53 protein-coding genes and 2 pseudogenes (1 of these 55 running past the window's edge) are annotated in these 57,671 nt (G+C 56.2%); 27 read left to right on the plus strand and 28 right to left on the minus strand.

Features of this window, described 5'->3' with window-relative positions; genetic code table 11:
* A pseudogene (locus tag NDI89_RS20645) lies at window positions 1-104 on the plus strand (IS5/IS1182 family transposase); the annotation flags it as partial.
* A 130-nt stretch (window positions 105-234) separates the two neighbouring features.
* On the opposite strand, the gene NDI89_RS20650 reads toward NDI89_RS20645, so the two are convergent.
* The 6 genes from NDI89_RS20650 to NDI89_RS20675 all read right to left on the minus strand — a co-directional run bounded on the left by NDI89_RS20650 (window position 235) and on the right by NDI89_RS20675 (window position 6,147).
* A complete protein-coding gene (locus NDI89_RS20650) occupies window positions 235-1,821 on the minus strand; it encodes a transposase (protein ID WP_095638025.1) in 1,587 nt (528 codons plus the stop codon).
* A 404-nt stretch (window positions 1,822-2,225) separates the two neighbouring features.
* On the minus strand, window positions 2,226-4,508 hold the full coding sequence (locus NDI89_RS20655) for a copper-translocating P-type ATPase (protein WP_095638026.1): 2,283 nt from the start codon (window positions 4,506-4,508) through the stop codon (window positions 2,226-2,228).
* Window positions 4,509-4,640: 132 nt separating this feature from the next.
* Window positions 4,641-4,838 (minus strand): heavy-metal-associated domain-containing protein, encoded by a 198-nt coding sequence (locus NDI89_RS20660; protein WP_004594582.1) that lies wholly within the window; start codon window positions 4,836-4,838, stop codon window positions 4,641-4,643.
* A gap of 146 nt (window positions 4,839-4,984) precedes the next feature.
* Window positions 4,985-5,380, minus strand: a complete 396-nt coding sequence (locus NDI89_RS20665; RefSeq protein ID WP_004594583.1) for a hypothetical protein — start codon at window positions 5,378-5,380, stop codon at window positions 4,985-4,987.
* A 137-nt stretch (window positions 5,381-5,517) separates the two neighbouring features.
* Window positions 5,518-5,793, minus strand: a complete 276-nt coding sequence (locus NDI89_RS20670) for a DUF7521 family protein (RefSeq protein ID WP_004594584.1) — start codon at window positions 5,791-5,793, stop codon at window positions 5,518-5,520.
* Window positions 5,794-5,796: 3 nt separating this feature from the next.
* Entirely contained in the window at window positions 5,797-6,147 is a 351-nt protein-coding gene (locus NDI89_RS20675; RefSeq protein WP_092817278.1) for an ArsR/SmtB family transcription factor, read from the minus strand.
* A gap of 114 nt (window positions 6,148-6,261) precedes the next feature.
* Here NDI89_RS20675 and NDI89_RS20680 point away from each other — a divergent pair, with 114 nt between their 5' ends.
* Window positions 6,262-6,822 carry a DoxX family protein gene (locus NDI89_RS20680; RefSeq protein WP_092817279.1) on the plus strand — a complete coding sequence of 187 codons (561 nt, stop codon included), beginning with the start codon at window positions 6,262-6,264 and terminating at the stop codon, window positions 6,820-6,822.
* A gap of 150 nt (window positions 6,823-6,972) precedes the next feature.
* Window positions 6,973-7,251 carry an SHOCT domain-containing protein gene (locus tag NDI89_RS20685; RefSeq protein WP_277524488.1) on the plus strand — a complete coding sequence of 93 codons (279 nt, stop codon included), beginning with the start codon at window positions 6,973-6,975 and terminating at the stop codon, window positions 7,249-7,251.
* 11 nt (window positions 7,252-7,262) lie between these two features.
* Here the strand turns inward: NDI89_RS20685 and NDI89_RS20690 are convergent, their stop codons facing one another.
* The gene (locus NDI89_RS20690) at window positions 7,263-7,712 is read right to left on the minus strand and encodes a universal stress protein (protein ID WP_092817280.1); all 450 of its coding nucleotides are present in this window, start codon (window positions 7,710-7,712) and stop codon (window positions 7,263-7,265) included.
* A gap of 184 nt (window positions 7,713-7,896) precedes the next feature.
* On the opposite strand from NDI89_RS20690, the gene NDI89_RS20695 reads away from it, so the two are divergent.
* A complete protein-coding gene (locus NDI89_RS20695) occupies window positions 7,897-8,397 on the plus strand; it encodes a CBS domain-containing protein (protein ID WP_004594590.1) in 501 nt (166 codons plus the stop codon).
* Between the two features lie 68 nt (window positions 8,398-8,465).
* On the opposite strand, the gene acnA is transcribed toward NDI89_RS20695, so the two are convergent.
* Both acnA and NDI89_RS20705 read right to left on the minus strand, forming a co-directional pair.
* Entirely contained in the window at window positions 8,466-11,249 is a 2,784-nt protein-coding gene (gene acnA / locus NDI89_RS20700) for an aconitate hydratase AcnA (RefSeq protein ID WP_095638031.1), read from the minus strand.
* A gap of 71 nt (window positions 11,250-11,320) precedes the next feature.
* Window positions 11,321-11,518, minus strand: a complete 198-nt coding sequence (locus tag NDI89_RS20705; RefSeq protein ID WP_049938510.1) for a heavy-metal-associated domain-containing protein — start codon at window positions 11,516-11,518, stop codon at window positions 11,321-11,323.
* Between the two features lie 134 nt (window positions 11,519-11,652).
* On the opposite strand from NDI89_RS20705, the gene NDI89_RS20710 reads away from it, so the two are divergent.
* The 7 genes from NDI89_RS20710 (at window position 11,653) to NDI89_RS20735 (ending at window position 18,540) form a co-directional block, all read left to right on the plus strand.
* On the plus strand, window positions 11,653-12,243 hold the full coding sequence (locus NDI89_RS20710; RefSeq protein WP_049986206.1) for an AsnC family transcriptional regulator: 591 nt from the start codon (window positions 11,653-11,655) through the stop codon (window positions 12,241-12,243).
* Between the two features lie 94 nt (window positions 12,244-12,337).
* The gene (locus NDI89_RS20715) at window positions 12,338-14,944 is read left to right on the plus strand and encodes a heavy metal translocating P-type ATPase (RefSeq protein WP_004594598.1); all 2,607 of its coding nucleotides are present in this window, start codon (window positions 12,338-12,340) and stop codon (window positions 14,942-14,944) included.
* Window positions 14,945-14,961: 17 nt separating this feature from the next.
* Window positions 14,962-15,186, plus strand: coding sequence for a DUF7123 family protein (locus tag NDI89_RS24105; protein WP_004594599.1), 225 nt, complete (start codon window positions 14,962-14,964; stop codon window positions 15,184-15,186).
* Window positions 15,183-16,184 (plus strand): DUF63 family protein, encoded by a 1,002-nt coding sequence (locus tag NDI89_RS20720; RefSeq protein WP_050050397.1) that lies wholly within the window; start codon window positions 15,183-15,185, stop codon window positions 16,182-16,184. Before NDI89_RS24105 ends, NDI89_RS20720 begins: the two co-directional genes overlap by 4 nt.
* A 67-nt stretch (window positions 16,185-16,251) precedes the next feature.
* A complete protein-coding gene (locus NDI89_RS20725; RefSeq protein ID WP_231741202.1) occupies window positions 16,252-17,388 on the plus strand; it encodes an NAD(P)/FAD-dependent oxidoreductase in 1,137 nt (378 codons plus the stop codon).
* Window positions 17,389-17,781: 393 nt separating this feature from the next.
* Entirely contained in the window at window positions 17,782-18,246 is a 465-nt protein-coding gene (locus NDI89_RS20730) for a DoxX family protein (RefSeq protein WP_277524503.1), read from the plus strand.
* A 6-nt stretch (window positions 18,247-18,252) separates the two neighbouring features.
* Window positions 18,253-18,540 (plus strand): hypothetical protein, encoded by a 288-nt coding sequence (locus NDI89_RS20735; protein ID WP_004594603.1) that lies wholly within the window; start codon window positions 18,253-18,255, stop codon window positions 18,538-18,540.
* A 264-nt stretch (window positions 18,541-18,804) separates the two neighbouring features.
* Here NDI89_RS20735 and NDI89_RS20740 read toward each other — a convergent pair whose 3' ends face one another.
* Complete coding sequence (locus NDI89_RS20740; RefSeq protein WP_123538919.1) at window positions 18,805-19,803, minus strand: universal stress protein; 999 nt, start codon at window positions 19,801-19,803, stop codon at window positions 18,805-18,807.
* Window positions 19,804-20,259: 456 nt separating this feature from the next.
* Between NDI89_RS20740 and NDI89_RS20745 the strand changes: the two genes are divergently transcribed.
* From NDI89_RS20745 to NDI89_RS20785, 9 genes are all read left to right on the plus strand, one after another.
* Window positions 20,260-20,754, plus strand: coding sequence for a DUF411 domain-containing protein (locus NDI89_RS20745; RefSeq protein WP_123538918.1), 495 nt, complete (start codon window positions 20,260-20,262; stop codon window positions 20,752-20,754).
* 52 nt (window positions 20,755-20,806) lie between these two features.
* Window positions 20,807-21,178, plus strand: a complete 372-nt coding sequence (locus NDI89_RS20750; protein ID WP_123538917.1) for a hypothetical protein — start codon at window positions 20,807-20,809, stop codon at window positions 21,176-21,178.
* Between the two features lie 7 nt (window positions 21,179-21,185).
* Window positions 21,186-22,067, plus strand: coding sequence for a class I SAM-dependent methyltransferase (locus NDI89_RS20755; RefSeq protein ID WP_156586786.1), 882 nt, complete (start codon window positions 21,186-21,188; stop codon window positions 22,065-22,067).
* Window positions 22,068-22,416: 349 nt separating this feature from the next.
* On the plus strand, window positions 22,417-22,557 hold the full coding sequence (locus NDI89_RS20760) for a YHS domain-containing protein (protein ID WP_123538915.1): 141 nt from the start codon (window positions 22,417-22,419) through the stop codon (window positions 22,555-22,557).
* Between the two features lie 82 nt (window positions 22,558-22,639).
* Window positions 22,640-23,233: an AsnC family transcriptional regulator gene (locus NDI89_RS20765; protein WP_123538914.1), complete on the plus strand. Its 594-nt coding sequence runs from the start codon at window positions 22,640-22,642 to the stop codon at window positions 23,231-23,233.
* A gap of 12 nt (window positions 23,234-23,245) precedes the next feature.
* Window positions 23,246-23,884, plus strand: coding sequence for a MaoC/PaaZ C-terminal domain-containing protein (locus NDI89_RS20770; protein ID WP_123538913.1), 639 nt, complete (start codon window positions 23,246-23,248; stop codon window positions 23,882-23,884).
* Between the two features lie 348 nt (window positions 23,885-24,232).
* Window positions 24,233-24,856, plus strand: coding sequence for an ABC transporter ATP-binding protein (locus tag NDI89_RS20775; protein WP_123538911.1), 624 nt, complete (start codon window positions 24,233-24,235; stop codon window positions 24,854-24,856).
* Between the two features lie 127 nt (window positions 24,857-24,983).
* Window positions 24,984-25,586, plus strand: coding sequence for an ABC transporter permease (locus NDI89_RS20780; RefSeq protein WP_227262413.1), 603 nt, complete (start codon window positions 24,984-24,986; stop codon window positions 25,584-25,586).
* A complete protein-coding gene (locus NDI89_RS20785) occupies window positions 25,583-26,335 on the plus strand; it encodes an ABC transporter permease (protein WP_049909288.1) in 753 nt (250 codons plus the stop codon). Before NDI89_RS20780 ends, NDI89_RS20785 begins: the two co-directional genes overlap by 4 nt.
* A gap of 135 nt (window positions 26,336-26,470) precedes the next feature.
* On the opposite strand, the gene NDI89_RS20790 is transcribed toward NDI89_RS20785, so the two are convergent.
* The 8 genes from NDI89_RS20790 to NDI89_RS20825 form a co-directional block, all read right to left on the minus strand.
* Window positions 26,471-27,118 carry a plastocyanin/azurin family copper-binding protein gene (locus tag NDI89_RS20790; protein WP_231554254.1) on the minus strand — a complete coding sequence of 216 codons (648 nt, stop codon included), beginning with the start codon at window positions 27,116-27,118 and terminating at the stop codon, window positions 26,471-26,473.
* A gap of 335 nt (window positions 27,119-27,453) precedes the next feature.
* The gene (locus NDI89_RS20795) at window positions 27,454-27,807 is read right to left on the minus strand and encodes an SHOCT domain-containing protein (RefSeq protein WP_049983674.1); all 354 of its coding nucleotides are present in this window, start codon (window positions 27,805-27,807) and stop codon (window positions 27,454-27,456) included.
* A 6-nt stretch (window positions 27,808-27,813) separates the two neighbouring features.
* On the minus strand, window positions 27,814-28,206 hold the full coding sequence (locus NDI89_RS20800) for a DUF302 domain-containing protein (RefSeq protein ID WP_277524636.1): 393 nt from the start codon (window positions 28,204-28,206) through the stop codon (window positions 27,814-27,816).
* 129 nt (window positions 28,207-28,335) lie between these two features.
* Window positions 28,336-28,683 carry an SHOCT domain-containing protein gene (locus NDI89_RS20805; RefSeq protein WP_049986201.1) on the minus strand — a complete coding sequence of 116 codons (348 nt, stop codon included), beginning with the start codon at window positions 28,681-28,683 and terminating at the stop codon, window positions 28,336-28,338.
* Window positions 28,684-28,746: 63 nt separating this feature from the next.
* Complete coding sequence (locus NDI89_RS20810; protein WP_004048656.1) at window positions 28,747-29,064, minus strand: hypothetical protein; 318 nt, start codon at window positions 29,062-29,064, stop codon at window positions 28,747-28,749.
* Window positions 29,065-29,336: 272 nt separating this feature from the next.
* Entirely contained in the window at window positions 29,337-30,041 is a 705-nt protein-coding gene (locus tag NDI89_RS20815; RefSeq protein ID WP_123624180.1) for a DUF7546 family protein, read from the minus strand.
* 33 nt (window positions 30,042-30,074) lie between these two features.
* The gene (locus NDI89_RS20820; protein WP_004048657.1) at window positions 30,075-30,656 is read right to left on the minus strand and encodes a helix-turn-helix transcriptional regulator; all 582 of its coding nucleotides are present in this window, start codon (window positions 30,654-30,656) and stop codon (window positions 30,075-30,077) included.
* 125 nt (window positions 30,657-30,781) lie between these two features.
* Window positions 30,782-32,170: a permease gene (locus NDI89_RS20825; RefSeq protein WP_049986199.1), complete on the minus strand. Its 1,389-nt coding sequence runs from the start codon at window positions 32,168-32,170 to the stop codon at window positions 30,782-30,784.
* Between the two features lie 328 nt (window positions 32,171-32,498).
* Here NDI89_RS20825 and NDI89_RS20830 point away from each other — a divergent pair, with 328 nt between their 5' ends.
* On the plus strand, window positions 32,499-33,965 hold the full coding sequence (locus NDI89_RS20830; protein WP_050051507.1) for an amidohydrolase family protein: 1,467 nt from the start codon (window positions 32,499-32,501) through the stop codon (window positions 33,963-33,965).
* 29 nt (window positions 33,966-33,994) lie between these two features.
* On the opposite strand, the gene NDI89_RS20835 is transcribed toward NDI89_RS20830, so the two are convergent.
* Window positions 33,995-34,519, minus strand: coding sequence for an ArsR/SmtB family transcription factor (locus tag NDI89_RS20835; protein ID WP_004048660.1), 525 nt, complete (start codon window positions 34,517-34,519; stop codon window positions 33,995-33,997).
* A gap of 201 nt (window positions 34,520-34,720) precedes the next feature.
* Between NDI89_RS20835 and NDI89_RS20840 the strand changes: the two genes are divergently transcribed.
* From NDI89_RS20840 to NDI89_RS20850, 3 genes are read left to right on the plus strand one after another with little or no spacing between them, the layout of a single operon-like run.
* Entirely contained in the window at window positions 34,721-34,936 is a 216-nt protein-coding gene (locus NDI89_RS20840) for a heavy-metal-associated domain-containing protein (protein WP_004048661.1), read from the plus strand.
* 4 nt (window positions 34,937-34,940) lie between these two features.
* Window positions 34,941-36,860, plus strand: coding sequence for a heavy metal translocating P-type ATPase (locus NDI89_RS20845; RefSeq protein ID WP_006186939.1), 1,920 nt, complete (start codon window positions 34,941-34,943; stop codon window positions 36,858-36,860).
* Between the two features lie 28 nt (window positions 36,861-36,888).
* Window positions 36,889-37,542: a hypothetical protein gene (locus NDI89_RS20850; protein WP_006186940.1), complete on the plus strand. Its 654-nt coding sequence runs from the start codon at window positions 36,889-36,891 to the stop codon at window positions 37,540-37,542.
* 35 nt (window positions 37,543-37,577) lie between these two features.
* Here the strand turns inward: NDI89_RS20850 and NDI89_RS23990 are convergent.
* From NDI89_RS23990 to NDI89_RS20895, 9 genes and pseudogenes are all read right to left on the minus strand, one after another.
* Window positions 37,578-37,855, minus strand: a pseudogene (locus NDI89_RS23990) (site-specific integrase); the annotation flags it as partial.
* 170 nt (window positions 37,856-38,025) lie between these two features.
* Window positions 38,026-38,433, minus strand: a complete 408-nt coding sequence (locus NDI89_RS20860) for a DUF8160 family protein (RefSeq protein ID WP_277524518.1) — start codon at window positions 38,431-38,433, stop codon at window positions 38,026-38,028.
* Window positions 38,430-39,248: a ParA family protein gene (locus NDI89_RS20865; protein ID WP_095637937.1), complete on the minus strand. Its 819-nt coding sequence runs from the start codon at window positions 39,246-39,248 to the stop codon at window positions 38,430-38,432. The genes NDI89_RS20860 and NDI89_RS20865 overlap by 4 nt, the downstream gene beginning before the upstream one ends.
* A gap of 394 nt (window positions 39,249-39,642) precedes the next feature.
* Window positions 39,643-41,964, minus strand: coding sequence for a DUF262 domain-containing protein (locus tag NDI89_RS20870; RefSeq protein ID WP_277524525.1), 2,322 nt, complete (start codon window positions 41,962-41,964; stop codon window positions 39,643-39,645).
* Window positions 41,965-42,147: 183 nt separating this feature from the next.
* Complete coding sequence (locus NDI89_RS20875; protein ID WP_277524527.1) at window positions 42,148-43,254, minus strand: competence protein CoiA family protein; 1,107 nt, start codon at window positions 43,252-43,254, stop codon at window positions 42,148-42,150.
* A 22-nt stretch (window positions 43,255-43,276) separates the two neighbouring features.
* Window positions 43,277-47,884: a DNA translocase FtsK gene (locus NDI89_RS20880; RefSeq protein ID WP_277524529.1), complete on the minus strand. Its 4,608-nt coding sequence runs from the start codon at window positions 47,882-47,884 to the stop codon at window positions 43,277-43,279.
* Window positions 47,881-49,383, minus strand: a complete 1,503-nt coding sequence (locus NDI89_RS20885) for a hypothetical protein (protein ID WP_251344701.1) — start codon at window positions 49,381-49,383, stop codon at window positions 47,881-47,883. The genes NDI89_RS20880 and NDI89_RS20885 overlap by 4 nt, the downstream gene beginning before the upstream one ends.
* A gap of 6 nt (window positions 49,384-49,389) precedes the next feature.
* The gene (locus NDI89_RS20890; protein WP_251344700.1) at window positions 49,390-50,949 is read right to left on the minus strand and encodes a hypothetical protein; all 1,560 of its coding nucleotides are present in this window, start codon (window positions 50,947-50,949) and stop codon (window positions 49,390-49,392) included.
* 39 nt (window positions 50,950-50,988) lie between these two features.
* Entirely contained in the window at window positions 50,989-53,106 is a 2,118-nt protein-coding gene (locus NDI89_RS20895) for a Druantia anti-phage system protein DruA (protein ID WP_277524533.1), read from the minus strand.
* A gap of 222 nt (window positions 53,107-53,328) precedes the next feature.
* Between NDI89_RS20895 and NDI89_RS20900 the strand changes: the two genes are divergently transcribed.
* The 3 genes in view from NDI89_RS20900 to NDI89_RS20910 are tightly spaced (at most 1 nt apart) and all read left to right on the plus strand, a layout consistent with a single transcriptional unit that may run on beyond the window.
* Window positions 53,329-54,783, plus strand: coding sequence for a competence protein CoiA family protein (locus tag NDI89_RS20900; protein ID WP_251344698.1), 1,455 nt, complete (start codon window positions 53,329-53,331; stop codon window positions 54,781-54,783).
* Window positions 54,780-56,615, plus strand: coding sequence for a hypothetical protein (locus NDI89_RS20905; RefSeq protein WP_251344697.1), 1,836 nt, complete (start codon window positions 54,780-54,782; stop codon window positions 56,613-56,615). The genes NDI89_RS20900 and NDI89_RS20905 overlap by 4 nt, the downstream gene beginning before the upstream one ends.
* Window position 56,616: 1 nt before the next feature.
* Window positions 56,617-57,671: the 5' portion of a DEAD/DEAH box helicase gene (locus tag NDI89_RS20910; protein WP_277524536.1), read on the plus strand. The gene runs 4,372 nt beyond the window's last position; the window shows 1,055 of its 5,427 coding nt (coding positions 1-1,055); it begins with the start codon at window positions 56,617-56,619; the stop codon falls past the right edge of the window.

Consider the following 57,671-nt stretch of genomic DNA (forward strand, 5'->3'; position numbering starts at 1 on the left):
GTCGATACGGATCCGCTGTCAGGCCACGCGCCTGGTACCGAGAATTCCGCGAGCTGGTGCTCACCGCCGCCGTCTACAACCTTGAACGCTCCATCAAACAGTGATCGCAACCGGATTCAACAAGGCAATCCTTACCGATCGCATCTACTGGGCGGACGTGCGAAATTGCGTAGATTCTGCCGCTCCTGATTAGGGTTGTCACTCCCAAACGGCGGACTCAGGGGGATCAGCCGGTTAGTCGTGTGGAATCAACGACGAGGCAACGAGCTCAACACACTCACCCGCAGTAATCACAGGTGCGTAGTCCATCTCACCTCCCACACTCGCTTTCAGCAGGAAGTCGGTGAGCCGCCAGATATTGTACAAGAGGACCGCGAAAACGAAGTAGAACAAACGAATGCGGTAGTCTTTCGAGGAGGTCTTCGCGAGAAAATCACCTTTGATCGATTTGTACTCACTCTCGATCTGCCACCGGCGGCTGTAGCGCTGACAGAATGTCTCGGCTTCCTCAGGACCGACTCGTAGATTCGTCGCGAAGACGGCCGTTCCCTCCCCACTCGTCGACGGCACGTACAGGAGCCGCATTGGATGCGATCCAGATTCTACATGGATAGAAGCCGACTCAACAGCCACCTCTTGGTCGTCTCCCTCCATTTGTTCGAGCACATCCCGTTCGGAGCTTGAGACTCGCTTCGGAATGAGGTAGTTCACATCGAGGTTTGAGAGTGTCTGGAACACTTGTATCGAGTCAAACTCTCGATCACACAGCACCGTCTCGATCGGAACTTGTTCTTTCGCTCGTCGAACGAGCCGTCGCACAGTACGATGGATCTGATTCGACGGGTTCTCATCCCACTCGGAACTCTCACGGACCGGCTCAACCGCCAGAACGAGCGGGATGTTCTGCCCGATGATCGAGAGGGTTGCGAATTTGAATGCTCGACCGTCTCTGTCCTTGGTCCCGCTGACCATCGGCATTCCTTCGACCTCTCCGTAATAGGGAATAGTCGTGATATCGATTGCAGCGGTGACCGGCCTTCGAAAGGATGCTTCCGAGGCGATCACGGAGAGCAAGCGATCCGTTGTCTCGTTGAATCCGTTCACGAGTTCTTCGGGATCGAACTGCTTGACGGCGCGGAGGTGGGTATCACCATGGGGGCTGTACTCTTCGCCATGGCGATATTGGAAGCGAGTCGCTCCCTGCGCAGTTCCACAGTGGACCATCCCCATGAACGTCTGTAGCTCAAAGAATTGTGTGTCCTCGTACGAGGCGTTCGACGCCCGACCAGAGTCGAAGTGACCGAAGGCGTGATCACGCGCGAGGCGCGTTGTCTGGATGATCTCCTCCTGTGAGAAGGATTTGTCTTCTACTGGATCTGCGGCTTCTTGCTCATCGTCGACGATCTCTGCCTTAGGCCGCACCTCCGGCGCTGAGATGTCGCGATCGTGGACTTCCTTGATGACGTAGTGGGCGGCTGTGGTGACGAACTCCCGGGTCGCCTCGTCGAACCGGTTACGCCAGGTCCGCGAGAGCACCGATTCGTCGGGGATTTTCTCCAAGTCGAAGACAACTGCGAGTTCGGGATACTGGGCGAGCGAACGGTAGCTTTCGCCAGTGAGTTCGCGGTAGAGTAACAAGCGTACCATCCCCTCGAACGAGTGCGGTGCTGGATGCCACTCTGGGTAGCCGTCATTGAGCGAATCGAACGGCCCCTCCAGAGTTCGAAGAGCCGTGCAGAGGGACTGATCGGCTTTGAGTGCCTCTGTGAGTGTCAACCCGACAAGGTAGGCGTCGGTCAATCGGTGCTCCTGAGAAGTCATGTGAGCTATCCCATCAGCCAGTCACACAAGCGGCGCGATCCCATCCTCTTTGCGCAGGAACCGCTGCTGTTGAATCGGTCAGCACAAACAAGTACTCTGTAAGTCTCGCAGCTACGCTTCGTTCACTCATAGCTAACACCTTCATTGATGATGACTCAATCATCCTGCTCGACGTTGAGGGTGAGAAACTGGTCGGGAGATTCTGGAATCAACTATGCTGAGATAACTCGTGTGAGGACAACCAGCTTCTCAAGAAGAGGCGCGGCGTGAGTGGGAAAACTGGCATCTATAGCCCGTTAAATCGGTTTACAGAGTGCCATCTATCCAAACTGCACCGATTTTCTGATTCCGAATACCAACCGTATGCAATCGAAAAACCCCTCCTAAAGCGATCAGGCAGAGTTTCAGTCTGCAGTTTGGGTGCTAGTGGATGGTGTCACTCCTGGAAGCTCGGGGATGGATAGATCCACCCGGCGGAGCAGTTGCGCGTTGATGGCGACGATTACTGTACTCAACGACATCAGAAGCGCACCCACAGCGGGAGACAGCAGAATCCCGATCGGTGCCAACACGCCTGCTGCGAGCGGAATCGCGAACACGTTGTAGCCGGCGGCCCAGACGATGTTCTCCTGCATCTTCCGGTAGCTCGCCTTACTGAGTTTCACGAGTCGCACTACATCCATCGGGTTGTTCTGCACGAGAATGACATCCGCCGACTGGACGGCGACGTCGGTGCCGCTCCCGATGGCGATCCCGACGTCGGCTCGCGTCAGCGCCGGCGCATCGTTTACACCGTCACCAACCATCCCCACGAGCTTCCCCTGGTCTTGGAGTTCCTGGACTTTCTCGTCTTTGTCTTCGGGGAGGACCTCGGCGAACACCGTGTCGATGCCCAGTTCGTCAGCGACAGCGTTGGCGACGTCCTGGGAGTCGCCAGTCAGCATCGCCACTTCGATTCCCAGATCGTGGAGGGCGTCGACGACGCGGAAACTCTCTTCACGGATTACGTCGGCCATCGCGAACGCGGCGATCAACTCACTGTCACGAACGAGATACACCACCGTTTGAGCGTTCTGTCCCGCCTCGTCAGCGAAGCGCTGGAGATGGGCGGGGATCTCGCTATCGAGCTGGGTCAACAGGTTCGGCCCACCGACGTACACCTCGTTTCCATCGACGTTTGCGCGAACCCCTCGCCCTTTGATCGCCTCGAAGGCGGTCGCGTCGGGAGTAGTTAGGTCTCGCTCGTCGGCGGCCTCGCGAATCGCTCGCGCGATCATGTGTTCGGAGTCACTCTCGACGGCTGCCGCCAGCCCGAGCGCGTCGTCCTCGTCGACGCCGTTGACGGTCGCCATATCCACGACGCCGTGTTCGCCCTCGGTAAGCGTCCCTGTCTTGTCGAAGATGATCGCGTCCAGATTCCGTGCGTCTTCCATCGCGATGCGGTCGCGAACGAGCATCCCGTTGCGAGCGGCGAGCGACGTGTTGATCGCGACGACCAGCGGAATGGCGAGCCCGAGGGCGTGCGGGCAGGCGATGACGAGCACCGTCACGACTCGCTCGATGACGGTCGCGTCGAACGAGACCGCGACGGTCCACGCAATCGCCGTCACGACTGCCGCCCCGAGCGCGACGTAGAACAGCCAGCCTGCCGCCCGGTCGGCCAGTACCTGCGTCTTGGACTTGCTCTGCTGGGCTTCCTCGACGAGACGCATGATGCCCGCCAGCGTCGTCTCCTCGCCCGTCGCGCCAACACGGACGCGGAGACTACCATCGCCGTTGATGGTGCCGCCGATGACCTCGTCGCCAGGCTCCTTCGAGACGGGCTTGGACTCGCCAGTGATCATCGACTCGTTGACGTCCGAATCACCTTCCTCGACGGTGCCGTCAGCAGGGACACTTGCGCCCGGCCGGACGAGCACGAGATCGCCTTCCGAGAGCTCCCTGACGGGAACCTCCTCGGTTTCTCCGTCGTCGGTAATACGCTCGGCGGTGTCTGGCATCAGTTTCGCCAGTTCGTCGACCGCGCTGGAGGCCCGCCGGACCGACCGCATCTCGATCCAGTGGCCCAGCAGCATGATGTCGATCAGCGTGACGAGTTCCCAGAAAAACGCAGACTGCGTCGGGAAGACCACGCTCGCGAGACTGTAGACGAACGCGACGGTGATCGCCATCGAGATCAACGTCATCATCCCCGGCGACCGGTCTTTCAGCTCCGGCACCGCCATCTGGAGGAACGGCATCCCACCGTACGCGAAGACGATGACCGCGAAGACGGGGTTGATCCACTCGCTGCCCGGGAACGCGGGGACGGAGAACCCGAGCCACTCCTGCAGCATTTCGCTGTATAGCAGGACTGGGATCGACAGGAGCGTCGAGACGAAGAAGCGCCGGCGGAACATCTGCTCGTGGCCCTCGTGCATCCCGCCATGCCCCTCACCGTGGCCCTCATGGGAACCGTGGTCGTGTCCTTCGCCCTCGTGTCCAGCGTGCTCGTGCTGCTCGTCGAGCACCGTCTCACTCTCCGCAGCAGGGTGTGCCTCTTCTTCCAGTAGCTCCTGTTCTACCCGCTGCTCGTCCGACTCGGCGTCCGATTCATCCTGCTCGCCGTGTTCGTGCTGGTGACTGCTGTCGTCCTGCTGGTGTTCCCCTCCAGGGGGATTCTCATTTGTATCTTTGTGGTCGTCCATAGCCCATATTCTCTGTAGAGGTGGATCCGCTGGCCCCCTGAATCTTCCCCACTGAAACTGTACAGCAGGACCAGCGTAGCGAAGCTTCAAAGACAACGGTTGGCCGTTGTCTCGGAGTGGTCCGCGCGATTCTCAGGCGTAAGCGGTGTACCCGGCGTCTTCGACGGCCTCCACGAGAGCTGTGACATTTGCCTCACCATCGACGCTCGCCTGTTCGCTCTCCCTGTCGACGGTCACGTCAGTCACGCCGGATACCTCTTCGAGGGCCTCTTCGACCGTCTGCTCACAGTGACCGCACGTCATGCCTTCCACGATGATCGTCGTCGTCATACAGGGATACACACGGCCTCCTCTCTTTAGCGGATTTCCCCTTCGATCATACTGATATCGTGGGGCTCAAACTTTAGATTCAAAGTGATACCTGCGGCCGTAACGAACTAGACATCGGATGCGCCAGGTGTCAATAGCGAGGTGGCTCAAGTATCGTTGTGACGCTCTCTGTACGTCTTCGCCGCTAAAAAGACATAGAGTGCGCCGATAGCCCGAATGCCCAAGCGGAATCGCTCGTTCCATTCTATCGACTCTGGACGCTCGTACAGGAACGCGGTGGCAAATCTCTGATACAGGTCGGGAAATAAGAGGACTATCGCACCGAACACGCCGGTAAGATTCATCAGCAATGCGTATGCTCGCCCGTTAAAGAGTGAAAGCGCAGCTATCAGAACACCCTCCGACCGGACTGCTGGACGTATCCACCCTCTCACTGTTCCCTCGTCTGGATTCGAAATGGCGAGTTTCTCGAAGAGCTCGACGATTTCGTCCGGGAACAGCGCTGAGATAGCGCCGAGGACACCGACGAGTGTTCGAATCATACGATATGGTACGACCGATATGGATATAACTCCCACTGCGACGCTACACTATCGAGAACGAGGGGAGTCCGAACAGTAGCGGCTTCGAACCGGGCACGACGCGCAGAGGCCGCTTGTCGAATGGGCGTCCTGAATCCTTATGGATTCGGGGCATACAGGGCGTAGAGGATAGACAGCATCCCGGCTGCGGTGACGAGTGCTGCGACGAATCCTGCTTCGAAGATCGACACCTGGAGGAGTTCGAAGAGGACGCCTTCAAGGAGGCCGCCAAGCCCGACCAATGCGAAGCCGGCGGCGACGTACAGGAGTAACTGCGTGTGATGTCGTTGGTACCCGCGATAGGCCTGATATGCGATGACCAGTGCTAACGCGGTCGTGAACAGTTTGCCGATGACGAATAGCGTGTGGTCCATGATTCAGTCTCCCCGCATTTCCTCGAAGATGGTCGTAATCCGGTCGGCGGGGTCAGGCTGGATGTCGATGTTGACGTCGAAGCCCTCCGCCTGCAGGAGGATTTCGATGCGTTCGAGGCGCGCCTCATACTCGCTGTAGTGCCGTCCCCCGGGGTCGACGTGCGTATACTCCTCGAGGAGGCCCTGCTCGACGAGGCGGGTGACACGGCGCGAGACGGTCGGGCGTGACATGTCACATTCCTCGCTGAGCTCCTTCGCAGACAGGCGGTCGGTCTTCGTCGCCACGAGGATGTCGCGGGCGTACTCGTCGTCGAGTGTCGCGAAGATTTCCGACGGGTCGGCCTCCTCAGTCACACGTCTCTACTCGCGACAGGAGCGTAATATAGCCCGCCGATTTTCTGACCCAGAACGCCGGCTCGCCGTTATATCGTCTCTGCCTCCGTACTGATAGTTGAAGGTGCAATAACTATGTCCACACTCGACTCCGGCATGAATCAGCTCGAGAGCAGAGTCGGCGGTCTGACCGTCGGCGGGAAAGTTCACAGTCTCAGTGCGTGGTTCGTGCTCGCGCTCCGTCTCATGATGGGCTACGCGTTCGCGTACTCCGGGTTCACGAAGATCACCGGCGAGTTCGCCGCGGGCGGTTACCTCACGAACGTCGCGGCGACGAACGGCAACCCGCTCGCGGGGATGTTCGCGTGGATGGGGAGTACGCCGTGGTTCGTCGAGTTCGCGAACGTGGCCGTCCCGTGGGGCGAGCTGTTCATCGGCCTCGGCCTGCTCGTCGGCGCGTTCGTCCGCCTCGCGGCGTTCTTCGGCGCGCTCATGATGCTCATGTTCTACTTCGGGAACTGGGACATGAGCCACGGGTTCATCAACGGGGACTTCGCGTACATGCTCGTGTTCCTCGCGGTCGCCGCGTTCGCCGCGGGCCGCATCCTGGGCCTCGACCAGTACATCGAGAACTACGACGTCGGTGGCGAGACGCTCGTTGAGCGCTACCCCGCCCTCGAATACATCCTCGGCTAACCACGCCGAACTCTCTTCAGGAGTACAATAATGCAAAATCCAATTCAAGCACGCGGGATTCGTTCTCTGGGACTCATCGTCATCGGAGCACTGACGCTAGCCGTCATCATTGGAATGACTCTGACGCACGCTGCTGTTCCAGATACAGTGATGTGGGACTGGCATGACGGGATGTGGAATGATGGTCACATGGCCGGGTGGGGAATATGGAGCTGGGGGATGATGTTGATCGGTTTGCTGTGGATGGCACTTCTGATCGCCCTTCCCGTCTACATCGTCTACTGGCTGACAACGCGGTCGCCATCGGACGGCCCCACCGAGGATAGCGCACTCGCTGTCCTCCAGGAACGGTACGCTCGCGGCGAAATCGACGACGAGGAGTTCGAACGCCGGCGCGCCCGACTCACGCCTGACGGCGGCCGTTACTGACTGTTCTTCCCCTATTCGTCGACTTCCGTCTTCACGACGGTCGCTGGGCGGGTCGTCAATCGAAGGACGCGGTCGGTCACGCTTCCGAGCAAGGCCCGGTATTCTTCCGGCCGGTGTTTCGTTCCAAGTACAAGTAGATCCATATCTTCGGCATCAGCATACCGTACAATCGTCTCAGCCGGTCGGCCGTGCTCAATTGCTTTGACAACATTGACACCGACCTCCTTCGCTTTATATTGGATGTCTGCGATTGTTTCCGTTCCAAGTTCTTCGAGGCCATGTTCTGGGCCTTCGGCTTCATCAACGTACTCGTCACCGCTGTATGCTGTTACGACGTCCTCATCGACTACATACAGAACATGAAGATCGGCATTATGGGCCTCTGCTAGCGCGATAGCATGGGATTCAGCTTCCTCAGAAGCAACTGTCCCGTCAGTCGAGAGCAAAACCGTATCGTACATTTCTCTTTACTTATTGAGACTAGATTATAAAAGCCAGCGCTCTTGGATAGTGGCGTAGCTGGTAACACTTTTTGTAACTTCACAAAGTTTGGAGATTGTCGTCTCTCACGGTTGAAGAGTGGAGGATTTCTATGACGACCAGCTGATGCTAAGCTATTTCCTGTTATGAGTCGTACTGATTAGCATGGGTACCAGACCAACTGACCTCCGGATGGATATTGGTCGTATTGCTGATGAGTCGGTCGCCCGTGTCACGCCTGACGCCACGGTTGCCGAGATCGCTCACACGATGATCTCCCAATCGCGGTGTGCCAGGTACGTGGTCGTCGAAGAATCCGATCAGATCTCTGGTATCATCACCGATCGAGACCTGATTGCTAACCTGCTCACCGAGGAAAGCGAGTTAAGTGTGCTCACAGCCGAGACGAGTGGAGACGACGTACGAGCTGCTGACGTGATGACGCGTGACCCACTTACTGTGCCAGCAGATGCTGAGATTCCAAAAGTCCTGAGACAAATGAACGAAGCGGGTGCTCGACACGTCCCGGTTGTTGAAGACGGGAGCGTTATCGGGATGATCACTCTGGACGATTTAATTACGCATGTTGCTGGTGAGAGCGCACACGTTTCAGCTCAGATGGATAACGTAGCGGGCATCATCCGAACAGAGTCTACGCACGATTGAAACGCTAATTTGGACTCAAAGTTTTTCGTGTTGCTTGTGCTTCCAGAAATAGAGTCAGTTGAGAGAGATTATCGCATGAGGAGCCGTCTAAGGACGTAGTGGAGGATGCCGCCGTGTTCGATATAGGTCACGGCGGCCGGCGTGCCGACCTGTGCTGTGACCGGGAACTCGACAGTCGACCCGTCCGCGCGCTCGGCGATAACGGTCAGTTCGTCCATCACATCGAGCCCGTCATCGAGGCCGTGGATCGTGAAGATCTCAGACCCATCCAGACCGAGAGATTCCCACGAGTCGCCATCATCGAACTGCAGGGGGAGCACACCCATGCCGACGAGGTTGTCGCGGTAGATGCGCTCGTAACTCTCGGCGATGGTTGCGCGAACACCGAGTAGGTCCGTTCCTTTCGCCGCCCAGTCCCGGCTGGAGCCGGTACCGAACTCTTCGCCTGCCATCACGACGAGCGGGACTCCCTCCTCGCGGTAGCGCTGGCTGGCTTCGAACACGGTCGTCTGCTCGTCGGTTGGGTGGTGGATCGTATAGCCACCCTCGACATCGTCGAGCATCTCGTTCTCGATGCGGACATTGGCGAACGTTCCCCGCATCATCACCTCGTGGTTGCCCCGGCGCGCGCCGTAGGTGTTGAACTCGTGCGGCTCAACGCCGTTATCGAGCAGCCACTGGCCGGCAGGGAGGTCAGATCCGAAGGGGCCAGCAGGGCTGATGTGGTCGGTCGTAACGGTATCGCCGAGTGTCAGCAGGCAGCGTGCATCCTCAATATCGGCGACGCCGGGTTTTTCGAGGGGGAAGTCCTGGAAGAACGGCGGCTCTCGGATGTATGTCGAGTTGTCGTCCCACTCGTAGACGTCACCTGTGGGCGCGTCGAGAGCAGCCCACCGCTCGTCACCCTCGAACACAGAGGCATACTTCTCCTCGAACATCTCAGGAGAGACGTTCTCGTGGATTGCTGCCTGCACGTCCGCTGCGTCGGGCCAGATGTCCGCCAGATACACCGATCCCCCCTCCTCGTCGGTGCCTAGCGGCTCGTTCTCGAGGTCGACGTCCATCCGCCCTGCGAGGCCGTAGGCGACGACGAGCGGCGGGCTCGCGAGGTAGTTCGCGCGGATCTTCGGGTGAATACGCGCCTCGAAGTTCCGATTTCCGGAGAGGACGCTCGTCGTCCAGAGGTCGTGGTCGTCGATCGCTTGCTCGATGGGATCGGGAAGTGGTCCGGCGTTCCCGATACAAGTGGTACAGCCGTAGCCGACGACCGCGTACCCGAGCTCTTCGAGATACGGAAGCAGGCCCGATTCCTCGAGGTACTGCGTGACGACGCGACTGCCGGGTGCGAGACTCGTCTTGACGTACGGCGGGACATCTAAACCTTTCTCGACGGCGTTCTGGGCAAGCAGACCAGCAGCGATCATCACCGACGGGTTCGAAGTGTTCGTACAGCTCGTGATGGCGCTGACGAGGACGTCTCCGTGTCCAATTTCCACTGTCTCACCGTCGAGGTCGACCTCAACGCGTTTGGTTAACGGGTGCAGTTCCGATTCGGGTTCGACCTGAACACCGCCGTCGGTCTCCGCACCAGCTGCATCACCTTCGCCGAGCCACCGCTGTAGGGCGTCTTCGTCGACATCATCGAGGTCGTCTTCGAACTCCCCGTGGAGAAGTCCCCGGAAGCTCTGTTTCACGTCCCCCATCGGAATCCGGTCCTGTGGCCGCTTATGTCCGGCGAGACTCGGCTCAACAGTCGAAAGATCGAACTCGACCACCTCGGTGTATTCCGGTTCCTGTTCTCCGAATAGCCCTTGCGCTTCGAGGTACTCGCGAACAAGGTCGATGTGGGCGGGGTCACGCCCGGTGAGTTCGAGATACTCGAGCGTCTGCTCGTCGACCGGGAACATACTGATCGTCGAGCCCTGTTCGGGCGCCATATTGGCGATCGTGGCCCGGTCGGGGACTGTGAGATTCTCCACACCAGGACCGAAGAATTCGACGAACCGGTCGACGACGCCGACCTCGCGGAGCCGTTCGGTGATGTGGAGCACGAGATCCGTCGCCGTCGCGCCCTCGGGTAATTCGCCTTCGAGGCGGACGCCGACGACCTCGGGAAGTTTCATCGTGACCGGCTGACCGAGCATTGCCGCTTCCGCTTCAATGCCGCCGACGCCCCAGCCGACCACACCGATGCCACCGATCATTGGGGTGTGGCTGTCCGTGCCGACGAGTGTGTCCGGCAGGAGCCATTTCTCACCGTCTCGCTCGCGGGCGTGGACGACCCGGCCCAGATGCTCGAGATTCACCTGGTGGACGATGCCGGTCCCCGGCGGGACGACGTTGAAGTTCTCGAAGGCGTTCTGCGCCCACTTGATCGCGCGATACCGTTCGGCGTTGCGCTCGTACTCCAGTTCGACGTTCTTCTCGTAGGCGTCCTCGGAGTCGAAGTAGTCGACTTGGACGCTGTGGTCGATTACGAGATCAATAGGGATCTCTGGTTCGACCAGGGTCGGGTCCCGATCTTTGCGGTCGACTTCGGATCGAAGGGCCGCCAGGTCGACAACTGCGGGCACGCCAGTGAGATCCTGTAGGACGACTCGTGATGGAGAGAACGGAACCTCTGCGTCCGGTACGTCTGGCTTCCAGCCAGCAGCATTCTTGACATCCGCTGCAGTAACAGTTTCGCCGTCGGCGTTCCGGAGCACCGACTCAAGCAGAATACGGATGCTCACAGGGAGCGTGTCGAGGTCACAGAGCCCCTGCTCTTCGAGTGCTCGAAGATCGGCCATCTTGTACGTCGTCCCGTCGACGTCGAGCTCGCGGACGGCATCGAACGGAAGTGTATCAGTCATAGTATCTACACCTGGGATTGGCAGTCGTATCAATCCCTCTCCGAATCCGATTCGACGAGAATCGGGATTTGTTACGCAGAGGCATCGTATCCAGCGTCTTCGACCACAGTCACAAGCTCATCCCGTTCAGCGGACCCCTCGACCGTCGCGGATTCTGAGTCACGATCCGCAGTAGCAGACGTAACCCCCTCAACTTCTTCGAGTGCCTCTTCGACGGTCTGCTCGCAATGTTCACAGGTCATTCCTTCGACGGTGATTGTCTGAGTCATATCCATTCGTAGATAGGGGCGAGTATTCTATGTGGTTTTCTGCTTAGAATCCAATGTTGTCGCAGCCCTGGATCACCGATTTCGAAGGTGTGTTGTGGGCAACAATAATGTATCCTGCGAGACGAAGCGGTCGTATGCGCAATTTGGATGAAACCGACTTAGAAATCCTCTCGTTACTCGCTGATGACGCCCGCCGCCCGTTCAGCGATATTGGCGAGGAGGTCGACTTGTCGGGGCCAGCCGTGTCTGACCGGGTAAAGCGATTACAGGAAGCTGGCATCATTAACAACTTCACGATTGACGTCAACCGGGCTCATCTCCGAGCTGGTGTACCGGTATTTATTCAGGCCGAAATCGGCTCAGCGTCGTTGGAGGCCGCCCGCGAGCGGGCTCGAGAGTCAGATGGCGTTGAACACGTCTTCACGACCTCCGAAGGAGATCTTTGGTTCTATGCCCGTGTTGAAGCCCAGAACGTACGTCAGTGGGTAGATGGACTCTTTAACGAGATCGATGTAGCAGATTACACCGTCACGCTAATTGACGAGCTTGAATGGACGCCGTCCGTTGATGGCGTCGAATTTGCACTCACCTGTGCTGAATGTAACAATACCGTTGATAATCAAGGTGAAACGACGAGAATCGACGGAGAGATCTATCACTTCTGTTGTCCGTCCTGTCTCACACGGTTCGACGATCGGTATCAGCGACTCGAAGAGGGAGCGTAACGCTGTCTTTGGAATCCAAATTTTCCTGCAGTCGAAACCCCGCCTCTCGAAGCAGTAAATCGCCTAAACCTAGACCCCGTATAGTAGAACAAGCATGACAAGCCAAACAATCCATCTTGATATCACGGGAATGTCCTGCGCCAACTGTTCGGCGACGATCCAGGACACTCTCGAATCGCTCGACGGGGTATCGGAGGCGGATGCGAACTTCGCCACCGACGAGGGTTCCGTCACCTACGACCCTGAAGAGGTATCGCTCAAAGAAATCTACGACGCGATCGACGAGGCCGGGTACGGCGCAGTCTCTGAGACGGTAACGATTGCCATCTCCGATATGACCTGTGCCAACTGCGCCGAGACCAACCAAACCGCTCTTGAAAATATTCCGGGCGTCGTTAATGCGGAGGTCAATTACGCAACCGACGAAGCACAGGTCACCTACAATCCTGCGGAAGTATCTATTGGTGCGCTGTACGATGCTATCGAGGAGGCTGGCTACTCGCCCGTCCGCGAAGATGGTGCCGACGAAGAGTCGGGCCAGGACGCACGAGATGCCGCCCGTCAAGCCGAAACTCGGAAGCAACTCAGGTTGACCCTCTTTGGGGCAGTGTTATCGGCACCGTTGCTCTTCTTCCTCATCGACAATTATCTGCTCGGTGGCGCGATCGTCCCTGAAGCCGTCTTCGGTGTGGAACTTGGCTGGGTTGAGTTCCTCCTCGCCACGCCGGTACAGGCGATCCTCGGCTGGCCGTTCTATAAGAACTCGTACAAGGCGATCGTGAAGAACGGCCGCGCCAATATGGACGTGCTGATTGCGATCGGTTCAACAACGGCCTATCTATACTCTGTGGCAGTCCTTGCTGAACTCATTGCAGGTGGACTTTATTTCGACACGGCAGCCCTCATCCTCGTGTTCATCACGTTGGGTAACTATCTCGAAGCTCGGTCGAAGGGCCAAGCGGGTGAGGCCCTCCGAAAGCTCCTCGAAATGGAAGCCGAAACGGCGACCATTGTCCGCGAGGACGGCAGTGAAGAAGAAGTTCCGCTTGAAGAGGTCACAACTGGTGACCGGATGAAAATTCGTCCAGGTGAGAAGATTCCCACAGACGGTGTCGTTGTCGACGGTCAGTCTGCCGTCGACGAGTCAATGGTCACTGGCGAATCTGTGCCTGTCGAGAAAGAGGAGGGCGATGAGGTCGTCGGCTCGACGATTAACGAGAACGGCGTCCTTGTCGTGGAGGCGACGAAGGTTGGAGAAGACACGGCCCTCCAACAGATCGTCCAGACAGTCAAGGAGGCCCAGTCGCGCCAGCCCGACATCCAGAATCTCGCCGACCGCATCTCCGCGTACTTCGTGCCTGCGGTCATCGCGAACGCCCTTCTCTGGGGTGTCGTCTGGTTCCTGTTCCCCGAGGCTCTCGCTGGCTTCGTCGACTGGCTCCCGCTGTGGGGTCAGGTTGCTGGCGGCCCGGCCCCGGTCGGTGGGACCGTTTCAGTCTTCGAGTTCGCGATAATTGTCTTCGCGTCCTCGATCCTCATCGCCTGTCCCTGTGCGCTGGGGCTGGCGACGCCCGCAGCGACGATGGTCGGGACGACGATTGGTGCCCAGAACGGCGTCCTGTTCAAGGGCGGTGACATCCTCGAACGAGCGAAAGACGTCGATACAGTCGTCTTCGACAAGACGGGCACACTCACCGAAGGGGAAATGGAACTCACCGACGTGGTCGTCTTTGATAGCGATGGAAATGTGGTGACTGACGGTGGCGAGCCGACCCCAGATGGTGGACAGCTCAGCACCCGTGAGCGCCTCTCAGAGGATGATGTGCTTCGACTGGCGGCGATAGCTGAAAGCGGCAGCGAACACCCGCTCGCCCGTGCAATCGTCGAAGGGGCCGAAGAACGCGGCCTGGACGTGACTGAGCCTGACGACTTCGAGAACGTTCCGGGCCACGGGATCAAAGCAGTCATTGGTGACAGCGAGGTGCTGGTCGGCAACCGCAAGCTGCTGCGGGACAACGGGATCGACCCCTCTCCCGCTGAGGAGACGATGGAACGCCTCGAGAACGAGGGGAAGACGGCGATGCTGGTCGCCTACGAGGGGGAGCTCGTGGGTGTGGTCGCCGACGCCGACACAGTGAAGGAAAGCTCCAAGCAGGCTGTCACAGCACTCCAGGAGCGGGGAGTTGACGTGATGATGATTACGGGCGACAACGAGCGAACTGCCCGTGCGGTCGCTAAACAGGTGGGTATCGACCCGAAGAACGTCCGCGCAGGAGTCCTTCCTGAGGACAAGTCCAACGCGGTCGACAGTATTCAAGACGAGGGCCGGCAGGCGATGATGGTCGGTGACGGCGTCAACGACGCTCCGGCACTCGCGGTCGCACACGTCGGGACAGCAATCGGCTCCGGCACCGACGTCGCCATCGAAGCTGCAGACGTCACGCTGATGCGAGACGACCCGCTCGACGTGGTAAAGGCGATCCGAATCTCAGACGCGACACTCCAGAAGATCAAACAGAACCTCGTGTGGGCGCTCGGTTACAACACGGCGATGATTCCGTTAGCGTCGCTCGGCCTCCTCCAGCCCGTGCTCGCTGCAGCAGCAATGGCGTTCTCGTCGGTGTCGGTGCTGACGAACAGTCTCCTGTTCCGGCGGTACACCCCCGATCACGACTACAAGCTCTTCGGATTTCTTCGCTAACCGTCACCTCTAGATCAATGTCGAATATTTCCCGGCACACGGTTCGAAGGTACCTCGTCGAGACAGCCAGTAGCGAACCGACATACCTCCGGGCTCGCGAGATTGCCAGCGACCTCGACGGATCTCCCAAGGCAGTCGCGCAGTACCTCAGCCAGCTCCAGGACGAACTCACAATCGTTTCACTCGAACAGTGGGGGCGCTCGAAAAGCACGACGTGGCGATTGGAGGTGAACGGGTCGTGAGTACTGTCACCCGCCGCGTCGAGACTGTCCTTCCGGAGACCGGCTCACGCGAGTGGTGGGCGCTGTACCTGCTGGCCCCGCTCGTCCTTCTCGGTGGGGGCATCCTCGTGTTTCCGACGTTGGTCTACGACCGGTTCATCTGGCAGTATCTCTGGGGACCAGTCGTCGCCGATGCGGCCGGTCAGCCAGTCACGCACGAGGGGATTCGTGCTGTCCAGGGCTACAACGCGGTGAACACGGTAATCTACCTCGCGGCAGTCGTATACAGCCTCCCCGGACTACGTGCGTATCTCGACCAACTCGACGTCACGTTCGACGCACGACTGGCCTACGGGTTCGCTCCGATCATCATCGCAGGTGGGGCGATGCGCGCCCTCGAGGATCTCGGGCTGCTCGGGGACTACGCGGTGTGGTTCATCACGCCATCGATTTACATCGTCGTCACCGCTGTCACCATCCTCGCGCTCGGTGTCGGTGCACTCTTGCGTGACCAAAATATCGGATCTATCCCGCTAACAGTCGGGCTCGTCGGGTCGGTGTGGGCTGTCGGGGCCGTCTGGTGGGCTGTTTGGCACGGCCTCTCGACATCGACCCCACTCCGCCTATGGGTTCCTGTCGCGACGACGGGGATAGCGCTCGGCGTAACCGCACTCTACTACTGGGGCACGAGTTTCGCCAATATCACCCACCTTCGACACCCGCTAATTCTGCTGGCCGTTTTCGGCCAGTTGTGGGACGCTGCGCAGAATCTCATCGGTGTGACGTTCCTCGGCTACTCCCCAAAGCTGGTCGTGACGAATCTCGTGTACCAGGCGACTGGATTCTCCGGATCGACGTTCGTGCTGAAACTCGTCGTGACTGTCGGCATCGTGTGGTATCTCGCCGATGCGAAAGAGGAGATGAATCACACGTGGTGGTGGCTTATGACGTTCTTCATCGGAGCGATCGGACTCCCGATGGGCGTTCGTGGGTCACTTCGGATGCTGTTGGGAGCTTAACGATGGCCTCAAAGATTGGCAAAAACCGATGACTCGAACGTCCAAAATTGCGGTAATAGGTGGAGGGATGGCCGGGCTTGCAGCAGCTGCTGGATTCGACGACGCTGGATTCGTCGTCGAACTATATGAGCGGCAGTCCTACGATAGCAAAGGCGTTAATTGCGGAGAAGCGATGACAGCGGTATCGAAGATCCCACTCGAACCGACTGTAGAGAACGGCTTTCTCAACCCGCTGCCAGCGATGGAAGTGGAGGTGTATGACGGAATCGACGCCGATCGCCACCGCACTGGAGCCGGCACCTTTCCTGCTGCGGATACATATATAACGGACCGAAATGTCGTTGAGCAGTCCTGGGCAGAACAACTCTCAGAGAAGGGTGTTGACATCCACGAAAACCAGTCTATCACACGGACAGATTTCCACGAGTTCACCGATGAGTATGATCTCGTCGTTGATGCAACCGGTCAGCCATCACTCTCTAGTAAAGCGCTCGGAACAACCAACGAGTATTCAGGATATATGGTAGCGCTTAACAGTGATGTCGAAGGGGACTTCACCGAGTTGTACCCGAACAGCCGGATAATTCTGGAGAACTATACAGGGTACTCGTGGGCATTCCCGAAGACATCGCAACGAGCCAACGTTGGTATCGGCTGGACGGTCAGTGACCGGCCTAATGATTATATGAAGGCATTGAGGGAAGCCTGTGAGCGGAATGGGTGGCCAGTCCCGTCGCAGGAACGGACGAACGTCGCAATCATTCCCGAGGGACCAAGCCTTGATCCCGACAGAACCCATCTACCGGAGCATTCAGTCGTACGAGTGGGTGATGCTGCAGGTATAGCAAACCGACTCACCGGAAAGGGGATCTCACAGGCCGTTGAATCGGGATTCTTGGCCGCAGAGCTGGCTAACAGAAGCCAATTACACAATTATCCTGATAGATTATATCAGAGGATGAAAACGGAGTACATTTTCGCCACAGTTGTGAGATACTTTCTTGAAACTCGTAATCCCAAGGTTCTGGGAGCAGCAATTCGTGCCGCTGCCGGGATCGATATTGAAGACGTTGACCGGTCTCCGAGTGCAGTTCTACTGCGTCTCCTCCGCCACCCTGTTTTATTTGCCCGTATTTTCTCGAGACGACGAGTTTTAAACCGTGTCTATGGAGGAATGACTAACCAGTGGGAGTTAATTGATTGATATCCACTCGAGTTAAATTCTCAGAATCTGTTAGCTACTGAGAGGATCGGTAAGTACAAAGGATTAGATCAGTAGATGAATTCAGTCCCTCAAACAGAATTTTCCGAAATCCAGAAATCGGTGGGCTCAGCTTCATCGGTGCTCCTGCTTACATGCCCCAGCACACAATCAGTGCGTTGAGGGTGACCGAATTCCTTCTTGAGGATCATCCAACTCACCTCTGACACCCGCGTTCCTGCAATGAGCCCCGACTCTTAGAGATCACGAACCACCACCAATCTTTTTACCACTTCTGATAAACTCAGTCGTGAGGTGAAGTATGCCATGTCAACACAATCCATTCGAACGAGATTTCTCGGAACTGAGACGTCGTTCTCGGTCTCAGGAGCCTGGTTGTCGTATTGGATCCTGCTGCTTCGGCTGACCGCCGGGTGGTGGATGCTCCACGCCGGCCTTGACAAGATCTGGGCGTGGCCCTTCGACGCCAGCTGGTTCGTCGGCGGAGCCGCTCAGGGCACGATTCTCGCCCCCTTCGTCACGCCGTTCAGCGACGGCATCCTGTTGGCGTTCGTCAACGTGGCGGTACCGCTTGGGCAAACCGCCATCGGTTTCGGGCTGATACTCGGTGTCCTCACGAGGACCGCCGCCTTCTTTGGTGCCTTCATGATGCTGTTCTTCTACTTCATCAACGGCTACGGTGGCGGCTGGGCCAACGGTATGGTCACGGGTGAACTACTTGGGATCATGGTCTTCGGAACCATTGTGGCACTCGGAGCGGGCGGCGTCCTGGCAGTCGATAACCGCCTGCGTGAGATGGAACTGTTCGAGAACACGCGATTACGGAAACTCCTCGGGTGACTACCAATGAGTGACTTATCAACGGCAGACCAAATCGCCATGTACGTCGGCGGTGGCTTGGTTGTCTTGGGCGTCGTCGTGATCGGCCTGCTCGACATGCTACTGGGAGCCGGGCACCCAGTCGATAGCGAGGGAGCAATCGAACACGCTGCAGTGGTCCCCATCGACATTAGGGCGGGCATCATCCTGCTCGGCTTGGTGATTTGGGGACTCGTCGCCGTTTACAAGTTTGCCGCAGGGTCGGCACCGTCGGGATCGACTACGGGCCAAACCCCATCCGGCATGGACGACTAGTTCAACAACTCAGTCCGTGGAGCCATTTGCCAGTTAACTTTTCGCGTTGCTCGCACTAACGTCCATCTGATGCACCTAAACGTGAAGACAAACACGATTTTCAGGAGTAGCCTTATCGTTTCTTGGTTTTCCTTCTGGTCAGTACGCGCGCTTTATTCAGCAGAACGAACTTAACACTCTTTGGTTTGGTAGAAGAAACTGAAATCAATACGCAATAGAAATTTCTGGATTTAAGACTGAAATTAGTATATTGAAAATAATATTTCAATATAGCCCTGACTTCCGATTCTGGTTTGTCTTTCGAAGAAAGGTGTACGGGTGTTTTTTCAATTCAGCTGTCCTTCGGTTAACCGTTAGAACGGGGTAATCTGCTTCCTCGATCACTTGAGCTGCGACGCTTCCCTGTAATAGCCGACGAATGCCAGTCAATCCTCGTGTCCCCATTGTAACAAGGTCGATGTCAGTCACCTCAGTGTATTTGAGAATCTCCTGCTGAGGTTGACCAAAGCTCAACGTAGTTCGGACAGGAACGTCCAAGGTCGCTGCCTTCTCCGTAATGTCCTCCAAGAGCCGAGTTCCCCGCTGTTCCCAAGAGTCAGTGACCTCTTCCCACGTGAATCCAGGCCGACTCGAATAGGACTGTTCGGAAATGACAAAAAGTCCATGTAGGGTTGCATCATACCGTTTAGCAATTTGTAGCCCATGTTTGAAGGCCACAGATGCCTCGTCGTATCCATCCGTAGGCACGAGAATATCTGTGAACTGACTAGTAGATAACTCTCCTACCGGATCAGAGGGATCCATATCAGGTATCGTCAAGACAGGAAGAGAGATATTTTGAATGATGTGGCTGGAGACGTCTCTCCGGAGAATTCGTGCTAATCTAGTCTGTGTAGGTTTCTGGTGGACAAGCAAATCGATATCATTCTCCTCAGCGTATTCCCGAATAACACCTGAAGAGTGCCCACTATCCACTGCTGGTATCACATTGAGTCCGAGCGAGTGGGCCTGATCCACCACGGGTTCAATTACCGCTGCTGCGTCCCATTCCTCTTGTTTAGTGACTTGGTCGGATTCCACCTCCGTGCGTTCCTCATCTTGAATAGATAATACGTGGAGAGCCGCATCATACGTTTCTGCAAGTGATAGACCATATTGGACCACTGAGTCCCTTATATCAGCTCCGTAGAGTGGAATGAGAATCTGGTTGTACAGGTTGATGTCCGCACCTTCTCGAACTTCTAGATGGCTGGGGGAGTTCATACATATCTATACGTAACGACGATTTACCGTGCTTTCTGTTAAGAATCGAAACCGGGAGAACAGTCTCTGGGGTGGTGACTTGAGGCTTTTATCGCAAGTAACTCGCTATAGCACGCCTATTTCGAAAAGAGTGGAGACGTCGTTTGGAGTCGCATCAGTTCGACGAGAGCGTATTTCCCACAGTTTCGAGGAGTGAAGTGTCGAAGTCGGTGCGACGAGTCATGCTCTGGGTCATGTTGGGCGCAATTTAAGGCCGATATGCTCGTTGACGGAAAACCGTCACGGCAGCACCCTCGACCGATGAGGGTCGCCACATGGAGACGAATACGGGACTCTGACCTTTGGGGTTTCCTACTCAGAACTGAAAGTCGCCTTCCCCGTCGTGCTTGAATCCGTTCTCAATACACAGGAAAGGTCGACGTACAATTGAATACCCCCGAACCAAGTGACGAACATATGGAACGGACCGTAACTCGTCGCGGACTACTACGGGTCGGTGCGACGACAGTCACACTCGGAATTGCCGGCTGTTTAGGATCATCGAGTGAGGACGAGTGGGACATCGAGGGGACGCTGGCAGTGACGAACGCTCAGCAATACAGTTCACCTGGCTGTAGCTGTTGTGGACGATATGCGTCGTATCTTCGGGACCATCTCGACACGACGCTCGGGGAAACCGAAACCGAGGACGTGGCGGATCTCAAGCGCCAACACGGTATCCCATCGGATTTACAGAGCTGTCACACACTCGTCCTCGACGAGTACGTCGTCGAAGGACACGTCCCTGTCGAGATTATCGCGACGATGCTCGATGAAGAGCCGGCAATCGACGGCATCGCGTTGCCCGGGATGCCGGCCGGTTCACCGGGGATGGGCGGGACGAAGTCCGACACATTCACCGTCTACAAACTCGGCGGCGGAAAGACAGGTAACGTGTACACCGAGATCTGAACAGAGAACACCTGGTCAAGATACTTTGGGACGGCAGTCGACAGCCTGAACGATGATTCGACGACTCCTCCATGGCCTCGGGTATGTGCTCGCGTACGTACTTTTCCTTGGCGCGAATACGCCGGACTCGGTCGTCACCCGTCTTCGCATCGCGTATCGTCTTGTCGGTGTCCGGATCGTCGAGACGCCACAGATCGATTCGGTCGAACGGACGATCTTCCTGTGTCCGTACCGAAATCTGGGCGCCACTTGGTTCGGGGAGAAGTGGATCTGTCACGACATCCTAGACCGCGTGGACGACGGCTACGTGACGTATCTCCGGCGGCACAAGGGAATCGACTACCAGCGTCCTCGCGGGTGTGCCGACCTCGCGTACTGCGACGAATCCGAGTACTGCTATTCGGAGGTTTCCGAACTCGAGTAGGTGACCGATGGATCAAAGTACTCTACGCAACCGGATCACCGACCAGTTCTCCTACCGCGGCGAGCGAGCCGATATCTGGCGGGCGTTCGACCTCCTGTTCGATACTGACGAGTTCCTCAATCTCGGCTACTCGGAGTGGTACCAGCCACATATAGCCGGTTCGAGTCAACGTCGCCTCGTCACGGAAGTCGGCTCGAGGGTCGCGTCGCATCTACCCACAACCGACGGAGTGCGCCTCCTCGATGTCGGCTGCGGTCGGGGGGGTCCAGCCCTCCACCTCGCCTATCAGTTCGGCTTCAACGTCACTGGTGTCGACCTCGTTCCGTACAACATCCAGATGGCAACCGAGAACGCACGGGGTAAGCACCTCGATTCCGAGTTCATCATCGGTGACGCGACACAACTCCCGTTTACCAGGGACTCGTTTACCGCGTGTACAGCCATCGACGCGCTCGTATACCTCCCCGAGCGGAATCGCGTTTTCGCTACAGTCGCAGATACCCTCGAACCCGAGGCGGTTCTCGTAGTCTCCGATCTCGTGATGCAGTCAGACGTGACTGAAACGGAACGGAGATTGGTCGATTCATTTGCGGATGCGTGGGATATGCCGTCCTTGGGTACTGTTGAAGGATACAAAGCTGCTCTCGACGAGACAAGCTTTGAGCTCAAAGCGGTCGAAGATATCACGAAACACAGCGTCGGACGCTTCCGAAAGTGGACGACGCTGTACCTCCAGCTACTCACGAGCCCGCTCCGGGCTCTCATTGAACGACTGTTAGGAGCGTATGATCTCGATCCCCTAGCGATTACTGAGCAGGTACGGAAGGCTCACCACGCGCTGCCGTTCCTGCGACACGTTATCTTCGTTGCGGAACTAGAGACTACTTGACTGCTACTTGCACGGCGCAAGAAAGAATCGGATCGTCACGTCGACGCTTGAGCATCCACGAATTTGGATGGACCTGTGGGGTCTTCACTCCTCGTGATTGTCGTGTGGTGGATCGTGACCCATAGGTTTAGAATTGGTTCAGACTCCAGTATTTATATAGGACACAGATAGGAATCCGTTGGTATACTCGAACGATAGTTCGGGATTGTGAGGTACTAACCGTTGATTGTGGAGTCAGAAAAGCCAAACCGTGCAGCACGGCTCAAATCGCTATGTATCCCGACTTTGGATTGCTAAGAACAAATTGCTTGGTTCAGGCCCTCGTACCATTGATGTGGGGTGAAACCGAATGGCAACTGATCCAGTCTGTGGAATGGACGTCGATGAAAGTGATCCGGCGGCCACAACTGAGTACGACGGTCAGACGTACTACTTCTGTGCCGAGGGCTGCAAGGAGACGTTCACCTCGACACCGGAGGATTACGTCTAACCGTCACACCCCACACCTGCGTCGTAGCTCCCCCACACCCACCCCCATTCACCCGATCCCCTCACCCCCATTCCGCCTTTCGATGACCCAACCAGAACTTGACGACACGGATCGCGAAATCCTCCGTCTTTTAGCGGAGAACGCGAGACGACCCTACAGCACTATTGCTGAGGCTGTAAATCTTTCACCCCCGTCCGTTTCAGCACGCGTCCGTCAGTTGGAGCAAGATGATGTCATTCGTCGATTCACCGTTGATCTCGACCTCACACAGTACGAAAACCGGATACACGTCATGGTACGCCTCCAGCCTGAGCTCGGAAAGACAGATTCACTTCGAGAATCGATCCTCAAGGCCCCATACGTAGAACACGTATTCACAACTGCTGAGGGCGAGATCGTGGTTGTTGCGACACCGCCGCGGACTACGGTCGGAAACTGGGTGCAGCACAGTCTACCACTGAGTGACGTGCGACGATACGACGTGCAACTGCTGTCAAGCGCCACCCGTTCAGCCTATGCCAACGGTACTGAATCCGTACTTACGTGCGCACACTGTGGAACCACTATCAGCGAAGACGGAATAGCTACCCGCGTTGGTGGATCACTCCAGCAGTTCTGTTGCAAAGACTGCGAGACCGCGTTCAAAGGAGAGCACGAGAATCCTCAAGAAAAGTAGAACTACAGATCAATGCCTGTTGACCCCGTCTGTGGGATGGAAGTCTCACAAGAAACTGCCGACCCGACTATCGAACACGACGACAAAGTGTATCACTTCTGCTCGGAAGACTGTCGAGCAGTGTTCGAGGAAGTACCTGAGAAGTATACCGAAACGCCACATCCGCATCTCGTTGAATCGGGAGGAATGACGCTCCCCCGAGTGCCATACGGTCGAGCCACTGGAGAGTTCGATCTCTCGATAACCGACCCATCTTCACTTAGCACGGGAGATAGTGTTCGCTTCTCGAAGACGATCACAGACGAGGATGTTAGGAAATTTGCAGAGGCGACCGGAGATACAAACGCGGTCCATCTCAACGAGGCATTCGCTGAAAAGACCCGGTTTGGCCACCGCATCGCTCATGGAACGCTCGTCTCGGGAATGATAAGTGCTGCACTCGCGTGCTTTCCCGGAGTCACGATCTATATTTCCCAGAATTTGGAATTCCGCCGACCAGTCAGCATTGATGACACCCTGACGGCCCGATGTGAGATCACCGACGTTCTCGATAACGACCGATACGAACTCACAACACAGATCGAAGATGATAGTGGAAGCCTCGTTCTCGATGGGGCAGCCACCGTTCTGATCGATCCCCTACCGGACTGAATCCGGCAGGGCTGTCGTGTTGACCACGACGAGATTCCCGAGACCGTCGTATGACATCTGTTGTAGACCAACTCGGAGGCCCATCTAATCAGAAGGGGTATTCGATTCGATAAGTCCGAAAACTCGGCCATCACAGAATAGTGCGGAGGAAATACTACTATTCAGGGTCGCGTTGACAGTGTCGTTTTGGATTTGAAAGAGTAATCGGAGTGAATTAGGAGCGTGTACATGTAGCTGACAATGGGATCATCCACAACTACTACGCCAGAAGGGAACAGTAGTGAGGTACTCGTTCGTGCTGAGGGAGTCGAAAAAACGTACGGGTCAAGACTCCCATTCACACGATCTGTGACCGTCTTGACCGGTGCCGATCTCGAAATTCGGACGGGGGAAATCGTCGGGATCGTCGGCGCGAACGGGTCGGGCAAATCCACGCTCATGAACATCCTCGTCGGTGTCCTCGAACAGGATTCCGGAACAGTCGAACGGACGGGAACCGTTGGCTGGTGTCCACAGGAACCACTGCTTTACGACCGCTTGACGGTCGGAGAGACGTTCCGACTGTTCGGTTCCGGATACGGAATGACCGCCGAAGAAATCGACGAGGCCAAACACCGCTTGGCGTCGAAACTCGATTTCGAGCAGTACCTTGACTACCGAATCGACCAACTCAGTGGTGGAAACCGGCAGAAAATCAATCTCAGTATCGCCCTGATGCACGATCCGGACGTCCTCATGCTGGACGAGCCCTACACTGGATTCGACTGGGAAACGTATCTCACGTTCTGGGATCTCGCTGAGGAACTCGCTGCCGACGGAACAGCTGTCACGATGATTTCACACCTGATCGAAGAGCAAAGTCGTCTCGACCGCATCTATGAGGTTCGTGACGGACAGGTCTACGACGTGACTGACCAGGAAGGCGAGACTGATGCAACGGCCAGTGAACGGGGGGAAGAGACCGATGAATAGGGTTTGGACGGGGATTCGGGCGAACGTCTCCACCTTCCTCAGAACCCCCCTGAATGTTGTCCTAGCACTTCTCCTTCCGATTGTCGTTATCGAAGGCTGGGGACAAGCAATGGCTGGGTTACCAAGTATGCCGACGGTCGAGGCGATTCCGATCGAGCTAGGTCGCCTTCTCGGAGCGATATTCGGGGTCGCCATCATTGCCGGCCTGATGGGACTCGCGCAGATGATTAGTGCGCGTGCAGCCGATCGGCGACTCGTTCAGACAGGCTATCCACCCCGAACACTGCTTGCGACTCGATTAGCGGCGCTCGGAGGAGTGACCGTTGTCGTGGCTGCCGTGAACTACGGCGTTCTCTGGCTGACGATTTCACCGGAAGCCCCTGTCCTGACGTTCGTATTCCTCGTCCTCGCCGGCCTCGTCTATGCGTTTCTTGGCGCACTCGTCGGGGCGCTCCTTCCGCGACTGTTCGAAGGCTCGCTCGTCGTGGTGTTCCTCGCGATGATGGACGCGTTCCTCAGTGGCGACAGCCCGCTGGCTGCTGACATTCCTGAGTTCGTGGAATACTTCCCGCTCTATCATCCGAAGGAACTCCTTCAGGAGGCGATGTTCCAAGGTACATATACGACGGGCGACCTCGGCTTCGTTGCCGGATACCTGCTCGTCTTGCTCGTGCTCGTCACCGTAGTGTTCGGAGTGACGATGCGCACCAGTGGTGGGTGGTCCGCATGAACCGTACGACAACGGCGTTCTCGATCGGCATCAAAGAACAGGCGCGTAACTACGTCCTCGTCGCTCTACTGGTCGTCCTACCGGTCTCGTTCATCACGTTGGCGTTCGCAGTCACCCAGGACGTCGAGATGCCGGTTCGGACGCTCGTCGACGGTGAGACGGCGACGGTCATGCGGGGGATGCCTGAGGTCCACGGCGTGATCATGACGCCGATTACGAGTGCTCTCATCGCCGGACTCGCCGGGTTGTTCCTGATGCGAGAAGCCAAAGACACGGACGGTCGTCTGGCAGTCGCTGGCTATCGTGCATGGCAGGTAATCGCTGCCCGGTTTGGGGTTCTCGCAGCAATTACTCTCATCGTCACCGGTGTCTCAGTTGGTGTGATGCTCGTCGATTTCCAGCCCGAGTATCTCTGGTGGTTCGTCGCAGCGATGCTCGTCGTCTCGGTCACGTATGGTCTCATCGGGATGCTCGTCGGGGCCGTCTTCAACCGCCTAGCCGGGATGTGGCTGATGCTGATTCTCCCGATGCTCGATATCGGACTGTTTCAGGATCCGCTGTTTATTCAATCTGAACCTGATTGGTGGATGAAACTCTTTCCGGGCTATTGGCCAGTCCGTGTAATGGTCGATACCGGACTCACAACCGACGTAGATACGGCTCTCTCGTTGGTGTGGGCTACTGGATATCTTCTCCTCGTAGCCGTGCTCGCAATTGGTGTTTACTACCGAGCCACACAGGCGAGTTGATCACAAGAGAAATCAGTCATAAATGGAACAAAACAAGTCACGGGATCGTTCTGAAATCAAAGGTATCGGTGAGGGCGGTATTCTCTAATCCCCGAATCACTTGACCCCGGTGAGTTCACCCTCTCACGGTGGCAATCAGTTGGAGATGTCCTCATCAGTAGCATCTAATCGCTCACGGCGACGTCTATACTCCTCCTCGTCAATTTCGCCCCTGGCATAGCGGTTCTGGAGCGTTTTTCTGGCTGAGTCGTCGGTAGTCGATTGAGGAGATTTTTGGTTTCCAAGCCAGTAGAGCCCGCCACCGAGAACGCCCAGCATTCCGAGTACGCCACCAACAGCTGGTAGCCCTCCAACTCCACCTCCGTTGCGGCCACTCATCATTCCAGAACCACCTCGTCCCATCATTCCACCACCAGTATTCCCGCTTCCATCGCTGCTTGAGCCGTAGGCGACTGTACCCTGGTCAACAATCGCCTCACTCGATGGGACCTCTCCATCCGGGATTGAATCCTCCTCTGCCGGTCCGCCAGGACTGCCAACTACGATCCGTCCGACCATCCCAATCGACTTGTGCGGGATGCAGTAGTAATCATACGTCCCTGGCGTTTCGAACGTATATTCGAAGCTCCCGTCTGAGATCGTCCCACTATCGAAGGCGGAAGCGCCCTCCGGAATACGATCTGCGTACGCCGTAGCGGAATGTGCCCCCGCTGCGAGTTCAAATTGAACGGTTGTCCCGGGATCAACACGTAGGCCGATTGGGTCGAAGTAATTGTTTCCCATCTCCACGATGGGCGTCTCCTGTGCGTTCGCTGACTGAGCAAAGCCGGTGCTGGCGACTGCGCTGGCACCGACAATGCCTAAGAATTGACGTCGGCTGTGATGTGTCATGTTGTCTGGATCATTCTTCGGTGGGTAGCTACGCGCGATACTGGTGCGAAGACTTCGGACGTGACTCACTCCGAACTTGTCGTTTGTTCCCATTACTACTCATAACCATATGCTGAATCGAGCACACCATTTCGATGTAACGGAACGATGCTGCCGAACGGTTGGTTTCGATACCCTCGAGTCGATCCGCAGGTGTTCAAACGGGTGAAACGCGGTTTGGGTAGTGGTCACTCTGATTGTTCGAGCTTTTCTCGTCGGGCTTCGAACTCTTCGTCCGTGAGATCGCCACGAGCGTACGCCAGACGTAACTCTTCCATCGCGGGATTATGAGACGTCTGTGTCTCGCTCATCCGCCGGAAGATGAGATATCCACCGCCCAGAAGCGCAAGGAGGAAGATGACCGGGACGAGCATCCCGATGAGGGGCCACCAACCACCTGTGGTACCGTACTGGCCCATCATTCCTCCGTATCCCATCATCCCACCGAACCCCATACCCATTGTGAGCAAGGGAAGGAGGATGAACGCTCCGAGGACGATGAGCAGTATCGTCGTCGTATCCAGTTGATCCGATGATGCCATCAGAGATCAGGCCTCCGATGCGGATCCGAACTCGTCAGTTACGGCTGCCAGTACGCGGTCGAATCGTTCGCTGACCTCGGTCGCGACGGAGTCAAGCGCGTCGTTATCAGCGATCCCGACTAACTGTTCCGGGTCGACCGCACTCACCACGATGACGCCGTCATCGTTCTCGTAGACGATGACGTTACAGGGCAAGAGCGCACCGAGTTCAGTTTCTACACTCAACCCTTCGTATGCCAGCGGAGGATTGCACGCACCGAGGATGCGATACTGGCGGAACTCCTCACCGAGTTTCTCCTTGAGCGTCGCCTGAATGTCGATGTCACAGAGAACACCGAATCCCTCGTCTTTGAGCGCGGCATTCGTTGCGTCGACGACATCGTCGAACTCTCCATCAATCTTGGTTTATATTGTGTAAATCATGTAATACTGTATCCTGTTTACGCACTTAAGCGTTCGGTCCCGTCGCCCCAACTGGCAGACGAGAATTTTTTCTCGACGATGCTCCTTCTATTTCGGTCATGGGCACTACTCGAGTTGCTTTCGTCGACGTTCGAACTCTTCATCGGAGAGTTCACCGCGAGCGTAACGCTCACGAAGAACCGAAAGCGGCCGACTATCACTCCTCTCAGAATCTCTGTTGAGGAGTGAGTAGACGAGATAGAGCGGGACGACGATTAGGAGCCCCATCCAAAGGAAGCTCCAGAGGCCCATTCCACCGCTGAAGACCCCCCAACCGCCGCTACCCATCATACCGCCGCCGTAGCCTCCACCACCGTGAGCCGCTGCGGTGCCCGTTGCTACAATCAACAGCGGAACCGCTAGTATTGCGATTCGACGAGTCGTCCGCCCGAGAGTGTTGGTGTAGTGTGTCATTGTGATCGTTGAGTCAGTAAGTCGAATATCTATCGTGTCAGACGAGGATCCGAACAGGGATCGTTAGCAGCCGTACCCCTGTCCGTTCATCCCCGTCGCGGTGTGATTGTCGTCCGCCATATCTTGGGCCATCTCGTCGACGGTCACGCCCATGTGCGCTTCCATCTCGTCAACGGCATTCGGGCCCATGTAGTCGGTCATGTGACCTTCCATCCAGGCCGCCCAGTCTGCTGCACTACCATCGGCTGGCGTCCCTTCAGCTGCCGTCTCGTTCCCCTGGATCGGTTCGTCACCGTGTGCGCTAACTACCGGGGCGGCAAACGCGAGTCCGACAATCGCGAGCACCACGAGCAGCCATCGTCCGAGGTTTCGGTTGGTCATTGTTTTTCGCCTCAAGTAGTCATACGGTGGGTTCGGAGTTATCTTCGTGGGAGTGAACTCAAACAGGAGAGCGTTCAAGAACGTCTATAACGCCATCTAAACGTTTTCTACTGACGGGATCGTTCATACCTGCCGAATTCGAAAGGATCAGAGGAATGGTGAGAGCAAAGGGGATCCGTCGAGACTGTTCACCTCATTGCGGCGATCCAGACAATAACCACGGTTCAGGCGGCGAGGGAGGCTCGGGTATTGCTGACCACGAACGAGATGGATCAGTTCCCTCGGAACTGGTGATACTGCCTCGTGAGTGCCTGACGATGGTAGAGGATTCCAATTGTCATGAGGAACAGAACGGTCGCAATTTCGTAGCCATACGCACCAAGCAATAACATCGTTGAAGAACCACTCAGTCCGCCTGCAAGTAGTACGGCAAACAACGGGCTAACGCAGGCAGGGCACGCCACAATCCCGACTATTCCTCCGACTGCCGACTGCGAGAAATCAAGCAATGCATCATAGACGAGATACGCCAGCGCGAACAGGCCAACCGCTTGGTAAGGAATGAGCGAGACCGTGATCAGGTCACCTGTATAGACGAAGACCGGACTCCATCCCAAAGATCGACCCCACGTTATTCCGAAGCCGCTTGGTCCAGTGAGCTGCCCGAAATGAGAGGTGCTCGGTCCAAGTAATCCTGAAAAATAAAACATCACGATGAGATATAGAGCAACGACAAGTGCGGCACCAATACGATACACTCGACGTTTCGTTACAGGTCGAGTGTGCCAGATCACCCAGACTGAGGCGGTGAACCAAATAAATGGAAGGACGAAATGGGTCCACCGGCTCCCCATATCTCCTGTGAAATATGCGTACACCAACCCGGCGATCAACTGTGCGGCGAGGAGGAGATTGAGCCACGTGCTTGACTTGAGAACCCGGCTAATGCGATCAGTTTCGAGTGTTGCTTGTGACATGATGGGTAGTGTTAGTATGAATTTCTACGTCTGTTAGTTCTGCAGGTCATCACTCGGATACACGCGGTAGGTTCGACCCTGTCGTTCCCGATACAGCAGCCCGCGCTCCTCGAGTGAACTCACGGTCTGGCTCACTTTACTCTTTGAGAACTCAGATCGATCCCGAAGTTCGATCTGCGTGATTCCAGGCGAGTTCAGGACGGGTTCAAGGACGCGTCGTTCATCATCCGGTAAGAGATCGAGAACGCGCGCTTGCGGATCCGATTCAGGATTGATAGGCGTCGCCGGCGAGGCGTCATCGTCTATCGATGTAGGCGTTGCCTCCGATACCTGATCGGGGTCGATGTGATCCGCTGAGTCGGTTGTCGAATCGATGAGATTCCCTCGAACCACGTAATAGATGCCACCGATACTGCCTGCGACCAGAAGGGTTCCAACCACGTACCAGAGAGGATCTGGACCGTGAATCGCCCCCATAGACGAGTCCATCATCGGCCCCATCGACTGCTCGATAGCGCGACGCTGTTGATAGGCCCGCCAACTGAGTAGTCCGCCAGCCAAGAGGACGAACCCAAGGAGCACACCAACGACGGTATCCGCTGGACGTTGGTTCATATGACATCCCCTTGTTTCGATATCTGACTGCTCATACAATCAATTTTGGCGCGACAGGTGTGACAATTGCGGATTGAAGGTGCGATGATGAAGTGCTTCACAGCGGATGAACCACAGTACATCTATCAGTGATCGTGATCGTGGTTTGTTATCTGCGGGCTTTGATCAGCAAATTCCGTGGGCTCTTCCTCGAATGCCCGCTTACAGGTCTTCGAGCAAAAATAGTACGTCATCCCATCATTGGACGCACTCGGCCCCTCATCGTCGGTCCGCATGCCACACACCGGATCACGATACTGACCTGGTGCGCCGATTCCACGTCGGTAGACATACAGGAGGAACCCGGAGAGCGCGAAGGCGATAATATTGAGGTAGAACGTGTAGTTGAGCTCGAAGTACGTCTGTTCGGTCGCCGTCTCGCCACCGGCCAGATCTGGTACGATGCCGAGGGCGTCGAACAGCAACTCCATGAGGAAGCCAGTGAACGCCATCGTCACGAAGAAGACGCCAAGGATGTACAGCATGATCTTCCAGCCGTAGTACTTCCGGTAGACGTTCAGCACGGGCACGGTGATGAGGTCGGCGTAGACGAACGCGATGATCCCGGCGAAGCTGACGCCACCGCCCCACAGCGCGACGGCGAACGGGACGTTGCCCATACTGCCGACGAAACTGAGGACGGCGATGATGACGCCCATGACGGCGTTCTCGGCAGTCACGAGCAGGCCGTCGCCCTGAATGAACAGCGTGTTCCACACCCACTGCGGGACGAAGACGATGACGAACCCAGAAATAAGGAAGCCGGCGACGATGTCTTTCCAGATCATCGACCACTCCTTGCGGTACTGATTCCCGACCTTGTACCAGCCACCCCACGACAGCAACTCGTCACGCCACCCGCCGCTACTCGACGTCTCCTGGCGATAGGTCTCCATACAGCCCTCCGAGCAGAATTTGAGCGTCTCACCGCCGTCGGTCGTGAGCGTGTACTCGTCTTTCCCCTCCATCCCGCAGGTGGGATCTTCCGTGACGCCCGCCTGGCGGTCGCGCTCGTTGAGCTTCTCGCGGACTTCGTTAAACAGGTTTTCGGGAAGCGTAAGGTGGACGATGGCGGCCATGACGGCGATGAGAATCAGGCCGCCGAGCAGTTCCGCGACGAGGAACTCCCAGCCAAGCAGGATGAGAATCATCAGCCCTAGTTCGACGATGAGGTTCGTCGACGCGAACATGAACGCGAGGAAGTTCACCGCGTGCGCCCCCTTCTTGAACAGGCCCTTCCCGATGGCGACGGCGCCGAAACTACAGCCACTGCTTGCTGCTCCGAACACAGTCGCCTTGGTAAGTCCAGTTAGATCGCCCTCACCCAGCACCTGTGCCATCCGCTCCTTCGAGACGTAGACCTGGACCAGACTCGTAATCGTGAGGCCCATGATGATCGCCCACGCCGCCGTCCAGAGAAATCCGACACCGATACGAAGGGATTCAAGAACTCCGTCGATTATCGTCGCCTGCATAGGTGTATCATTGTAGGGATCATCTATTGCGGTTTTGATTAGAATATACTGCCTATGAGGGTATCAGTACTATGGCATCGTAACCGTCGGCCATAGATGATCTATCGTGAAGAGGGGAAAACATTGCAAACCTCCACAAGCTCCACGGAATCCGACTTCAGATTCAAAAGGGGAATCTGATTAAATCACGCCGACGTATTAGAGGCTAATGGGACCAGTAGAGACCGATGATATCCCAAATGAGGGGAACACCACCTGGAAGAACAGCCTTCGCCGGCCTGCTCGGTTGTCCAGTACGGTAACTGTCACATCCACTTCCTAATTTACGATGGCTGTCGATCTGGCAATCCATGATGCACTCGTTCTCACAGCCGACGAGCGGAACCGCCTGTACGAGCGCGGCACAGTATGCATCACCGATGGCTGTATCGAAGAAGTCCGACCATCACGTGCAGGAGACGGAGAATTAGAAGCGTCCACCGTTATCGACGGGAACGGGAAACTGGTGATGCCGGGGTTGGTGAACGCCCACACGCACTTGGAGATGACACCGCTCATCGGTGCGTTTAGCGAACTCGAGCTGACGGAGATGCTTGGGAGTGGGACGGCCTTGTTTAACAGATTAGGGAACGGCGAATTCGAGTACCTCGTCGAGGCAGGCGTCGAGCTCGCAGCGCTCAATTTCCTCTTGGGCGGTGTCACGACCGTGAACTCGATGGACGCACGGCCTGCCGCAGGTGCAGAGGCGTTCGGGGAAGCAGGGCTCCGCGGATTTTTCGGCCCGGCGATCTCGGACCTCTTCTGGGACCAACCAGTCGATCAGCAGTTCTCCCGTGCTCGCGAGTTCGTCGAAACGTACCACGACACGTACGAGGGCCGAATCAGGGCGACGATCTGCCCGCACGACGACTGGTCGTGTACCAGGCAGCTGTGGGAACGGACCGCGTCCCTCGCCGCAGAGTACCCGGACCTGCTCGTCCACACGCACTTGCTCGAACTCGAGGAGAGTAACACGATGGCACGAGCGAACGGTGGCGAGGACTCGGTGGGATTGCTCGACGACGTTGGACTCCTGGACGACCGACTGGTCGCTGCTCACTTCCGCCTCGCCGACGAAGAGGACATCCAGCGAACCGCCGAGGCGGACGCGGCTGTTGCGCACTGCCCGTCCGTCTTCTGTTACTGGAATCCGGACGGGGAGACGCAGTGGACGCCCGTTCCCGAGCTTCGAGCCGCCGGCGTCGACGTCGGAGTAGGGATTGACGACCACTACTGGCACGACTCGTACAGCATGTTCGGTGAAGCGCGGCAAGCTCGGCTGGCGGCAAATCTCAAGCGTTCAGCCGGGCAGTTCGACTCGATGGAACTGATACGAATGCTCACTATTGAAGGCGCACGCGCGCTGGGGATGGGCGACGAGATCGGCAGTATTGAAGCGGGAAAGCGCGCGGATATTATCCTCCTCGACGTCGACAAACCGAAGTTCACGCCACGGACCAATATTCCTGCACAGGTCGTGAACAACGCGGTGCCGGCCGACGTCGAGACAGTGATCGTTGACGGCGACGTCGTCCTCCGGAATGGTGTGCCCGAGACAATGGACTCGGACGACGTGCGACAGCGAGTAAATCAGGCTGTCGAACGCTTCATGGACGAGACAGGCTGGGAGTTAGACATTGGTGGTAGTGAACCGCCGACCAGCATCGAGACTGTACGGGACCTCCCAAAGCGTGGCCCTGCGCGACTCCTGACTCGCCTCGCGATGCAATCCGCGCGTGATCGGTTCTCCTTCTAAGACCCTGCCAGCGTAGGGGTGGTTCCCCCTCAGGAATTTCTGTGGGCGCGAACGAACGCACGTCGCAGGACGGTCAGAAGAACGTACGTCTCGTACTTCTGGGTCTGGCAGTGCTCGCAGGGCTGCATATCCTCGACGATCTCCTCAATAGCGTCGTCGTACTCGTCGGTGAGCGTAGTGAGCGCGTCCGTGATCTGGGGCTGGGCAGCGTCGATCATCTCCTCGACGGCGGCGTCGGCCGAATCTGGTAGTGAGTACGAGAGGACGATCGTGTTCGCGTGGTAGTACTTCGTCGTCCCACCACGCCCCTCCTCGAAGCGAACGACGTCGACGAGGCCCGCATCCCGGAGCTCGTTGATGTGATGGCGGACCGTGTTCTCCGTCCGGTCGATGCCGCGATCGTCGAGGCGTTCGTGGACCTCGGTCGCAGTTAGGGCTTCCTCGGACAGAATGTCGAGGACCATCGCCCGCATCGGCTCGTCGATGGCGTCCGAAATCCGAGTGTCTCGCACCGCGATGTCGTCGAGACGGTGGTCGGTATCGGAATCACTCATACGAGAACTGAGCGCGAGCACGCGGGAAAAGGTAGCGGGGCAGGAGTCGGGTAGGTGTCTGTCGAGGTATCCAGTACAGGATGGACCCGCGATAGCGAAAGCCCTAGACGACCCGTTTGACTGTTCCAACGACCCGTATCCGAATTCAAACATATCATCTAAAAAATACTTATTGAGGTACGGGCACTATCTCAAACTGTAATGAGCGACACAACCCAATTCCGCGTCCTCGACTTCGACTGCCCGACCTGCGCGAGTACCGTCGAACGCGCCCTGTCGAACGTCGACGGCGTCCAGCACGTCGAAGTCCACTACGCGACCGGCCGCGTCGAGATCGAGTACGACGACAGCGTCACTGACCCCGACGCCTTCGCAGAGACCATCGAAAACCAGGGGTACACTCCCCAGCCCGCCTAACACTATGAACAAACAATCGATCACGCAGTACTACCGGAACCACCGGAAGGCCATCGTCACGGCGACGAGCGGCCTGCTGTACGGCGGTGGCTGGAGTCTCGGCTACCTCACGAGTTTCGAGATGGCAAGCGCCGCCATCCTCGTCCTCGCGACGGTCGTGGGTGGCTACGACATCGCCAAGACCGCTTACCACGAGGTCACCAACCGGACGCTCGGCATCAAGACGCTGGTGACGCTGGCCGCCATCGGTGCTATCGTCATCGGGGAGTACTGGGAAGCCGCCGCCGTCGTCTTCCTGTTCAGCCTTGGCAGCTACCTCGAAGGCCGGACGATGCGGAAGACCCGGACGGCACTTCAGGAGCTACTGGAGATGACGCCCGACACGGCGACCGTCCGTCGCGACGGGACACTCCAAGAGGTCTCCGCCCGCGATGTCGAAGAGGGCGAAGTCGTCGTCGTAAAGCCGGGCGGGAAGATCCCGGTCGACGGAACCGTCGTCGACGGCGAGAGCGCAGTCAACCAGGCGCCGGTCACCGGCGAGAGCGCGCCCGTCCACAAGGCCGACAGCGACGAGGTGTACGCCGGGACGGTCAACCAGGAGGGCGCGCTAGAAATCCGGACGACGGGAGCGGGATCGGATACGACTCTCGAACGGATCATCCGTCGCGTCGAGGAGGCCCAGGAGGCTCAGTCGCCCACGGAGAGTCTCATCGACCGGTTCGCGAAGTACTACACGCCGGCCGTCATTGCCCTGGCTATCGGCGCGTACGCGGTCACGCAGAACGCGATCCTGTCGCTGACGCTGCTGGTCATCGGCTGTCCGGGCGCGCTGGTCATCGGGCCACCGGTCAGCATCGTCTCGGCCATCGGTAACGCCGCCCGGTCGGGCGTGCTGATGAAGGGCGGCGAACACCTCGAACGCGCCGGCAAGATCGATCTCGTCGCCTTCGACAAGACGGGGACGCTCACGAAGGGCGAGACCACCGTCTCCGACATCGAGGGGTTCGGCGTCGCCGCCGCCGACGTCCTCTCGCTCGCAGCGACCGCCGAGAAGAAGAGCGAACACCACCTCGCGGACGCCATCGTCGACATGGCCCGCGAACGCCAGACGGCTGCGACGGACGGTGGAGCGACGGTCGCCCAAGCGGACGATACGGACGTGGGGCGCAGGTCGGTCCCCGATCCCGACGACTTCGACGTGGTCGCCGGCAAGGGCGTCATCGCCCATGCCGATGGCCAGGAAGTCGTCGTCGGCAACCGCGCGCTGCTGGACGACCGCGACGTCGATGTCCCCGATCGGGTCGCCGACTACGTCCGCGAGCGTGAGGGGCGCGGCGAGACAGTCGTCCACGTCGTTCGGGACGGGGACATCATCGGCGCGATTGCGATGCGGGACGAGCTCCGGGAGGCCGCTCCTGGGGTCGTCGCGGCGCTCCAAGACGCTGGCATCGAGACGGTGATGCTCACCGGCGACAACGATCGGACGGCCGCTGCCGTTGCCGAGGAGGTCGGTATCGACGAGTACCGTGCCGAACTCCTCCCCGAGGACAAGCAGTCCGTCATCGAGGGCTACCAGGCCGACGGCCACGTCGTCGCGATGGTCGGCGACGGCATCAACGACGCGCCATCGCTGGCCACTGCCGATGTCGGCATCGCGATGGGTGCTGCGGGAACGGACACCGCTATCGAAACGGCTGACATGGCGTTGATGGCCGACGACCTCGAACGCATCCCGTACGCGGTCAAACTCAGCAAGGCGACGCGCTGGAACGTCCTCGAGAACGTCGGGATCGCGGTGCTGACCGTGACCGTCCTCCTCGCGGGCGTGCTCACCAGCTACGTCACCCTCGCGTCGGGAATGCTGGTCCACGAGGCCAGCGTCCTCCTCGTCATCCTCAACGGGATGCGACTGCTCCGCTACTGACCACGAGACACGATCACAACCACAACTCATGACATCGAATTCGACTGCGACTGACACGACCCAGACGAGAACCAATTGGCAGGTCGACTACGACGTCGAGCCGATCGAAATCCGCGACCCCGTCGCGGAGGCCCTCGACGTCCTCGAACCGGGCGAGCCGTTCGTCATCGCTTATAGAGACGCGGTGAAAGAGGCAGGACACTCCTGTCCGACTGCCTCGGGCGCCTACCGGATCGTCCAGCTCGGGCTCGACGCCCTGTATCCCGACGACTATCCAGTCCGGAGCGAAATCGAGGTCCAGACGGCCGGCCCGCAGGAGGATGCTGCGTACGGCGTGATGAGCCGTATCATCTCGTACGTGACTGGCGCGACCGGCGATGACGGATTCAGCGGGCTCGCCGGCGGCTATGGCGGCCGCCGCGACCTCCTGTGCTTCGACGGGTTCGACCCGGACACGGCGGACCCGACGTTCCGGTTCCGGCGAACCGACACGGACGAGACCGTCGAAGTGGCCTACCACGTCAGCGACGTTCCTAGCGGTGGACCCGCAATCGGGAACCTCCAGAGGATTCTCGACGGATCGGCAAGCGACCAGCAACGGGAGGCCTTCGCTGACGCTTGGCACCGCCGCGTGCAGGCTGTTCTCAGAGACGCCACCCTATTCTCCGTCGAAGGGGTATGAACGCGGCGGTGTACCCCTCACACTCGTAATGAGAGTTACCGCGATATACTGTTGGGCTCCTTGGGTACCTTGGTAGCGCCATCACCTAACTCGCCGACATCGATATGAGAGTACCCCACGCAAACCATCCCCTCAGAGTTGTCCAAGTATCGAGCTACAACCGCCAACCCAAATACTCAAACAAGAATCTCGCCCATCCCGCGTCAACTGCCATATGGAGCAAGGTAATCGTGTTTCCAATGGTCGATATCGATCTCCACAGCCTCTGAAGTCGTTGGAGAACCGACCGTGACCCATCAGTCATAATCTGCGGCAACGTCTACGGACACATCTATGCCGTTGTATGAGTCGTCGGAGCGCCCTGTCGGTGCCGTCGATATTGACGGGGTACAAGAGGTCAACTATGATTTATTTCCAGTTCATTTCGAGCTGATTCGAAGGCACGCATCAAATCTATCCTCCGAGGTTGTGTTCTGCGCGAGGTCATTCGTCGCCGAGTTCCGAAAGCCGAGCCTGGATTTCTTCGGCATCCGCCTCAGAGAGCGCCTCAATACCGAACTGGACGAGTAGCGGGTAGAAGTGGCGGTTCTTCTTGAACTCGTCCTGGCCCGCCTTGCGGAGCTTCAGCTGAGACTCGAGGTAAGTGTCCTCCATCTCGTCGAGGACATCGTCGGGAATGTAGATCGTCCGCCCATTCCACTCGTCCTTGATGTTCGTTTTCGTTTTGCTCGTTTCGTTCGTTTCACTCGTTGAAGTCGATTCGGTCGTTTCGGTCGATGAACTGGTTTCCACCGTTTCACTCACCTCGCTCGTTTCGCTGGAATCAGCCTCGTCGTCCTCCTCTTCGTAGTTGCCCTCGATGCCGGAAGCATCACCCCAGCCGTCGGTCATGCTTCCACCTCCTCAGGTGCGGTCTTCTCAAACGTTTCGTCGAACAGGTCGGCGATTTCGTTGAACAGGTCGCGTGCATCCTCAACGCGCTGGTTCTCCTTGCCGAAGCCGAAGACGGACACCCCTTCGCCAATCGACTGAGAGAGGTCGGTCCGCTTCGGGATCTCGAACACCGGGAGAGAGTACGCCGACTTGATCTCCTCGATGGTGTCGCGGTGTTCGGCGTTCTGCTCGACGCGGTTACAGACGATTGCGAGCCGATTGATGTCTCCGTACGCCTGTTCGAGGGAGCTCAGCTGCTTGGCGAAAATCTGGAGGCTGTTGGCGTTGAGCTTCTCGGGAATGACGGGGATGACGACGTTGCCAGTCGCGACGAGCGCGTTGTCGGTGAGGACGTTCAGAGATGGCGGCGTGTCGACGATAATGTAGTCGTAGTCCTTGTCGAGTTCGTCCAGAGTCATCTCCAACCGCTCGCGACTCTTCGGCGCCTCAAGCAGCGTCTGGATGTTCTTGTTGTTCGCGAGCTTCTCGCTGGCGGGAAGAATGTCGAATTCCTCGTGCTCGACGATGATGTCGTTCACCGACTCCATCTGATCGAAGTCGAGGACGTCGAACAGCGTCGTACGGTCGGTATCATAGTACAAATCGTTGTAGCCAAGCGAGCAGGTGAGCCCGCCGTGATAGTCGATGTCGACCAGGAGGACGTCGTGGCCCCGGGCGGCGAGTGCGCCGCCAGTATGAATGACGTCGGTTGTCTTCCCCGCGCCGCCCTTCTGATTCGCCACCGTGATTCGTGCGGTGTTGGTGTCGGTCATTATCTTCGTTTCTCTCGTTGTGTTCGTTTCGTTCGTTTTTCTCGTTTAGTTCGGTGCGTTCGGTGAGGGTGTTTCACTCGGTGAGAGGATTACTACGATGTTAAAACCAACTGTTCGTTTCGCTCGTTGAACTAATTGCGTTCATTTCTATCACTCAATTCGTTCCGTTCGTTTCGTTCGTTTTTGCGAAAGGCCAACCAGAGTCAAACCAGTTCGTTTGGAGAATTCAATTCATCAACCTCGTTTACTTCATTCCCTTCATTCTATTCGTTTCGTTCGTTCCTTTCGTTTCGGTAAAGGAGGTCGTACCTTCTGTGGGGATGGCGAAGCTGGATAGGATAGTCAGCTGAGAAGGCTTCGACAGGTACTCGCAAAACCGACTTCTCAGAGGGGGTTAAAGCGATCGGACGGACAGACGTTTCTCAAACTCTTGGTCCGTCTTCTCTCGAATTTCGTGGCGTACCTCATCTTGGTCGGATTCAATCCCGAACTCGTCCTCAAACGAATCGAACCCAAGCGTCGACAGAATATCCAAGAGGAGCTCGATTCGTCGATCCTGCAGAGTCTCGTAGGTCCAGAAGGAGTTGAAATACGCCACTACATCGGCGTCCACATTCGAAACGTCACCGCCATCGTGCTGCTCACGGAGTTTGTCGAGGGAGTCGCGATCGACGTTGCCGTATTCGGCCGTGAAATACCGATTGGGGTAGATACTGGCGAAACCGTCGATCTCGGAGTAGTACTGCGTCATCTTCTCGGCGAGTGGCCGATTACTAGCCCCGATATTATCGGTGTCACGGAGCAGGAGGAAGTTCCCGATATCGTCGATGAACCCCTGCGTGATGAACTCCGAGATATTGTCTTTCAGTCGCTCCTCCTCTTCGTCGAGATCAGAGCGCTGCACCAGCTCGATATAGCGTTCGATCTCTGACGCGATCTCGATGTCCGGCTCCGAGTCGAGTTTGAAAAACTCCCGAAGCCACGTCGGGTCTTCCGGGTCGCTGACGGGTGTCTGCGGGAGGACGTGTTCGAGATGGATGTTCCCCATGTTCAGGTCTCGCTCGACGGCACGACTACTGTCGTCGAAGTGATCCTGGGCGATCTTCCCGAAGAGCAGTCGCGCCGTTCCGGTACTCCAGGACTGCGTCTGGACGACCGTATCGACGAACCGGTCGCCGAACAGCGTCGGCGTAGAGGAACGCATCTCGGTGATGAGGTACTCTCGAGAAGCCTCGTATACACTATCTGGAGTGGCGTCGGCAGTTGGTGCGAGATTGAACTCCTCGACGGCCTCGATGAAGACCTCGCGGAAAATACTCGGTCGTTCAGAGATGAGGAGGCGTCGCAGGTTGAGTTTCTCGATGGTCTCTAGTACGCGGTGGAACTGTGCTGCATCCCGTTCCGATTCAGGATTGGTGTGATAGTAGAGCGCCAGGACGAATGGCCGCCACTGGTCCATCTGTTGGTTATTGAGGCGTACAAGGATTTCCCGACACTGCTCTCGGTGACTGGCTAACTCAAGATCGTCAGCGGCGAGCTCCGTGGTCGTGATATCTTGATAGTAGTCGACGAGGTCGTGCGCGTAGTCGAGGAAAGCCTTCGCTTCATCGAGATTCCGAAGCCGCGGGACGACATCCGAGTCGATGTTCCGCGTGTCGAAGGCGTTGGTCAGTTCGGCGCTCGCGTCACCAATCCTGTCGATGCCATCGTCGACGATACTCAGATAGATCGAGAGGTAGTCGTCGATGGCATCACCATCGGTTGCGAACGCCACCACGATATCCTCCCACTTGTCGACGTACTCGTCTTTCACGTCGGTATCGAAGAACGCGTTCACGACCGCTGCCCTGATACGGTCGATCTTCGTCAGATCGACGCCGCGGTCGTTCAAAATCTCGAAGATCTGCATCCGGAAGTCCGACTCCGCCTCTCGAATCAGGTACTCCCCGACGTGGTAGGAGTTGTAGACGTAGTTAAGGATATTCACGAGCGCTCGCACAGTCTCGTCCGGCGTCTCGGCGTCGGCGACGACGCCGCTAATCTTCTCGTCGTAGAACTCGTAAGCGTTCAACAACCGCCGGTGTGAGCGGTACAGTTTGAAGAACGCCCCTGAGGACAGCGAGTCAGTATCCAAGTCCGCGAGTTCATCGTCCGTGGTACCGAACCGGTCCAGACATTCCGAGACTTGTACTGCATCGCTGTTGTTCCCGTGAATGCTGAAGTCGGCCTCGTTCTTGAGGTAGTCCACCTGGGCGGAGGGCCCCATCATGAGGGCTTTGAAAAATTCAGCGTCGTGTTTGTTCAGCGTGAGCCGGGGCTCACGTTTGCCGAACATCTCCTCCACATAGAGGATATCGGTGATTCGTCCGATCCCGTAGTCCCGAAACTCCGCCAGGGTATCGTCCTCGATAGAAGCTGGGTCGACGTCCTCGAGGTGCTCCATAAGGACGCGCAACAGCAGGTGTGTCGTCGTCAGGCGCTGTTGGCCGTCGATGACCTCGTACACCTGTTTGTCGTCGTTGACCGCGAAGTACATCGAGCTGAAGAACACGTCCGACACTTCGCGTCGGTCAGCGACCAGGTCGGCATTCACGAACTGCTCGATGTCCGACCAATACTGTTCGTGGTGGATGTTCTTCCACGAGTACAGTCGCTGGTACTCTGGTACGTTGAACTTCTGATCGGTGAGGACCTCCCCCAGAGTCCGTTTCTCCATCTCGAAATTCTCGGCCGTAATCGGCCGAACTACCTTCCCATCACCGACATTCCGGGTATCGAGATCTCTGCCATCGTAGTCGATGTACTTATCATACAAATCGTCAGCCTCGTCCGACATTATTGACTGCTGTTTGTAGTCCGTCCATTTACCGTTGTGGGCGGGTTTCCGGGCCGAGTCAGATCACCCCAGAAGGTTAGCCAGTTCATGGAGACTCTCTTTGAGATTACGCTTGAACTCGGTAGAGACGGTAATGAACTCGTCATCGTCGCTGTGTTCCTTGTACTTTCCCAGCGAAAGAGCGAGCTCTCCGCCCGGAGTTGCAACGAGCTTGAAGATAACCGAAGTGCTCTGTAAGCCGGTTTCCAGCCACGCCTTTTCGATATCTGCCCATTCGCCAGCGGAGGTATCTGCTGAATCAACCTCGTAAGCCAAGCTGTGAACCTTCCCCCGATTCCGAGAGTGTTCAGTCTGAACTGGAGCGAGCACGTGTTCAGTACCGCGGACCTGCTTCCCGAGCTGAAGCATCGTCCGCCCGTCAGGCGTCTCGGTGAGTTTGAACCACTTCTGGTACGGGTCATACGAGGCACTCAACCACCAGAATCCGAGATCGTTCCAGTCCGATTGCCCTCCCTGATCGAACTTCCCGTACTCCCATGCTCGACGAAGACCCTCGCTGTGTTCAGCTAGATATTCTCGCGGCAGGACGACGTCCATCGAGGGATTGGCTGGCTTTGATTGTCGGAGCCAGTGGATGACGCCGTGATACCCGTCGCTGAAGTCGTGTTGGACCGCGTGAGGCCAGGTCGGGAGAATGCCAGAGAGATCGACGTTGAGTCCGGAGAAGTCCTCTTCTCCCAACCAGAGGGCGCTGTACCCTGCAGCGAGATACTCAGCGGTTACTGCGTCGACATCCTTGTCCTCGTGTTTGTGCTGTACTTCGACGCCGATGCCACGGCCCTCAGGGAACCGAGGCTGTGGAAACTCAACGAGAATATCGGCACGCCGGTCACCCAGCTGCTGTTCTAGTCCTATTGTAGCGTCGGGATACTCGGTCGTGAGCTTCGAATACGCGATCGACTTCATCCGCAAATGAGGTGGAGATTCACCGCCACAGTCAGTCTTCTCTTCAGCAGCGTGGTAGAAATGCCGTGCGACGAACGATCCCTTACGGCGATGAGAATCGCGAATTTTCAATTGATCGCCGCACTTCGGGCACTCGAGGAGACTCCCTTTCTGTACCTGATTCGGAATGACCTCGGTGCCGTCGTGGAGGGCCAAGAACGGCATTCGAATTCTACATTCCTAGTGGTCACCGATATTGATTGATGAGGTTACGGATGTCATCAGAATCTACATAGAGACCTTGTAGCCGAGTGGTTCTGTCCGCTTCTTTCAGTAGCATGTCTCCGTCTCCGCCAAGTTCCTCTGCTCCACCTTCGTCGATTAGAATTCGAGAGTCAGACTGCTTTGGAAGCCGGAAAGCCACCCGAGTATCCAGATTAGCACGGAGGTCCGTGTCGATAGCTTCGTGTGAAGGTCGCTGGGTAGAGATGACGAGATGGATACCCTGTGCCCGTGCGATTTGGGCGATTCGGCGCACGTTGTCCTCGGTGTCGTCAGCGTCTTCTCCAAGTTGCTGGAGTAGGTCGCTGTATTCGTCGATGATGACGACGATCGGCTTCATCTGGTCATCAGGGTTCTGCTCGTTGTACTCTCCGATGTCACGGCATACGCTTTCCCGCAGCAGCTGTTTTCTACGTGGGATTTCGTCCTCGACGAGCCACTCGAACAGGTTGGCAGCATCTTCGGCGTCAGTGATCACTTCGCCGTTAGAAAGGTTTGGCAGAGCATCGAAGAAGATGAAGTCGGTCTCCTTCGGATCAACTAAGGCGAACTCGACGTTGTCTTCGCCTTTCTGCTCCATGAAGTTCATAATCAAGGAGTACAGGAACACGGTCTTCCCGCTGCCTGTTGCTCCGCCGACCAACATGTGTGGTGCTTCAGAGAGATCAGAACGGTAGACATCACCGTCTGGTGTAACGCCTGCTAGGAAGGGTAGTGAGGATGTCTCAATCTCGTCGGACGGCTTGTACCGGCCTCTGTAGTCGCGTTGAGGTACCACAACGTTGTTTTCCCGGGGGACGTCCAGAGCTACGTACTCTGTTCCAGGCAGTCGCTGGACGATCGGTTCTTTCTCGAACGCCATTTCCCGGGCGATGTCCTCTGTCCGTTGCTCCAGGGAACTCTGTTTCTCGCCTGGTGCCAGACGGATCTTGAAGCGTACCACGTTTGGTCCGACATCGATATCGTCGGGATCGATGTTCCGGATGTTGATCTTGAACTCGTTGAGAACCCGTTTCAGGGTTTCTACCAAGTCAGTGTATTCTTCGGGATCGCCGAACCGGTCAGCAGATTCAGTATTGACGTCTGTCTTTTCGTCGTCGCCGACGGTGTCTTCCTCTTCCCCACCGGTTTCCTCTCTGTCGACTTCCGTCTCGCTTTCGTCGATTTCGTCCGTTTCCTCTTCTGCGACAGCTTCCTCTTCGGCATCCTCTTCCGGCCGTTGGTCTTCCCGGTCCTCGATGCCGCTGACAATCAGCCGCTTGATTGATTGTCGGGGAAGCTTGTCAACCCTGATGGACTGGGCGTTCGGAGTTACGCCGTCAATCCGTTCGTCCGAAGTGGCTTCGCTGGTGACTTCGACCGATACGATCCTCGGGTTGATCTCGATTTGGGCATCCCCGTTGAATACGTCGTTAATCCGGTCTGCCCACTCCTGCTTACCCTCCATCCCTTCTGCGGAGGTCAATTCGTAGTACAGTTGTTCGCGGAGAGCCTCTTTCCGGGGCGACGTGGTGAGGTTTTTGTCGCCTGTGAACAGGCCACGGATTGTGTCTGTCGTCTCGAAGACTTGGTCGACAGCGTTTCCTTCCACGACCTTGGTGCCATCTTCGTCTTTGACGGTGTAGGCGCCGCTAGTTTCTTCCAGAGTCTTGATTTCGATGATGTCGAGGATAAGGCCACCATCATCGTCGAACTGGACAGTAAGGATGTCGGCCCGGCTTTCGCTGTCCCCCAGATTCAGCCATTCCCGGGTACGCGGGTTGTCGATGGAGAAGATCAGCTTGGGATCTGCCAGCGTCTGCTGGAGCCACTGGACGGCGATAATGGAGCCAAGCAGGCCCTTCGTATTTCTGGATTTCCCGCTGCCGAGGGTTTCCCGGGTGATGAGGCGGAGAAGGCCGCTTTGTTGTAGGTCAGCGATTCTCTCCGCGATATCCTCCAAGTCGGTGTCGTCAGGCGCGAGACGGTATTCGGTAATAATGCGGCGGAGAACCCGTCGGAAGTAGTCGATATCCTCTGAGTACGTGGCGAAGTCGCGTTCGCCGCGTCGTTCTCTGGAAATCAGGTTGTCCTTCCAGAATGGGTTGCCGTTCATCGGCGGTGAGGATATGGAGACCCAGATCGCGGAGTCGAGGAGGTCGTCGATAGTCTCCTTTTCGACGTTGAGTTCGTTGACCTCAGCATTGTGGATGGCCTGCCGCTGATTATACAGCTGGTTGATCAGGTCCTGGTATTCGGAGAAGAGGACTCCTTCCTTCGACGGCGAGATATTGATTTTGTCCTCAAGCAGGTCGTAGTCGAACTCTTTCGGGACGTACAGCGGGTGGATTGTGGTCTCAGCATCACGCTCAAAGGTCTGGATGCTGAAGTTGCTCTGGTCGTTAATCAGGATGAAGTGCTGTGGGTCGCCTTTCAGGCTCTCGGCGTATGAGTCATAGCTGGGATGTTCGGTTGTAACGATCTCGAACTCCCCAGAGTCGTTGTCTGGGCCGAACAGATTAGTGATATCCTCGGAGACGCTTGGTGAGGCAGTGCCGTTGAGGACAGGTTTCTCTTCGTCCTCGATGAAGGCGAACTCCACTGTTGCGCCTTGGATTTCTTCTTTCTCCGCTAAGTCAGCGATGTCAGAGAGAAGGTCCACAGGATCTAGAGGATCGATGACGCTGATCTTGAGGTGGCGTTGAGACGGTGGGTATGCTGACGTGAACTTGTCGAGGACGTAGTCGTAGAACTTGGAGTTCGTTCCTTCTGCAGCATTCTCGATTCGGGTATAGACAGGCAGCCTGTCGAGCTCCGCGGATTGTACGAGATAGGTCTCATCCGCCAGTCTGTAGTTCCCGCCGACGTGGATGCTACGGAGGACGTGTGGCTGTTCTTCGACGCTGTTGATGAGGAAGTTGCGTTCTTCCTCGGTCAGCGACTCTTTTTCGTCCTTCATCTCCCGCGCCAGTTCGGAGTACTTCCAGAGGTGGAGCGGGTGGAGTGGGGAGAGGACGAGTTCTCTATCGTCTTCGTATTCGAGAATGACGGTGTCGAATAGGAGGAAGTCGGAGAGAAGCTTGGAGGAGCCTTCAGAGCTAACGTCCTGAATCTCCCGGTACTTCTTGTCCAGTTTGTCCTGGACCTCACGGTAGGCCTCTATGTAGTTTTCTGCGGATTCGAGCAGGTCATCGTCTCCGAGAAGCCGGATAAGCGGTGCGGATAATAGTCCTGGTAGGGCGTCGACGAGTTCGCTACGGGCTGTTACGTATCGGTCGATGGATGCAACTAAGTCCTCGAACTTTCCGCTGTTCTCAGCCACTCTACGGAGTTTTTCGAAGCTGCTGTCTTCGCCTCGTGGCTGGAACTTCTCGGTTCTCAGAGCCTGGAAGTTCTTGATCGCGCTTTGCCTGTCCTCTGGGTTGTGGATGATACCACCGAAGGAGTCCTCGGTGACGAAGTGCTCAATAAAGTAGTAGAGGTCGTCGTTGACGTCAAAGGCCAACTGTTCATCTCCGGTGAACTCCATGTCGACCCGGTTTTCTTCTTCCTCGACGGCTTCTCGGTATTGGTCATCGAACTCTTCTGAAAGCCGTTCCAGTTCCTCGTTGTTGTCGTCGAAGACTGCCTCCACGCTAGCGGATTCGACGTCTCTCCGAGTGCTGGTGGTTGAACGTCGCTGGCTGGACTGGCCGGAGGTGGAGAATATCTCGTTGACCTCATTGTACGTCAGGTCGGCGAGGATCTCCGAGTCACCTGTTCGTTCGAACCGTCGAAGCTTGGCTACAGATTGTTCCCGTTCTTCCCTTTCGCTGTCATCGACTTTGGTGACACTGTTAGTGAGCCGGCGTCGATCCCTATTCGACATATGGGAGACCCGCAGCACGAGATCCAGGTTATCGGAAAGCCTGTCAGGGATTTCATCGGGGTTGTTAAGCCCCGGATCATTGAACAGCCGCAGTCTGTAGAGTTCGGTTCCGAGGGCGTCGAGTGAACCTTGTTCTGATTCTTTGAGCGTCGACGTTGCGTAGTCAGCAACTGCAGGGATTTCGAACCTGTCGTAGAGGTCGGAGCCAAGGGTTTCCCAGATAGCTTGGGCTGGGGGACTGTCGGTGAACTGTTTCTGGGCCTGCATCTGGTCGGTGATTTCTCGCGTGATTTCTGCCAGAGGCAAGTCGACCATACCCTCGAAATCTTTCATCGAATTCAGGCGGGCGTGGTCTCCCCGAACCAGAATCACCAGTTTCTCTGGTTCGATGCGTCCGTCCCATTCGAATCCGGTGTCGGTCCCATTCCGCCAGTTGACGGCGACACTAACTTTGTCTGTGAGTCTGACGGAGGAGTCCTCTGTCCGTGACTGGAGATCGTCGATGTCTGCTTCATCGATGCTGACCATAGCAAGGCCGACATCGTACCGTGCGTTACTGCAGAGAATATCGACGAACTCCTCAGCGTCGAATCGGGGTGGCGATTCGATTATAACTCCGATGTTTTCCTCGGTCAGCTGGTCGACTGTCTCGTTAGCGATTGCTTTGCCGATCAGATCCTCGTTGCTCTCGAATGAGCTGTCTTGTGTCTGTGTGGTTTCGCTCATATTTCCTCCTCGGGGACAGAGACGATGGTAACGCCGTCCGCGTATTCCTCAGCATATCCAAGGCTTGATACTGCTTCTTTGAAGCCCTCGTAGTTCTGGTTGTTCAGCGGATCACTTTCGGATGCGCTGGCACCGAGGCGGATGTCCCACTCCGCCAGGTGGCTACGGTCCTGTTCGGTTCCGCCCACGATGATCCCGTACCGTTCCCGGAGTTCTTCTGAGAGATCTTGGAGAGACATGCTCGTGCCTGGTTCGATTACGGAGAGTAGGACGGGTTCCAGCATCTCGGGGTCGGGCCGATACCTACGTTTGTTCGCCCGGTTTCCTCGTGGTTTGAGGATCCCGGCACGCCAGGCGAAGGTCTGGGCTGTGGATTGCGGTGTGTATGTGTCGAATCGGTTCGAGAAGTCGTGGATGACGTTGCTTACAGCATCCACCAGCCTGTGGAAGGTGGTATCCTTCTCGGGGTCTCGCGAGGCTCGGAATACCTGCTCGAATTTTTCGTAGTCCTGCTCGATCTTGTCCTCCTTATTCCGGTTCAGTTCTAGGAAATTGTGGTTCTCGAGCTCTCGGAGGACGTCTTCCTCGCTGTAGTCTTTGAAGCCCTGCAGGTCAAGGACGTGCTTGACACCAAGCCTAGTGGCTAACTGGATTTCCGACCCGACGACGCGGAATGATTCAAGGCTGGCGTCGGCTACCGGGTTGTTCCTGTTTCCGGTGTAGTTCAGCACGATTGGGACAGGTTCGTCTTTGCCCTCGTCATCCCGGATCTCATTATGCCGGTTGGCCATATAGACGTAGAGCAGGAACCCGCCGAATTTGATGGTGCGGCGAAGGTCACGGGCGTAGTTCAGGTCGTAGTCGCCGTTGGAGTCCTTCAGGTGCTTCGACAGGGTTTCGAAGCCTTCGACGAATTCATCCGCAATCTTCCCGTCCCCGAATGCGTCTCCCAGGACAGGTTCTTCCCAGGGTGAGACCGTGACGTTGCCTTTCCCTCCGTCTTTGGCCAGTGGCCGGAACAGGAGAGAGATAGCGTCGTGGTGATCCTGAAGCTGGTCGGTCAGCTTCTGATTGATGTCACTGTCAGATTCGTCCAGTACGGTGTAGATGAACTGTGACGGTGTTACACCGATTCGGCGGTAGGCGACGAACCAGTCGCTCATAGAGGTCATTGCAGAGTGTCGTGGACTACTTGCGTAGAGGGCGTTGTCGTTGTCCAAGACCTTCCGCATCCTGTACCGAAGATTGTCCATTTGTTCGTCACTGAGATCGCGGGAGGACTCGAACAGGCCGTGGTATTTCTCGTCCAAGTCGCTGGAGGGGGTTTTCCCAGGTTTCTCGACGAATTTGAACAGGTCCTCCGACTGGTGAGTAGATCCCAGAACGTTACTGAAGACGACCTGGGAGAGATGCACCGGTTTTAGAGAGGCAGAGGTTGCTTTGAATCCGAATGCGGCTTCCGATGCGTCGGAGTTTACGTCGTTAAGTCTCATTGGCATTGGTGTTCACCTCCGCTCCATCTGGTACCGGTCATCGTTGACTGTCAGAATCTCGAGTTCGCCAGTTTCCGTGTCCATGATATGGACGGTGCCGTAATCTTCATCGTGGCTTTCCCTGTACTCGATTTCTTCCATAAATTCGAGCAACTGCTGTTCTTCTTCCCTTCCACGTAGGATGTAAGGGATGTTGCCGTTCAGGGCACCGAGTGTCTCTGATAGGTCTGGATCAATCCGAAGCCTGACTGTTGAGTCACGTCCTTCGTATTCGAGAACGTGGTGGTCGTGGTTGTAGTCCATTGCATCGCTGATTTCGGGATGGAGCTGCGGGACTCGGCGGTTCAACTCGCGCTTGGGAATTTCTGTCCGGGAGATAAGGGATAGGGAGCTTTTAGATCGATAGTTGTGGGAGAGCCAGACGCGGAGGTCGGAGCCCTTGGAAGAATCCGGCATGAAATAGCTGTTAATCATCTCTATGACGTCCTCTTTCACGCTTTCAGCCGAACGGTCCCTGTTCCGCTGGTTATGGAAGGAGTAGTTGGTCTCGTGATAGAGGTCGCGAGCGTCGTAGTCTTTGATGGCTACGTCCTCAAAGTAGAACTGGCGTTTCTTCTCGATGAATCGTTGGTCGACTTCTTCCTCTGAGTCTTCTTCGTCTCTCCGTGAAACCTCTTCTTCAGCGTCAGCCCAAAGTTTGCTGTCGATAAATGGATGAGTGAGGTCACGGGGATGGAAGTATTCGTTCAGGAGGGTGAAGATCTTCCCGCTGCCACTGAAGGCGAGGTTGTAGTATTTCAGATCTTCGTCAAACTCGGTGATGCTCTCTTCTTTGGCTCCAGTAATGCAGTAGGCGAGAAAGTTCAGGAGGTCACGAACGGTGACGTGGGCGTCCAGATGGCCCACGGACTGTAGGAGCCGGATTATATTTTCTCGGACACGATCATTCCTCATCTTATCCATATTGTAGGCGATGTGTCCGTCGATGTCGTCGCCGTTGTTCTCTTTGAGGAACTTATTCGAAGTCAGATTCTCGATGGCTTGGCCGATGACCTTTCGGGTGAGAATGTTTCTGTTGTTGAGATCGATGACGACGATAGAGTCGAAATCAGCGTTGTCAGCTTGATCTTCGTCGTAGATTATCTGGTTTTGGAACTGGCTCCGAACTTTTTCCAGGAAGGGATAGTCGTCGGCGTGTTGGGTAGTCATCTCGTAAAGAGGGCCGTCATTAATAGCGAGAATACCAGGTCGGTCGTCGTCGAGGGCGTCTTTCCATTTGTCAAGTAGGACAGTATAGTCGTCGTACTCGGAGGCGTCAGAGAGATAGAAATAGTCCGGTTCCGGGTACTCAGGCTTCATCTGCAGGATGTACTGTGTTTTACCGTCTCCAGGGTTCCCAGTGAGAATGACCTGCTTCCCATCTTCTAGTGCGTCCTGTAGGTATTCCTCACCATCTAGACGGGTTGTAATGTGTATTTCTCTGCGTTGCTCGTCAGTGAGCTGTTCAGCGAAGCCTCCCTGTGCCAGCTGTGAAAGGAATCGTAGATTCAGTGTCGATGCTTCAATTCCCATATTTATCGTTGATGTTGGTGACCGAATGTTCCCGTCATGTTAACTGTTGCTTATAATGAACTCACTGAGACTGGCTTGCCGTTTGTCGAAATCGATCTCGCTGCTCAATTTGAATTCTTGCTTGTCAAATTCCCTAATATTCTCCAAGACGTCTTGTTTCTGAGCTCTCATGCTTGCCCACCTATCAATCCAATACTGATAGATTGACTCCTGCTCCTTCTGTGGGTCATCGAACTTCCAGTAGTATTCTGGGTTGTCGTCGATTCCCAGTAGATAGTCTTGGGAGTTCTCCGCCAGATCGATTCCGTACACAATCCGTCTAGACTCGTGTTTCAAGAGATCCGTCTCTAAACCGCAGTTCTTCAGGCCACGGCGGATTTTCCGGATGCGAGGAGAGACACCTTCTCCGAACCGACCTCGGACCACCTTGCGACCTTCCTCTAACTGTGTGACCTGACTAATCCGTTTTCGTGTTTCGGGACCGAACTGGATTGAACCGTATCCTTCAGTGTACCCGATCTGGTCGTATTCGATCTCGCCGTTTTCGGTTGGAACCCGGATACGGTCGTACTGGGCACTTCCAATCTCAAACAGGCCAGTGGTGTCGAGGAAAACCAGTTCATTCCGTTTACTCACTGCTTCGCCTTTCATCGAGCTGGCGATTTCGCTCTGGTAGTCGCCGTATTTGTCCTGGTACATGTCGATGACCTTGGGACCCGTCAAGGCCATCGCCACAAGCTTCCCTCCGAGAATACGGTTATAGGGAGGGATAGCGCCACAGACCATGATGTTCATCATCCCGGCACCGACCCGCTCCTTTTTGATCTCCTTCAGAGCTGTTTTGATAGCTCGCCGTCCGGAGTCGTTATTCAACCCAGTTCTGATGAACTCGACATCGTCCTCTTCGCTGTGTTCTTGGAAGTATTTTCGGTCGCGGAGAAGCTTTTGAAGTGCTCGAGCACGTTTTTTCCGGAACAGGGCTGTTTCACTTCTTTCCTCCCAAGACTCCATCTTCTCCGGGTTCTCGTCCTCACCATTTTCAATGGTCTGCTCGGCTTCCTCTTCTATCTGCTCAAGAATCTCGATAACCCGTTCGTCGGGATTGACGAAGCTTTCCTCAGAGAGTTCAGGGTGCTCCTCGGCAAAGTCGTCGTGTCGGATGTTGGATATTGCGTCCTTAATGGCGTCCTCTAGGGCTTCTCGTATATCGGAGCAGAACTCGCTGACCCTCTCTTCGTATTCTTCCTCGGTCTCTAGCCATTCTGTATTGGTGACTGTCCGAGTTTTCTTGTCCGGCGTCCGCTTCTCTTCTGGCAGCTGCTCCTCGTATTCGTGAACCCGTTTCTTCCGCTGGAGTTTATCTTCGACCGCGTCAATAGTCCAGCCGATATAGTCATCTCTGACTGACAGGTTCATCATCGGGCTTGCCAGTGTCGCAATCCCCATCACCGGGTCTTTCGGCTTCGCTGCATTTCTAATAAGGAAGTTGATGTTTCTTCCAGGGACCGTGTTATATGGTGTTAACCAAGTGTAGCGGAAATACCGCCAGATATCCATCAGGTCCAACTCGGTGTGATCACATTTCTCCCCAGTCTCTACTTTCTGTATGTAGGGTTGGACAACGTCTTCTAGATCTTCGGCGATTTCCTCTTGGTCCTGGTCCTGAAGCGGTGCTAAGTCTTGGTAGAGTTCTTCCCCATCGGTTATTAGTTCAAGAACACTTCGCCCGCCATTCGTATTTACGCGGGTGTCTCGCTCCATTTTCCGGACGAACTCGCGGACGCTTTCCTCTCGGAACTGCGCCCGTCGTTCTTTCTGAAGGACAGCGCGTTCCTGTTTCTTGAACTCTTCTGGGTCGTCTTTGTAGCGATCAGGATCCGGCCGAACTACGTGTAGTTCGGAGTTTTTGCGAATGTCATAGTTGATCTCAATGAGATCTAGGAGAACCTCTAACGCTGCGAGATATCGAATCTGGCCTTCAGTTACTTCATCCTCGATTTCGTTCTCGATATAGCGAATCTCGTCCTTGATGGCAACTTCCCTGTCGAGGTCCTCCTGAAATTCGATCAGTTCATCGGTCAGAGCCTCAAATCGGCGTTGGTACTGGTCCGGGAGATTAGGCGAAAAATCCACTTCTCGTTCAGAATTCGCACCCATAGTAATCTGGTTGATGTGGCAAATCGTTCTCTGCTGAAATCCAAAAGAGTATCGACTCAGATCAGTCCACACCCCTAAACGACCCAAGGGGTCCTGCCACAATTGTTTGGAGGATTATATGTTTGTGTTTCTTCAATAGATTTATTCTATCTGTCCCTCAGGTTTGATAACACATGCGTAAGGGAACTATCAGGACTTACACCGGAGGGCTCCGATCCATTCGTGAGTAAACTTTCTATCCCCTTCGGACTCGACCCGGAGGGAACGAAAACTCCAATAGAAGAGGCCCAACGTAAGTCAGACTACTACCGGTGCCCAGAATGTGGTGAATTTCTAACCCCTCGTATTGGGACTCAGCGCCAGTACTTCGCTCATAAGCAAGGCGTTCTGGAGGACATTTCCTGTTCACTGTCCAGCGACGAGGGTGTTGAAAAGATGATCGAGGATCTCCGTACCTCGGACATCGAAGAGGGTGAGCGTGAGCGGTCGATTCGAACCTATCTAGGGCAACGCCATGACGGTGGCATCGAATTATTTGGCATCGTTCCATCACTCGATTGGGATCAAATCCAAGAAGATGAGGACGTGGACACACTCTTAGAAAACGTCGAAATCGAGGCAACAGGAATCACACATCCCCCCGTACCGAGTAACTTCCACCCATCGGAGGCAGAGGTCACGCTTGATCTTGACCCAACAGCGGATAGTTACGAACTTCAAATCTCAGGTCCAGATGCCCTCGGAAGTATCACCGGCACTTGGACTACTTCGGGGCTCCAACATGGTGATCTCTTTGTTGGTGACGAAACTCGGGCGCAGCGATATAACTCGGATCACCAAGTGCGCAAGGATATGTGGGTATATCTGGTCTCAAAGAATCCCCCGAAATCCGAAGTGTCGTTCGTGGACGTCTACGACTTCGCAGATGTATCCTTAGTCGGGTTCCGGGCGTCCGAAAAGACGGAACCATTTCTCGACCGCTATGGGGGAGGCCTTAGTACAGAAAACTACGGCTTCGATGCTGACGTTGTATTACCCGCACACACAAACCCAACCGTTGAGGCACCCCTATACGCACCACCAGAGGAACCAGTTCTCGTTGGAGTTACTCCCTCCGAGGAGGTCGATCCAATATTCGAGGTCGTTTCCATCCCCAAAGATGCAAACGAGACAGTCGAAATCGATCGGACTGGAGCGGGAAATCCTCGTTACTACACAACTGAGATACCCTCTGATGGATCGCGTCGTGTGAGTATCCACCAGCGGAACTCCGATCGGCATCGTCTGATTCACCTCCACCCATCCGAAGAATCGACGTTCATAGACGCAACCGAGCCAGAATCACGACGAATTGGTATTGAAATCCAAGATGAGGAACATCGTGACTTTCTCTCACCTATCGAAGGTCCGTCCTCAAAGCGTATGCCCGTTGGTTTCAATCCTCATTTATTACATACCAACCTCGAATATGTCGGGCCAGAAGACCTTGAACTGGAAGTGATCGCTACATTTGCTGAAGGCGCATCGCTCGGTCCGACAATCAGCCGAGACGTAACAGCAATCAGTGATATTATCTCGGAGGTCATCCACTGGGTAGAGAGCGGCTGTAATGAACTCGAGATCCGGTTCAATGGTATTGGGGCTGTATCGATCTGCTTTCCGCAGGGGGAACAATGAATCTGGAACCCGGTGACGAGTTTACAGCGGAAGTAGACAAGATTACGAAACGGAGAAAACGGAGAACTTGTACTGTCAAATACGAAGGAGAAGGAATTAATATCGGCCCGGTGACGTGCCAACCCGGTCGTTCGGTTCGATTGCGGTACCTTGGGGCAGATTCAGTAGCTGGAACATCGATTCATTTCGCACTTTGCCTGACCGAGGAAGTCCTCGCGGACGATTACAAAGACCACATTCGACGCCATGTAAGCGGCCTTCTTCCTGACCAACCTCCACAAGAGGGCGAACAAACCTATATTGAGGTGGATAAGATCGATGAGTATGGCCTCGGACTCGCCGTTGCCGGTGGTGAAGTCGTCGAACTCGGACCAGTACAAGCAGATGAAGGCGACTTAGTGCACGTTGTAGGACGCGAACCTGGATATGCAGAGATCCTGAACGCAAGAGCACGTGGGAAACGCTACAGGATCCGCTTCAATATTCTTCGTGAACGCTGGGACAAACTCCCTATCAAAAAGGGCGAGTCATTCACGGCAACGATAGATGACACCGACGGCAGTAGTCTCATCGCGTATGTGGACGGGTTGCCTGTCTACTTTTCTGGAGAGAAAGCCCGAATCGGACAAAAAATCGAAGGGGAACTCATTAGATTTCACCGAGACCGCGGAGTTGGCAAAGTGACAAAAGTATATGATTCGGTGGGTGATATCGAAGATCCAGGGCACGATACTCGGATGCAGCAACTTCAGCAAGCGGGGTTCGGCCAAGAACCATTTCGTGCGTTTGCTATGCGGTTTACTGGCGTGAGTGGCGACCAACTACCATCAACTGAGATCGGTATCCGAGACGCCATAGCTGGTGAGGCAATCCGACTCGGTCTTGCGGAGAAAGCTGAATCGGGTGGCCAACAGTATCCACAAGCACACATCACCGCAATCCGCCACTGGGTTGTTCATAAGCTGGCAGCTGTTCTCGGACAGCCGGTCGCTGGTGCCGATGAAGTATCCGATGATGTCGGGTGGTTTCGGGCAGCATTAACAGAGCGTACCGGCCCCACAATCACGTTCCTCGGTGATGTGATACAACTCTCACAGGGGTACTATGCTCCAGCACCGACGCGAGCTGTAATGATCTCCGAATCTGAGGCCGTGCTCGTTTCAGGAGATCCAAGTCGTCTATTCATAGAGTCCGGTTTTGATATCGAATTCCGAGGGTTGACGCGGATTCTTACTGACACCAGTGAAGAAGAATTGCGTTCGAGAGAAATCCCTGTTCAATCTAAAGACGAATACATCGGTCTGGACGAGGCGCCGATTACGACGCCAGCCACACTACGTGAGTACATCGAACAGCGACCGCAGGAGTCGTGGGAACCGGAGGAGGATTGGGCACCATACACTGGACAGTACTATGGATTTACCGTAGACGGTGAGCCGCTCGTCATTGAAGAGGCAGACGGAACTGCGATCAGCTTGTGGCGAGTTCCAGTCGAATACGGTGCCGATACCTACCAGTTGAAGGTTCAATCGGGCGACGGCAAAACCAAGGCCGTCACTGTTTCGCCGAAATACCGCAAGCATGCGTGCCTAATCCTTGACTCAATGGCTGAGGACCCACAGACTGTTGAACTCACCGGGTATGAGGAGGAGGTCTTATTGAGTTGTGACTTTGCACCGCCGCGGGCACAGATGCGTTGGCTGTACGCAGTCGGAGCAGAGTGGCTTGAAACATCGTCGTATCAGCTTCAATGGCGAATTTCGGACACCGATGCTAATTCAGTGCGAGAGGTCTTTGACGAACTGCCCGTGACCATCATCGACAACACATAACATGAAATCAATCAAAGAAGTCTCGGAAGAACTCGAGAACGACCTTCAACAGTACATCGAATCACGTTACCACCTCCACCATCCGCGGCTTCTCAAGGAACGTCGTGCCCTGATGGACGAGGGAGAGACGGCCACCGAACCGTGGGTCGAGGCTACACCGACCTATGTTTCGGGGGATTCCCTCAGAGAGTTGGGCTTGCCGAGCGAAGTCGTCGATTTGCTGAAAGATCTCGAAAGCGACGATCTCGATATCTTCGATCCGCCGTATAAACACCAGGCCGACGCTCTCCAATCGTTCTTTAACGACGAGGACGACCTTATCGTATCCACTGGAACAGGATCCGGGAAAACCGAGATTTTCCTCTACTCAATTCTGGGTCAACTCGCACAAGAAGCAGCGCGAGGCGAAACAGCCGACAAACGTGGGATACGGACATTAGTTCTCTATCCAATGAACGCTCTCGTCGCGGATCAACTCTCGCGGATGCGCCTACTCTTCGGTGATGAGAACGGAGCAGATACGCTTGAGGACTATATGGGTCGGCGGGTTCAGTTTGGGATGTATACGAGTCGTACACCCTATCACGGGGAGTATGACACCAGCAAAAACGATAATTTGGTCAGGCCGGTCATCAAAAGGTACGTTGAGTTAGAGGAAGAGCAGCCAGACCTCTACAAACAACTCGCAGAGAAAGGCCGTATTCCGGCCAAGAATCTGGAAGGATTCTTGAATAATAATAACAGACCAAAAGAAACAAACTTTCGTACCCAACCCGGCGACACGGAACTCTTCACGCGTCAAGAGATGCACACTCGCGATGGAAGCAATCCCCATGGCGGGACGCCTGATCTCCTGATTACGAACTACTCGATGCTGGAGTACATGCTACTCCGGCCAATCGAACAACCCCTCTTTGAGGATACCCGTGAATGGCTGGCCGAGGACGAAGAGAACGAGCTGAATATCGTCCTCGACGAAGCTCACCTCTACCGAGGCGCCCAAGGAGCAGAGGTCGCACTCTTGTTGAGCCGCTTGCTCCAGAAACTCGGGATATC

The sequence above is a fragment of the Natrinema salsiterrestre genome, assembly GCF_029502005.1.
GTDB classification, from domain to species: domain Archaea; phylum Halobacteriota; class Halobacteria; order Halobacteriales; family Natrialbaceae; genus Natrinema; species Natrinema salsiterrestre.

Excerpts from the sequence above, each read along its gene's own strand:
- NDI89_RS20650 (WP_095638025.1), bottom strand. The coding sequence starts at position 1,821 with ATGACTTCTCAGGAGCACCGATTGACCGACGCCTACCTTGTCGGGTTG.
- NDI89_RS20655 (WP_095638026.1), bottom strand. The coding sequence starts at position 4,508 with ATGGACGACCACAAAGATACAAATGAGAATCCCCCTGGAGGGGAACAC.
- NDI89_RS20660 (WP_004594582.1), bottom strand. The coding sequence starts at position 4,838 with ATGACGACGACGATCATCGTGGAAGGCATGACGTGCGGTCACTGTGAG.
- NDI89_RS20665 (WP_004594583.1), bottom strand. The coding sequence starts at position 5,380 with ATGATTCGAACACTCGTCGGTGTCCTCGGCGCTATCTCAGCGCTGTTC.
- NDI89_RS20670 (WP_004594584.1), bottom strand. The coding sequence starts at position 5,793 with ATGGACCACACGCTATTCGTCATCGGCAAACTGTTCACGACCGCGTTA.
- NDI89_RS20680 (WP_092817279.1), top strand. The coding sequence starts at position 6,262 with ATGTCCACACTCGACTCCGGCATGAATCAGCTCGAGAGCAGAGTCGGC.
- NDI89_RS20685 (WP_277524488.1), top strand. The coding sequence starts at position 6,973 with ATGTGGGACTGGCATGACGGGATGTGGAATGATGGTCACATGGCCGGG.
- NDI89_RS20690 (WP_092817280.1), bottom strand. The coding sequence starts at position 7,712 with ATGTACGATACGGTTTTGCTCTCGACTGACGGGACAGTTGCTTCTGAG.
- NDI89_RS20695 (WP_004594590.1), top strand. The coding sequence starts at position 7,897 with ATGGGTACCAGACCAACTGACCTCCGGATGGATATTGGTCGTATTGCT.
- acnA (WP_095638031.1), bottom strand. The coding sequence starts at position 11,249 with ATGACTGATACACTTCCGTTCGATGCCGTCCGCGAGCTCGACGTCGAC.
- NDI89_RS20705 (WP_049938510.1), bottom strand. The coding sequence starts at position 11,518 with ATGACTCAGACAATCACCGTCGAAGGAATGACCTGTGAACATTGCGAG.
- NDI89_RS20710 (WP_049986206.1), top strand. The coding sequence starts at position 11,653 with ATGCGCAATTTGGATGAAACCGACTTAGAAATCCTCTCGTTACTCGCT.
- NDI89_RS20715 (WP_004594598.1), top strand. The coding sequence starts at position 12,338 with ATGACAAGCCAAACAATCCATCTTGATATCACGGGAATGTCCTGCGCC.
- NDI89_RS24105 (WP_004594599.1), top strand. The coding sequence starts at position 14,962 with ATGTCGAATATTTCCCGGCACACGGTTCGAAGGTACCTCGTCGAGACA.
- NDI89_RS20725 (WP_231741202.1), top strand. The coding sequence starts at position 16,252 with ATGGCCGGGCTTGCAGCAGCTGCTGGATTCGACGACGCTGGATTCGTC.
- NDI89_RS20735 (WP_004594603.1), top strand. The coding sequence starts at position 18,253 with ATGAGTGACTTATCAACGGCAGACCAAATCGCCATGTACGTCGGCGGT.
- NDI89_RS20740 (WP_123538919.1), bottom strand. The coding sequence starts at position 19,803 with ATGAACTCCCCCAGCCATCTAGAAGTTCGAGAAGGTGCGGACATCAAC.
- NDI89_RS20745 (WP_123538918.1), top strand. The coding sequence starts at position 20,260 with ATGGAACGGACCGTAACTCGTCGCGGACTACTACGGGTCGGTGCGACG.
- NDI89_RS20750 (WP_123538917.1), top strand. The coding sequence starts at position 20,807 with ATGATTCGACGACTCCTCCATGGCCTCGGGTATGTGCTCGCGTACGTA.
- NDI89_RS20755 (WP_156586786.1), top strand. The coding sequence starts at position 21,186 with ATGGATCAAAGTACTCTACGCAACCGGATCACCGACCAGTTCTCCTAC.
- NDI89_RS20760 (WP_123538915.1), top strand. The coding sequence starts at position 22,417 with ATGGCAACTGATCCAGTCTGTGGAATGGACGTCGATGAAAGTGATCCG.
- NDI89_RS20765 (WP_123538914.1), top strand. The coding sequence starts at position 22,640 with ATGACCCAACCAGAACTTGACGACACGGATCGCGAAATCCTCCGTCTT.
- NDI89_RS20770 (WP_123538913.1), top strand. The coding sequence starts at position 23,246 with ATGCCTGTTGACCCCGTCTGTGGGATGGAAGTCTCACAAGAAACTGCC.
- NDI89_RS20780 (WP_227262413.1), top strand. The coding sequence starts at position 24,984 with ATGCCGACGGTCGAGGCGATTCCGATCGAGCTAGGTCGCCTTCTCGGA.
- NDI89_RS20785 (WP_049909288.1), top strand. The coding sequence starts at position 25,583 with ATGAACCGTACGACAACGGCGTTCTCGATCGGCATCAAAGAACAGGCG.
- NDI89_RS20790 (WP_231554254.1), bottom strand. The coding sequence starts at position 27,118 with ATGGGAAACAATTACTTCGACCCAATCGGCCTACGTGTTGATCCCGGG.
- NDI89_RS20795 (WP_049983674.1), bottom strand. The coding sequence starts at position 27,807 with ATGGCATCATCGGATCAACTGGATACGACGACGATACTGCTCATCGTC.
- NDI89_RS20805 (WP_049986201.1), bottom strand. The coding sequence starts at position 28,683 with ATGACACACTACACCAACACTCTCGGGCGGACGACTCGTCGAATCGCA.
- NDI89_RS20810 (WP_004048656.1), bottom strand. The coding sequence starts at position 29,064 with ATGACCAACCGAAACCTCGGACGATGGCTGCTCGTGGTGCTCGCGATT.
- NDI89_RS20815 (WP_123624180.1), bottom strand. The coding sequence starts at position 30,041 with ATGTCACAAGCAACACTCGAAACTGATCGCATTAGCCGGGTTCTCAAG.
- NDI89_RS20820 (WP_004048657.1), bottom strand. The coding sequence starts at position 30,656 with ATGAACCAACGTCCAGCGGATACCGTCGTTGGTGTGCTCCTTGGGTTC.
- NDI89_RS20825 (WP_049986199.1), bottom strand. The coding sequence starts at position 32,170 with ATGCAGGCGACGATAATCGACGGAGTTCTTGAATCCCTTCGTATCGGT.
- NDI89_RS20830 (WP_050051507.1), top strand. The coding sequence starts at position 32,499 with ATGGCTGTCGATCTGGCAATCCATGATGCACTCGTTCTCACAGCCGAC.
- NDI89_RS20835 (WP_004048660.1), bottom strand. The coding sequence starts at position 34,519 with ATGAGTGATTCCGATACCGACCACCGTCTCGACGACATCGCGGTGCGA.
- NDI89_RS20840 (WP_004048661.1), top strand. The coding sequence starts at position 34,721 with ATGAGCGACACAACCCAATTCCGCGTCCTCGACTTCGACTGCCCGACC.
- NDI89_RS20845 (WP_006186939.1), top strand. The coding sequence starts at position 34,941 with ATGAACAAACAATCGATCACGCAGTACTACCGGAACCACCGGAAGGCC.
- NDI89_RS20850 (WP_006186940.1), top strand. The coding sequence starts at position 36,889 with ATGACATCGAATTCGACTGCGACTGACACGACCCAGACGAGAACCAAT.
- NDI89_RS20860 (WP_277524518.1), bottom strand. The coding sequence starts at position 38,433 with ATGACCGACGGCTGGGGTGATGCTTCCGGCATCGAGGGCAACTACGAA.
- NDI89_RS20865 (WP_095637937.1), bottom strand. The coding sequence starts at position 39,248 with ATGACCGACACCAACACCGCACGAATCACGGTGGCGAATCAGAAGGGC.
- NDI89_RS20870 (WP_277524525.1), bottom strand. The coding sequence starts at position 41,964 with ATGGAGAAACGGACTCTGGGGGAGGTCCTCACCGATCAGAAGTTCAAC.
- NDI89_RS20875 (WP_277524527.1), bottom strand. The coding sequence starts at position 43,254 with ATGCCGTTCTTGGCCCTCCACGACGGCACCGAGGTCATTCCGAATCAG.
- NDI89_RS20880 (WP_277524529.1), bottom strand. The coding sequence starts at position 47,884 with ATGAGCGAAACCACACAGACACAAGACAGCTCATTCGAGAGCAACGAG.
- NDI89_RS20885 (WP_251344701.1), bottom strand. The coding sequence starts at position 49,383 with ATGCCAATGAGACTTAACGACGTAAACTCCGACGCATCGGAAGCCGCA.
- NDI89_RS20890 (WP_251344700.1), bottom strand. The coding sequence starts at position 50,949 with ATGGGAATTGAAGCATCGACACTGAATCTACGATTCCTTTCACAGCTG.
- NDI89_RS20895 (WP_277524533.1), bottom strand. The coding sequence starts at position 53,106 with ATGGGTGCGAATTCTGAACGAGAAGTGGATTTTTCGCCTAATCTCCCG.
- NDI89_RS20905 (WP_251344697.1), top strand. The coding sequence starts at position 54,780 with ATGAATCTGGAACCCGGTGACGAGTTTACAGCGGAAGTAGACAAGATT.